Annotated in this window: 59 protein-coding genes, 1 tRNA gene and 4 pseudogenes (2 of these 64 only partly in view); 29 read left to right on the forward strand and 35 right to left on the reverse strand. The window is 69.0% G+C overall.

The window, feature by feature from the left end; genetic code table 11:
• Positions 1 to 688, reverse strand: the 5' portion of a protein-coding gene (gene pdxR / locus ACWENQ_RS07610; protein ID WP_452413187.1) for a MocR-like pyridoxine biosynthesis transcription factor PdxR. The gene continues 686 nt to the left of window position 1, outside the view; only the first 688 of its 1374 coding nucleotides appear in the window; the start codon lies at positions 686 to 688; its stop codon lies beyond the left edge, outside the window.
• A 68-nt stretch (positions 689 to 756) separates the two neighbouring features.
• Here pdxR and ACWENQ_RS07615 point away from each other — a divergent pair.
• Positions 757 to 1779, forward strand: a pseudogene (locus ACWENQ_RS07615) (MFS transporter); the annotation flags it as partial.
• Between the two features lie 120 nt (positions 1780 to 1899).
• Here the strand turns inward: ACWENQ_RS07615 and ACWENQ_RS07620 are convergent.
• From ACWENQ_RS07620 to ACWENQ_RS07635, 4 genes are read right to left on the reverse strand one after another with little or no spacing between them, the layout of a single operon-like run.
• On the reverse strand, positions 1900 to 4101 hold the full coding sequence (locus ACWENQ_RS07620; protein WP_449916114.1) for a heavy metal translocating P-type ATPase: 2202 nt from the start codon (positions 4099 to 4101) through the stop codon (positions 1900 to 1902).
• A 22-nt stretch (positions 4102 to 4123) separates the two neighbouring features.
• Positions 4124 to 5191: a hypothetical protein gene (locus tag ACWENQ_RS07625; protein ID WP_452413188.1), complete on the reverse strand. Its 1068-nt coding sequence runs from the start codon at positions 5189 to 5191 to the stop codon at positions 4124 to 4126.
• A complete protein-coding gene (locus ACWENQ_RS07630; protein WP_354916806.1) occupies positions 5191 to 5400 on the reverse strand; it encodes a heavy-metal-associated domain-containing protein in 210 nt (69 codons plus the stop codon). The genes ACWENQ_RS07625 and ACWENQ_RS07630 overlap by 1 nt, the downstream gene beginning before the upstream one ends.
• 41 nt (positions 5401 to 5441) lie before the next feature.
• Positions 5442 to 5723, reverse strand: coding sequence for a metal-sensitive transcriptional regulator (locus ACWENQ_RS07635; protein ID WP_449916119.1), 282 nt, complete (start codon positions 5721 to 5723; stop codon positions 5442 to 5444).
• A 374-nt stretch (positions 5724 to 6097) separates the two neighbouring features.
• Here ACWENQ_RS07635 and ACWENQ_RS07640 point away from each other — a divergent pair, with 374 nt between their 5' ends.
• The 3 genes from ACWENQ_RS07640 (at position 6098) to ACWENQ_RS07650 (ending at position 7475) form a co-directional block, all read left to right on the forward strand.
• Positions 6098 to 6217 (forward strand): DLW-39 family protein, encoded by a 120-nt coding sequence (locus tag ACWENQ_RS07640; protein ID WP_240506072.1) that lies wholly within the window; start codon positions 6098 to 6100, stop codon positions 6215 to 6217.
• Positions 6218 to 6236: 19 nt separating this feature from the next.
• On the forward strand, positions 6237 to 6962 hold the full coding sequence (locus tag ACWENQ_RS07645) for an HAD-IA family hydrolase (protein WP_449916122.1): 726 nt from the start codon (positions 6237 to 6239) through the stop codon (positions 6960 to 6962).
• Positions 6963 to 7043: 81 nt separating this feature from the next.
• Entirely contained in the window at positions 7044 to 7475 is a 432-nt protein-coding gene (locus tag ACWENQ_RS07650) for a hypothetical protein (protein ID WP_452413189.1), read from the forward strand.
• A gap of 150 nt (positions 7476 to 7625) precedes the next feature.
• Here ACWENQ_RS07650 and ACWENQ_RS07655 read toward each other — a convergent pair whose 3' ends face one another.
• On the reverse strand, positions 7626 to 8393 hold the full coding sequence (locus ACWENQ_RS07655) for a hypothetical protein (protein WP_452413190.1): 768 nt from the start codon (positions 8391 to 8393) through the stop codon (positions 7626 to 7628).
• A gap of 301 nt (positions 8394 to 8694) precedes the next feature.
• Between ACWENQ_RS07655 and ACWENQ_RS07660 the strand changes: the two genes are divergently transcribed.
• Positions 8695 to 8767 (forward strand) — tRNA-Ala (locus tag ACWENQ_RS07660).
• A gap of 90 nt (positions 8768 to 8857) precedes the next feature.
• Here the strand turns inward: ACWENQ_RS07660 and ACWENQ_RS07665 are convergent.
• The 7 genes and pseudogenes from ACWENQ_RS07665 to ACWENQ_RS07695 all read right to left on the reverse strand — a co-directional run.
• Positions 8858 to 9586 (reverse strand): tyrosine-type recombinase/integrase, encoded by a 729-nt coding sequence (locus ACWENQ_RS07665; RefSeq protein WP_452413796.1) that lies wholly within the window; start codon positions 9584 to 9586, stop codon positions 8858 to 8860.
• The gene (locus tag ACWENQ_RS07670; RefSeq protein ID WP_452413191.1) at positions 9571 to 10389 is read right to left on the reverse strand and encodes an integrase; all 819 of its coding nucleotides are present in this window, start codon (positions 10387 to 10389) and stop codon (positions 9571 to 9573) included. Before ACWENQ_RS07670 ends, ACWENQ_RS07665 begins: the two co-directional genes overlap by 16 nt.
• A gap of 1 nt (position 10390) precedes the next feature.
• Positions 10391 to 11233 (reverse strand): sigma-70 RNA polymerase sigma factor region 4 domain-containing protein, encoded by an 843-nt coding sequence (locus tag ACWENQ_RS07675; protein WP_354916844.1) that lies wholly within the window; start codon positions 11231 to 11233, stop codon positions 10391 to 10393.
• A 407-nt stretch (positions 11234 to 11640) separates the two neighbouring features.
• A complete protein-coding gene (locus ACWENQ_RS07680; protein ID WP_452413192.1) occupies positions 11641 to 12048 on the reverse strand; it encodes an ATP-binding protein in 408 nt (135 codons plus the stop codon).
• Positions 12049 to 12140: 92 nt separating this feature from the next.
• Entirely contained in the window at positions 12141 to 12983 is an 843-nt protein-coding gene (locus ACWENQ_RS07685) for a helix-turn-helix domain-containing protein (RefSeq protein WP_452413193.1), read from the reverse strand.
• 802 nt (positions 12984 to 13785) lie between these two features.
• Positions 13786 to 14097, reverse strand: coding sequence for a DUF6342 family protein (locus ACWENQ_RS07690; RefSeq protein ID WP_354916853.1), 312 nt, complete (start codon positions 14095 to 14097; stop codon positions 13786 to 13788).
• Positions 14098 to 14875: 778 nt separating this feature from the next.
• Positions 14876 to 15277, reverse strand: a pseudogene (locus ACWENQ_RS07695) (tyrosine-type recombinase/integrase); the annotation flags it as partial.
• A gap of 574 nt (positions 15278 to 15851) precedes the next feature.
• Here ACWENQ_RS07695 and ACWENQ_RS07700 point away from each other — a divergent pair.
• Both ACWENQ_RS07700 and ACWENQ_RS07705 read left to right on the forward strand, forming a co-directional pair.
• Positions 15852 to 16049, forward strand: a complete 198-nt coding sequence (locus ACWENQ_RS07700) for a GntR family transcriptional regulator (protein ID WP_452413797.1) — start codon at positions 15852 to 15854, stop codon at positions 16047 to 16049.
• A gap of 128 nt (positions 16050 to 16177) precedes the next feature.
• Positions 16178 to 16777, forward strand: coding sequence for a DUF6461 domain-containing protein (locus tag ACWENQ_RS07705; RefSeq protein ID WP_452413194.1), 600 nt, complete (start codon positions 16178 to 16180; stop codon positions 16775 to 16777).
• A gap of 111 nt (positions 16778 to 16888) precedes the next feature.
• Here the strand turns inward: ACWENQ_RS07705 and ACWENQ_RS07710 are convergent, their stop codons facing one another.
• Positions 16889 to 17179: a hypothetical protein gene (locus tag ACWENQ_RS07710; RefSeq protein ID WP_452413195.1), complete on the reverse strand. Its 291-nt coding sequence runs from the start codon at positions 17177 to 17179 to the stop codon at positions 16889 to 16891.
• Between the two features lie 596 nt (positions 17180 to 17775).
• Between ACWENQ_RS07710 and ACWENQ_RS07715 the strand changes: the two genes are divergently transcribed.
• Positions 17776 to 18138 (forward strand): type II toxin-antitoxin system RelE/ParE family toxin, encoded by a 363-nt coding sequence (locus ACWENQ_RS07715; protein ID WP_449916149.1) that lies wholly within the window; start codon positions 17776 to 17778, stop codon positions 18136 to 18138.
• Positions 18135 to 18452: a helix-turn-helix domain-containing protein gene (locus ACWENQ_RS07720; protein WP_449916150.1), complete on the forward strand. Its 318-nt coding sequence runs from the start codon at positions 18135 to 18137 to the stop codon at positions 18450 to 18452. The genes ACWENQ_RS07715 and ACWENQ_RS07720 overlap by 4 nt, the downstream gene beginning before the upstream one ends.
• A 43-nt stretch (positions 18453 to 18495) precedes the next feature.
• Here ACWENQ_RS07720 and ACWENQ_RS07725 read toward each other — a convergent pair.
• From ACWENQ_RS07725 to ACWENQ_RS07760, 8 genes and pseudogenes are all read right to left on the reverse strand, one after another.
• A pseudogene (locus tag ACWENQ_RS07725) lies at positions 18496 to 18879 on the reverse strand (hypothetical protein); the annotation flags it as partial.
• A 401-nt stretch (positions 18880 to 19280) separates the two neighbouring features.
• Complete coding sequence (locus tag ACWENQ_RS07730) at positions 19281 to 19529, reverse strand: hypothetical protein (RefSeq protein ID WP_452413196.1); 249 nt, start codon at positions 19527 to 19529, stop codon at positions 19281 to 19283.
• Between the two features lie 114 nt (positions 19530 to 19643).
• Positions 19644 to 19931 (reverse strand): SMI1/KNR4 family protein, encoded by a 288-nt coding sequence (locus ACWENQ_RS07735; protein WP_452413197.1) that lies wholly within the window; start codon positions 19929 to 19931, stop codon positions 19644 to 19646.
• 436 nt (positions 19932 to 20367) lie between these two features.
• Positions 20368 to 20517, reverse strand: a pseudogene (locus tag ACWENQ_RS07740) (transposase family protein); the annotation flags it as partial.
• 95 nt (positions 20518 to 20612) lie between these two features.
• Positions 20613 to 21251, reverse strand: coding sequence for a hypothetical protein (locus ACWENQ_RS07745; protein WP_452413198.1), 639 nt, complete (start codon positions 21249 to 21251; stop codon positions 20613 to 20615).
• A 553-nt stretch (positions 21252 to 21804) separates the two neighbouring features.
• A complete protein-coding gene (locus ACWENQ_RS07750) occupies positions 21805 to 22218 on the reverse strand; it encodes a hypothetical protein (RefSeq protein WP_452413199.1) in 414 nt (137 codons plus the stop codon).
• Between the two features lie 260 nt (positions 22219 to 22478).
• Complete coding sequence (locus ACWENQ_RS07755) at positions 22479 to 23567, reverse strand: hypothetical protein (RefSeq protein WP_452413200.1); 1089 nt, start codon at positions 23565 to 23567, stop codon at positions 22479 to 22481.
• A 259-nt stretch (positions 23568 to 23826) separates the two neighbouring features.
• Positions 23827 to 24639 (reverse strand): hypothetical protein, encoded by an 813-nt coding sequence (locus tag ACWENQ_RS07760; protein WP_452413201.1) that lies wholly within the window; start codon positions 24637 to 24639, stop codon positions 23827 to 23829.
• A 226-nt stretch (positions 24640 to 24865) separates the two neighbouring features.
• Here ACWENQ_RS07760 and ACWENQ_RS07765 point away from each other — a divergent pair, with 226 nt between their 5' ends.
• Positions 24866 to 25639 carry a L,D-transpeptidase gene (locus tag ACWENQ_RS07765; RefSeq protein ID WP_452413202.1) on the forward strand — a complete coding sequence of 258 codons (774 nt, stop codon included), beginning with the start codon at positions 24866 to 24868 and terminating at the stop codon, positions 25637 to 25639.
• Positions 25640 to 26273: 634 nt separating this feature from the next.
• Here ACWENQ_RS07765 and ACWENQ_RS07770 read toward each other — a convergent pair.
• On the reverse strand, positions 26274 to 27242 hold the full coding sequence (locus ACWENQ_RS07770; protein ID WP_452413203.1) for a phosphotransferase family protein: 969 nt from the start codon (positions 27240 to 27242) through the stop codon (positions 26274 to 26276).
• A 220-nt stretch (positions 27243 to 27462) separates the two neighbouring features.
• Here ACWENQ_RS07770 and ACWENQ_RS07775 point away from each other — a divergent pair, with 220 nt between their 5' ends.
• Positions 27463 to 28257, forward strand: coding sequence for an inositol monophosphatase family protein (locus tag ACWENQ_RS07775; protein WP_452413204.1), 795 nt, complete (start codon positions 27463 to 27465; stop codon positions 28255 to 28257).
• A 111-nt stretch (positions 28258 to 28368) separates the two neighbouring features.
• On the opposite strand, the gene ACWENQ_RS07780 is transcribed toward ACWENQ_RS07775, so the two are convergent.
• Positions 28369 to 29133, reverse strand: coding sequence for a neutral zinc metallopeptidase (locus tag ACWENQ_RS07780; protein WP_452413205.1), 765 nt, complete (start codon positions 29131 to 29133; stop codon positions 28369 to 28371).
• Positions 29134 to 29611: 478 nt separating this feature from the next.
• Here ACWENQ_RS07780 and ACWENQ_RS07785 point away from each other — a divergent pair, with 478 nt between their 5' ends.
• The 9 genes from ACWENQ_RS07785 (at position 29612) to ACWENQ_RS07825 (ending at position 36247) form a co-directional block, all read left to right on the forward strand.
• Positions 29612 to 32104 (forward strand): sensor histidine kinase, encoded by a 2493-nt coding sequence (locus tag ACWENQ_RS07785; RefSeq protein WP_452413206.1) that lies wholly within the window; start codon positions 29612 to 29614, stop codon positions 32102 to 32104.
• Entirely contained in the window at positions 32101 to 32532 is a 432-nt protein-coding gene (locus ACWENQ_RS07790; protein ID WP_354916897.1) for a roadblock/LC7 domain-containing protein, read from the forward strand. The genes ACWENQ_RS07785 and ACWENQ_RS07790 overlap by 4 nt, the downstream gene beginning before the upstream one ends.
• A complete protein-coding gene (locus tag ACWENQ_RS07795; RefSeq protein ID WP_452413207.1) occupies positions 32529 to 32927 on the forward strand; it encodes a DUF742 domain-containing protein in 399 nt (132 codons plus the stop codon). Before ACWENQ_RS07790 ends, ACWENQ_RS07795 begins: the two co-directional genes overlap by 4 nt.
• On the forward strand, positions 32908 to 33507 hold the full coding sequence (locus tag ACWENQ_RS07800; RefSeq protein WP_354916903.1) for a GTP-binding protein: 600 nt from the start codon (positions 32908 to 32910) through the stop codon (positions 33505 to 33507). The genes ACWENQ_RS07795 and ACWENQ_RS07800 overlap by 20 nt, the downstream gene beginning before the upstream one ends.
• 56 nt (positions 33508 to 33563) lie before the next feature.
• Complete coding sequence (locus tag ACWENQ_RS07805) at positions 33564 to 33860, forward strand: hypothetical protein (RefSeq protein WP_449930106.1); 297 nt, start codon at positions 33564 to 33566, stop codon at positions 33858 to 33860.
• A gap of 98 nt (positions 33861 to 33958) precedes the next feature.
• Positions 33959 to 34186, forward strand: a complete 228-nt coding sequence (locus ACWENQ_RS07810; RefSeq protein WP_449930104.1) for a hypothetical protein — start codon at positions 33959 to 33961, stop codon at positions 34184 to 34186.
• Entirely contained in the window at positions 34183 to 34332 is a 150-nt protein-coding gene (locus ACWENQ_RS07815) for a hypothetical protein (protein WP_449930102.1), read from the forward strand. Before ACWENQ_RS07810 ends, ACWENQ_RS07815 begins: the two co-directional genes overlap by 4 nt.
• A gap of 44 nt (positions 34333 to 34376) precedes the next feature.
• A complete protein-coding gene (locus ACWENQ_RS07820) occupies positions 34377 to 35600 on the forward strand; it encodes a sensor histidine kinase (protein WP_452413208.1) in 1224 nt (407 codons plus the stop codon).
• Positions 35588 to 36247, forward strand: coding sequence for a response regulator (locus ACWENQ_RS07825; protein WP_452413209.1), 660 nt, complete (start codon positions 35588 to 35590; stop codon positions 36245 to 36247). The genes ACWENQ_RS07820 and ACWENQ_RS07825 overlap by 13 nt, the downstream gene beginning before the upstream one ends.
• An 87-nt stretch (positions 36248 to 36334) precedes the next feature.
• Here ACWENQ_RS07825 and ACWENQ_RS07830 read toward each other — a convergent pair whose 3' ends face one another.
• From ACWENQ_RS07830 to ACWENQ_RS07840, 3 genes are all read right to left on the reverse strand, one after another.
• Positions 36335 to 36823 carry a YcxB family protein gene (locus ACWENQ_RS07830; protein ID WP_452413210.1) on the reverse strand — a complete coding sequence of 163 codons (489 nt, stop codon included), beginning with the start codon at positions 36821 to 36823 and terminating at the stop codon, positions 36335 to 36337.
• 748 nt (positions 36824 to 37571) lie between these two features.
• Positions 37572 to 39191, reverse strand: a complete 1620-nt coding sequence (locus ACWENQ_RS07835) for an amidohydrolase (RefSeq protein WP_449930094.1) — start codon at positions 39189 to 39191, stop codon at positions 37572 to 37574.
• A gap of 175 nt (positions 39192 to 39366) precedes the next feature.
• The gene (locus ACWENQ_RS07840; RefSeq protein WP_452413211.1) at positions 39367 to 40746 is read right to left on the reverse strand and encodes an APC family permease; all 1380 of its coding nucleotides are present in this window, start codon (positions 40744 to 40746) and stop codon (positions 39367 to 39369) included.
• 117 nt (positions 40747 to 40863) lie between these two features.
• Here ACWENQ_RS07840 and ACWENQ_RS07845 point away from each other — a divergent pair, with 117 nt between their 5' ends.
• Positions 40864 to 41460 (forward strand): TetR/AcrR family transcriptional regulator, encoded by a 597-nt coding sequence (locus ACWENQ_RS07845; protein WP_452413212.1) that lies wholly within the window; start codon positions 40864 to 40866, stop codon positions 41458 to 41460.
• A 41-nt stretch (positions 41461 to 41501) separates the two neighbouring features.
• Here the strand turns inward: ACWENQ_RS07845 and ACWENQ_RS07850 are convergent, their stop codons facing one another.
• Positions 41502 to 41915 carry a TIGR03668 family PPOX class F420-dependent oxidoreductase gene (locus ACWENQ_RS07850; protein WP_452413213.1) on the reverse strand — a complete coding sequence of 138 codons (414 nt, stop codon included), beginning with the start codon at positions 41913 to 41915 and terminating at the stop codon, positions 41502 to 41504.
• 8 nt (positions 41916 to 41923) lie between these two features.
• Positions 41924 to 42973 carry a DUF3800 domain-containing protein gene (locus ACWENQ_RS07855; RefSeq protein WP_449930086.1) on the reverse strand — a complete coding sequence of 350 codons (1050 nt, stop codon included), beginning with the start codon at positions 42971 to 42973 and terminating at the stop codon, positions 41924 to 41926.
• Positions 42974 to 43250: 277 nt separating this feature from the next.
• Between ACWENQ_RS07855 and ACWENQ_RS07860 the strand changes: the two genes are divergently transcribed.
• Together ACWENQ_RS07860 and ACWENQ_RS07865 are read left to right on the forward strand one after the other, a co-directional pair.
• Positions 43251 to 44306 carry an SDR family NAD(P)-dependent oxidoreductase gene (locus ACWENQ_RS07860; RefSeq protein WP_452413214.1) on the forward strand — a complete coding sequence of 352 codons (1056 nt, stop codon included), beginning with the start codon at positions 43251 to 43253 and terminating at the stop codon, positions 44304 to 44306.
• Positions 44303 to 45079, forward strand: coding sequence for an MBL fold metallo-hydrolase (locus ACWENQ_RS07865; RefSeq protein ID WP_452413215.1), 777 nt, complete (start codon positions 44303 to 44305; stop codon positions 45077 to 45079). The genes ACWENQ_RS07860 and ACWENQ_RS07865 overlap by 4 nt, the downstream gene beginning before the upstream one ends.
• Before the next feature lie 46 nt (positions 45080 to 45125).
• Here ACWENQ_RS07865 and ACWENQ_RS07870 read toward each other — a convergent pair whose 3' ends face one another.
• Both ACWENQ_RS07870 and ACWENQ_RS07875 read right to left on the reverse strand, forming a co-directional pair.
• On the reverse strand, positions 45126 to 46358 hold the full coding sequence (locus ACWENQ_RS07870) for an ATP-binding protein (protein ID WP_452413216.1): 1233 nt from the start codon (positions 46356 to 46358) through the stop codon (positions 45126 to 45128).
• Positions 46355 to 47014, reverse strand: a complete 660-nt coding sequence (locus ACWENQ_RS07875) for a response regulator transcription factor (RefSeq protein ID WP_449930078.1) — start codon at positions 47012 to 47014, stop codon at positions 46355 to 46357. Before ACWENQ_RS07875 ends, ACWENQ_RS07870 begins: the two co-directional genes overlap by 4 nt.
• Positions 47015 to 47138: 124 nt before the next feature.
• Between ACWENQ_RS07875 and ACWENQ_RS07880 the strand changes: the two genes are divergently transcribed.
• The gene (locus ACWENQ_RS07880) at positions 47139 to 47624 is read left to right on the forward strand and encodes a hypothetical protein (protein WP_449930076.1); all 486 of its coding nucleotides are present in this window, start codon (positions 47139 to 47141) and stop codon (positions 47622 to 47624) included.
• A gap of 49 nt (positions 47625 to 47673) precedes the next feature.
• Here the strand turns inward: ACWENQ_RS07880 and ACWENQ_RS07885 are convergent, their stop codons facing one another.
• Together ACWENQ_RS07885 and ACWENQ_RS07890 are read right to left on the reverse strand one after the other, a co-directional pair.
• Positions 47674 to 48723, reverse strand: a complete 1050-nt coding sequence (locus ACWENQ_RS07885) for a hypothetical protein (protein ID WP_449930074.1) — start codon at positions 48721 to 48723, stop codon at positions 47674 to 47676.
• 72 nt (positions 48724 to 48795) lie between these two features.
• Positions 48796 to 49296: a hypothetical protein gene (locus tag ACWENQ_RS07890; protein ID WP_452413217.1), complete on the reverse strand. Its 501-nt coding sequence runs from the start codon at positions 49294 to 49296 to the stop codon at positions 48796 to 48798.
• 159 nt (positions 49297 to 49455) lie between these two features.
• Between ACWENQ_RS07890 and ACWENQ_RS07895 the strand changes: the two genes are divergently transcribed.
• Positions 49456 to 49992 carry a peptidylprolyl isomerase gene (locus ACWENQ_RS07895; RefSeq protein ID WP_452413218.1) on the forward strand — a complete coding sequence of 179 codons (537 nt, stop codon included), beginning with the start codon at positions 49456 to 49458 and terminating at the stop codon, positions 49990 to 49992.
• A 113-nt stretch (positions 49993 to 50105) separates the two neighbouring features.
• Positions 50106 to 50966, forward strand: a complete 861-nt coding sequence (locus ACWENQ_RS07900) for a rhomboid family intramembrane serine protease (protein WP_449930068.1) — start codon at positions 50106 to 50108, stop codon at positions 50964 to 50966.
• A gap of 36 nt (positions 50967 to 51002) precedes the next feature.
• Here ACWENQ_RS07900 and ACWENQ_RS07905 read toward each other — a convergent pair whose 3' ends face one another.
• Entirely contained in the window at positions 51003 to 51248 is a 246-nt protein-coding gene (locus ACWENQ_RS07905; RefSeq protein ID WP_354916965.1) for a cell division protein CrgA, read from the reverse strand.
• A gap of 131 nt (positions 51249 to 51379) precedes the next feature.
• Here ACWENQ_RS07905 and ACWENQ_RS07910 point away from each other — a divergent pair, with 131 nt between their 5' ends.
• The 3 genes from ACWENQ_RS07910 to ACWENQ_RS07920 are packed head-to-tail and all read left to right on the forward strand — an operon-like array spanning position 51380 to position 52723.
• Positions 51380 to 52000, forward strand: a complete 621-nt coding sequence (locus ACWENQ_RS07910) for a class E sortase (protein WP_354916968.1) — start codon at positions 51380 to 51382, stop codon at positions 51998 to 52000.
• A 1-nt stretch (position 52001) separates the two neighbouring features.
• A complete protein-coding gene (locus ACWENQ_RS07915) occupies positions 52002 to 52160 on the forward strand; it encodes a hypothetical protein (RefSeq protein ID WP_354916971.1) in 159 nt (52 codons plus the stop codon).
• Positions 52157 to 52723: an anthranilate synthase component II gene (locus tag ACWENQ_RS07920; protein ID WP_354916974.1), complete on the forward strand. Its 567-nt coding sequence runs from the start codon at positions 52157 to 52159 to the stop codon at positions 52721 to 52723. The genes ACWENQ_RS07915 and ACWENQ_RS07920 overlap by 4 nt, the downstream gene beginning before the upstream one ends.
• Before the next feature lie 384 nt (positions 52724 to 53107).
• On the opposite strand, the gene pknB is transcribed toward ACWENQ_RS07920, so the two are convergent.
• Positions 53108 to 54649, reverse strand: the 3' portion of a protein-coding gene (gene pknB / locus ACWENQ_RS07925) for a Stk1 family PASTA domain-containing Ser/Thr kinase (RefSeq protein ID WP_452413219.1). Its footprint extends 300 nt past the window's final position; only the last 1542 of its 1842 coding nucleotides appear in the window; its start codon lies beyond the right edge, outside the window; the stop codon is at positions 53108 to 53110.

Here is a 54649-nt window from a genome sequence, read left to right on the forward strand (position 1 = left end):
CTTCGGCGTCCACGGGAACGCTCACGACGCGGGCGCCCAGGGAGCGGAACAGGCGCCGGGCGGGCGGGTAGCCGGGCTCCTCCACCGCCACGCAGTCGCCGGGCTCGATCATCACCCTGCCGATCAGGTCGAGCGCCTGCTGGGCGCCCTGCGTGACGATCACGTCGTCCGGCGCCGCCCTGACCGACCGCGAGATCCCGAAATAGCGGGCTATCGCGGTACGCAGGCCCTCGTGGCCCTCGGGCGGCAGGTACCCGGCCACCCTGACCCGCAGCTCCCTGGCGACCAGCCGCCGCCACGTCTCCAGGGGGAACAGCCGGAGGTCCGGCGTGCCGACGGTGAAGTCGAAGGCGGGCGCGGACCGTCCCGCCAGGGGCGGGATCGACCGCCACACCGCGCGCGGCCGCACGCCGCTTCCCTGCGGAGCCCTGCGCCCCGTCTCGACCCTGGCGGGGGCGCAGACGAACGTGCCCGCGCCCGCCCTGCCCACCAGGAAGCCGTCGGCCATCAGCCGCTCGTAGGCCACGGCCACGGTGTTGCGGGCCACGTCGAGGCCGCGTGCCAGCTCCCGCGTCGGCGGCAGCCGCTCGCCCTGCCTCAGCCGCCCGTCGAGAATGGCGTCGCGCACCTGACGGTAGATCTGCGCGGCCAGATCGCCTCTGCCGGAGAGGCTGACGTGGAAGTCCATCTTGGCCCCATCAGTTAGCTCGAAATTGGAGCTTACAGACGGCCAAGTCGCGCCCGTAGCCTCGCCTGGTGACGAACCCCCGCCGCCTCCTCACCCTCGCCCAGCTGTCCAACGCCATCGGCGACGGCGCCTACGTCGTCACCTCCACCCTCTACTTCAGCCGGATCGCCGGCCTGTCGCCCGCCGAGATCGGCCTCGGCCTGACCATCGGCTGGGCCGTCGGCACGGTGGCGGGCGTCCCGCTCGGACACCTGGCCGACCGGCGGGGGCCGCGCGGCGTGGCGGTGCTCCTGGCCGTGGCGACGGCGGCGGGCGTCGGCTCGTTCCTGCTGGTGCGCTCGTTCCCGCTGTTCCTGTTGGCCGTCTGCCTCTACGCGGCGGCGCAGACGGGGCTGTCGGCGGCGCAGCAGGCGCTGCTCGCGGGTCTGGTGCCGCCCGCCGGGCGCACCCACGTGCGGGCCGTCCTGCAGTCGACGCTGAACGCCGGGCTGGCCGTGGGTGCCGGGCTCGGCGGCCTCGCGCTCCACTTCGACACCACGGCGGCCTACCTGACCGTCTTCGCCGTCGACGCGGCGAGCTACCTGGTCGCGGCGGCGGTGCTCACCCGGATGCCCGCCGTACCGGCGGTGCCGCGGGTGAAGGGAGAGCCGCGCCTCGCGGTCCTGCGCGACCGGCCCTACGCGGTGGTCACCCTGCTCAACACGGTCATGCTGCTCTACCGGCCGCTGATCAGCCTGGTGCTGCCGCTGTGGATCGTCCAGCGGACCGACGCGCCCGCGTGGACCGTCTCCGCCGTGCTGGTGCTCAACACCGCGTGCGTCGTGCTGTTCCAGGTCCGCGTCGCGCGCAGGGTGCGCGACCTGGTCTCGGCCTCCCGCTCGGTACGGCTGGCCGGCCTGGTCCTGTTCGTGTCGTGCCTGGTGTTCTCGCAGGGCGACACGGTCGTGCTGCTGCTGGCCGCGGCGCTGCTGCAGGTGCTCGGCGAGATGCTGCTGGCCGCCGGCGCCTGGGAGATCGGCTTCGGCCTCGCACCCGCCCACAGGCAGGGCCAGTACCAGGGGTTCTTCGGCTCCGGCACCGCCGTCGCCAGGATGGCGGGGCCGGTCCTGCTCACCACGCTCGTCATCGGCTGGGGAACGCCCGGCTGGCTGGTGCTCGGCGGGATGTTCGCGGCGGCCGGCGCCGCGATGGCGCCGGCCGTCCGCTGGGGACTACTTGAAGCCGCGAAGGCGCAGGCTGTTGGTGACGACGAAGACGCTGGAGAACGCCATCGCGGCACCGGCGATCATCGGGTTGAGCATTCCGAGCGCCGCCAGCGGGAGAGCGGCCACGTTGTAGGCGAAGGCCCAGAACAGGTTGCCCTTGATGGTGGCGAGCGTCCGGCGTGACAGCCTGATGGCGTCGGCGGCCACCCGCAGGTCGCCTCTCACCAGGGTGAGGTCGGAGGCCTCGATCGCCGCGTCCGTGCCGGTGCCCATCGCCAGACCGAGGTCGGCCTGGGCCAGTGCGGCCGCGTCGTTGACGCCGTCGCCCACCATGGCCACCGACCGCCCCTCGGCCTGCAGCCGCTTGACGACGTCGACCTTGTCGGCCGGCAGGACGTCGGCGATGACCTCGTCGATGCCGACCTCGGCGGCGACGGTCCTGGCGACCGCCTCGTTGTCGCCGGTGAGCAGCACCGGGGTCAGGCCCAGCGCGCGCAGCTGCGCGATCGCCTCGGCGGAGGTCGGCTTGACGACGTCGGCCACCACGAGGACCGCGCGCGCCTTGCCGTCCCAGCCGACCGCCACCGCGGTACGGCCCGCCTCCTGCTCCCGCTCCACCGCCTCGGACAGCTCGGCCGGCAGGTGCTGCGACCACTCGGCCAGCAGCCTCGGCCGGCCGACCAGCACGGCGTGGCCGTCGACGATGCCCTGCACGCCCAGCCCCTCGATGTTGGCGAAGTCCTCCACCGTGGCCTGCGACCGGGCCGCCCTGGCCACGGCCTGCGCGATCGGGTGCTCCGAGGCGTGCTCCAGCGCGCCCGCCAGGCGCAGCACCTCCTCGCGGTCCTCGCCCTCGGCCACGTGGACGGCGGTCAGCGTCATCCTGCCCTCGGTGACCGTGCCGGTCTTGTCCAGGACGACCGTGTCGATCTTCCTGGTCGACTCCAGCACCTCCGGCCCCTTGATCAGGATGCCGAGCTGCGCGCCCCTGCCCGTGCCGACCAGCAGCGCCGTCGGCGTGGCCAGACCCAGCGCGCACGGGCAGGCGATGATCAGCACCGCGACCGCGGCGGTGAAGGCCGCGCCCGCGCCGCCGCCGGTGCCCAGCCAGAAGCCGAGCGTGCCGACCGCCAGCGCGATCACGATGGGGACGAAGATGCCCGAGATCCGGTCGGCCAGCCGCTGGACCTCCGCCTTGCCGGTCTGCGCGTCCTCGACCAGCTTGGCCATCTGGGCCAGCTGGGTGTCGGCGCCGACCCTCTCGGCCCTGACGACCAGCCGGCCGCCCGCGTTGACCGTCGCGCCGACGACCCGGTCACCGGGACGCACCTCCACCGGGACGGACTCGCCGGTCAGCATCGAGGCGTCGACCGCGCTCGAGCCCTCCTCGATCACGCCGTCCGTGGCGATCTTCTCGCCCGGCCGCACGACGAACCGGTCGCCGACCTTGAGCTGGTCGGCGGGGATCCTGCGCCCGTCGACCAGCTCGACGTCCTTGGCGCCCAGCTCCAGCAGCGCCCGCAGCGCGGCGCCCGCCTTGCGCTTGGACCTGGCCTCGAAGTAGCGGCCCGCCAGGATGAACGCCGTCACCCCGGCCGCGGCCTCGAGGTAGATGTTGCCCGAGCCGTCGCTGCGCGCGATCGTGAACTCGAACGGGTGGGTCATGCCGGGGATGCCGGCCGTCCCGAAGAACAGCGCCCACAGCGACCAGGCGAAGGCGGCCAGCGTGCCGATGGACACCAGCGTGTCCATGGTCGCCGCGCCGTGCCGCAGGTTGGTCCACGCGGCCTTGTGGAACGGCCAGCCCGCGTAGACCACCACCGGCGCGGCCAGCGTCAGCGACAGCCACTGCCAGTTGGTGAACTGCAGCGGCGGCACCATCGCCATCGCGATCACCGGGACGCTGAGCACGAGCGCGGTGACCAGCCGGTTGCGCAGCGGCCTGAGCTCGTCCTCCTCCGCCTCCTCCTGGGGCCGCTCCTCGGCGCGCGGGCGGGGCAGCTCGGCGGTGTAGCCCGCCTTCTCCACCTCCGCGACCAGCAGCTGCGGGTCCAGCCCTTCGGGGACGGTGACCTTCGCCTTCTCCGTCGCGTAGTTGACCGTCGCGGTCACGCCGTCCATCTTGTTGAGCTTGCGCTCGATCCTGTTGGCACAGGAGGCGCAGGTCATGCCGCCGATCGAGAGTTCGACGGCTGTCTCGGTGGCCATCACCTTCTCCTTTCGGCTGCGTCTAGTGGCCGTGCCCGTGGGGCGCGGTGGTGGTGGGGGCGGCGGTGGGGGTGGTGGGTGTTCCGCTCGGGGCGGCCGCGTCGGCCTTCACGGTGAACGCGGCGGTGCGGACCTTGTCCTGGTGCTTGAAGTCGAGGAACAGACGATAGTCGCCCCTGCTGGGCACCTCGGTGTAGAAGGTGAGGCTGTTCTCCTCCGGGTGCACGTGGAGGTAGGCGAGATCGCCCGCGCGCAGCGCCACCAGGTGGCCGAGCGCGCCCAGGTAGGGCTGCACGTCGGTGACCGGCTTGCCGTCCTTGGCGACCGCCAGCGTCAGCTTGGTGGTCTGTCCCGGCACCACGTCTCCGGTGAGCGTCACGGTGTATCCGTCGACCTCGGCGGTACGGCTGACCGCGGGAAGCTGCTTCGGCGCGAAGTCGCCGCCGGCGAACAGGTCGACGCCGAGCGTCATCGCGCTCCCGCCCGCGGGCAGGATGTCGGCGTAGGCGCGGTAGACGCCCGCCTCGGGCAGGTTCAGCTTGACCGTCCACACGCCGTCGGCGCCCTCCTCGGGGTGGAGGTGCTGGAAGCTGTTCAGGTCGCGGGAGACGACGATGAAGTGGACCTTCTTCTCGTGCTGGACCTCGAAGCCGGTCACCGGCTTGCCGTCGGGGCCCGTGACGGTGAAGCTGAAGTCGGCAGGCTTGCCCGGCTCCAGCGTGGTGGTCGCGGGCGTGAGCGTGTAGCCGTTCTCGGACACTTGGAGCCCCCCGGGGATGTCCTCGGGCGCCGTGTCCTTCCCGGCGCTCTCGGTGTGACCAGCTTCTTCTGTGTGACCAGCTTCTTCTGTGTGGCCTGCGGCTTCGTCGTGGCCCGCGGCCTCGGTGGTGCCGGCGGCCTCGGCGTGGCCTTCCGTCGCGGCGTGACCGGTGGTCCCGGTGCTCGCCCCGGTGTGGCCTGCGGTCTCGGCGTGGGCGCTCGCCTGGGGCGGCGCGTCCACCTGGCCGACCGCGCTGCCCACGCCCAGGGCCGCGCCGAAGACGACGGCGAGGCCCAGAGCGTAGGCGCCCAGCTTGGCGGGAGTGTTCATCACTGATGGGCCACTTCGTATCCGGCCGCCTCGACGGCGGCGACGATCTGGTCCTTGTCGAGGGGGGCGGCGCTCTCCACGGTCAGCAGGCCCGTCGACAGGTCCACCTCGACACCGGTCACGCCCTGGACCTCGCCGACCTCCTCCTTCACGGAGCTCACGCAGTGGCCGCAGGTCATTCCCTTGACGGTGTAGGTGGCGGTGCTCATCTGATATCTCCCTGTCGATGTGCTTCGTGTGGTGAACTCGGTTACGAACGGACGAGCCGGGCGATGGCGTCGGAGGCTTCCTTGACCTTCGCCTGCGCCTCCGGGCCGCCCTTCAGGGTGGCCTCGGCGACACAATGGGCGAGGTGCTCTTCCAGGAGGGAGAGGGCGAAGGACTGGAGCGCGCTCGTGGTGGCCGACACCTGGGTGAGGATGTCGATGCAGTACTTGTCGTCCTCGACCATCCGCTGCAGGCCCCTGGCCTGGCCTTCGATCCGGCGCAGGCGCCGGAGGTGGTCGTCCTTGTTGCCGGTGTATCCAGCCATGGTTCTCGCCTCCCCTGTTCACTCAGCATAACACCGTACCCCCCTAGGGTATTCCGCGAGGCTGGATTTTCTGGCGTCGAGGTGGACGTGCGCGGCTTCGGTTTCGGTTTGCGTGTGAGGCTCCTGCGCTCGGTGAGGCGTGTCCCTGGACCCTCCTCACGTACCCCAGCCAGGTATGCAAGAGGTGTCCATAATGGGACGCGCCGCGGATCCGCGTCGCCGTTGGCGCCGTCGTATCGGAAGATTGGGTAGAACTGGATAGGTCCGCACCCGGGGGAGCAGAGCCAAGCCTTGCTAGGCTGCTGTGCAACCGTTGCAACCGGGCGTTGTCTCACCCCGGCAAGGTGAGACCGTCGAAGAAGTGGGGTCACACCGTGAAGAAGCTGCTCGTTCTGGCGCTGCTCGCCCTCGGGGGGCTGCTCATCTGGCGTAAGGTGCAGGCCGACCGGGCCGAGCTCGATCTCTGGACCGAGGCGACCGGCAGCGAGAACTGACGATCGTGGCGACGAGGGTATGACCGAGTCCGGCCCCATCACGCTGGTCTGTCTCGACCTCGCCGGCACCACGATCGGCGACATCGCCACGGTCGAACGAGCATTCGCCGAGGCGATCGCCACCCAGGGCATCGTCCCAGGGACCGGTGCGTACGCACGGGCCATGGTCCACGTGCACCGGTCCCGCGGTTGCCCCAAGATCGATGTCTTCCGCGGGATCTTCCCTGGCAACGAGGCCCAGGCGCAGGCCGCCAACCTGACGTTCGAGCGTTCTTACGAGGGCGCCATCGAGCGGGCAGGTCTCCTTCCCGTGCCCGGAGTCGTGGAGGCGCTCGACAAGATCCGCGGCTCGGGCCTCCGGACCGCGCTGATCACCGGCTTCAGCCGTACCACCCTGAGCAGGGTGCTGAGCGTGCTCGGCTGGCACGACAAGATCGATCTCGCCATCAGCCCCGAAGACGCGGGCCGCGGCAGGCCCTGGCCCGACATGGTGCTCCACGCGGTGCTCCGGCTGGGCGTCGAGGACGTACGCCACGTCGCCGTCGTCGGCGACTCCGAGAACGACATGCTGGCCGGACGGCGCGCCGGCGCCTCGGTGGTCGCCGGGCTCATGACGGGCGTCCACAGCCGCGACCGCCTGCTCAAAGGCGGCGCGACCCACATCCTCCACTCGCTGGCGGAGTTCCCCGAACTACTCCTCGGCGGCGAGTACGACCCGCCCGCGGTGGCCGTCGCGCAGACCTGACGTTAGTCACTCTCCGTCATCGGGTATGTCGCGTCACGTGATCATGCATGATCACGACGGATACACCTGTGAGAGGTACCCATGCGTCTTGCGCACGCACTTGTCGTGCTGGCCGCCAGCAGTGCCAGCCTGTTCGCCGTCCCGGCCCACGCCGCCCCGCTGCCCACCTACGGGTGCTTCGACATCCAGAAGAGGGACGGGGCCGCCGCCGTAATGGCGGTGTACTGCGAGTCCATGAACGGAGCACCCACCTTCGGGGAGATCACGACCGCGTTCAGGATCGTCCCGAACGACAGCCAGGAGAACGTCACCTACGTGTGCAGGATCCCGGCGGGCCGAAGGGTGTCGGGGTACGCGGGCGGCTACCCGGGGGCGATCCTCGGGTTCTCCTGCAGGGAGCGGGAGAGCCTCCCGGCCGACCAGCGGACCACCCAGCTCGAGCAGCCGCAGCCGCAGCCGCTACCGCTGCAGCCGGCTCTGGTGCTCGACCCGATCAGGGTGTTCCTCCGGTAGCCCTTTCGCCTCGTGGCGGACGGCCGGGGCCACTGACCCCCGGCCGTCTCGGTCCCGCATCCGTTCGGCCCCCGGACCAGGGCGACCACACGGGTCCGGCGGCCGTCCTCTACGCGACCTCGGCCGCGCGTCCGGCAGCCCAGCAGCCCGCTACGCGACCTCGGCCGCAGGCGCCGTCCAGGTGTTGCACGCGCCAGGATCCCCGGTGGCGAAACCGCGCCCGACCCACAGGCGAACGTTGGCGGTCTTGCCGTACAGCCTCCGATGCCCGGGGGCGTCACCCTGCACGATCGACAGGAGATACTTCCAGTCGCGCGAGGACCTTCCCTCAAGGGGCCAGACGCTCTTGACGAACGCGCCCGACAAGCAGGCGGCCTGCAGGTTGTAGCGGCGCACCCGCTCGGCGCGCTCGGTCTGGCTGTCGTAGAAGACCTGGCCGTCCACGCTGTAGACGATGTCGACGAGCCGCTGCACGTGGTGGGCGTAGATCGTGGCCGTGCTGTGCAGAAGCCACAGGTCGGACGGATCGTCGAGCCAGGACCGGCCGAGCTTGAAGACAACCGCGCGGGCGTCGTGGCAGTAGACACTGTCGGAGTCCCACTTGGGGTTGATGTCGCAGTAGCCGCTGCTGACGAACTTGAGGCGGGCACCCTCGAACCGCACGCCGTTCTCCGACAGGTACTGCTCCCAGGTGGCCTCGAGGCACTGCATGACCCCGCCGATGTACCGCTTGGCCGCCGCACGGTCGTCGCGCGCGACCGGCTGCTCCTCGCACGTCGACTTGGGCAGCTTGCCCATCCTGTAGAGCCCGTTCTCGGTGAGAACCTTCTGCTTGACGGGATACGCCTCCGCCGTCGCGGTCCCGCTCAGCCCCAGGGCCGTGACGCAGGACAAGGCGGCGATCAGACGAAGCTTCATGATCGGGAGACTAGAACACATGAGCTACGGCGGTCGATCCACGCCCCCTCGACTGTGCGCTCTGACCGGCCTCCCCTGAGGTCCACCACTAGATGAGGCGCCCCCGGCCGCCGCCGACGAGCCCCCGGCAGACCATCGCCCACGCAAGGATTTCGGAGCGGTCAGCGGACCACTGCCCCCAGCCGGGCCAGGAACGACGCGCGGCAACCGAGTGGCGAGAAAGCCCATGGTGTTGGTACGGTGTACAGCCGGGGCAAGTTTGACCATGCAGACGTTTCCGCAGGTCAACAGGCCCTTTTGAGGGGCCTTAGCTCAGTTGGCAGAGCGCCTGCTTTGCAAGCAGGATGTCAGGAGTTCGAATCTCCTAGGCTCCACCTCTCTTCACCTGTGAAAAAGCCCAGGTCAGACATGATCATCTGCCCTGGGCTTCTATGTGTCTGGGAGGAATTTGGGAGGCGTGCCCGTCACGTGCCCGATGGCTTCTTGAGTGCTCCTCGGGCGAGGTGATCGAGCTTGCGTGCCACCTCGCGTTGCCGTTCGTCGGTGGAGTGCTGGTAGATCATCGCGGCGCGTGTGCTGGAGTGACCCATGCGGGTCATCAGCTCGCGGATCGAGGCGCCGGCGTTGGCGGCGAGGTTGTTGCCGGTGTGCCGGAGGTCGTGAAAGTGGATCTTCGGTAGGCCCGTGTCTTCGAGTGCGGTGGGCCAGACCCGGCGGTTGAAGTTGCTGTTGCGAATCGGGGCGTCGTCGGGTCCGACGAACACCAGTCCTTCGTCACCCTCCTGGGCGAAGTCCTTCAGGATCAGCTCGGGGATTACGACCGTTCGTTTGCCTGCTGCGGACTTGGGGCCGGTGAACACGAGCCCTTTGCCGGTGATCTGTATGAGCTGGCGTTCCACACGGATGGTTCCGGCGTCGAGGTCGAGGTCTCTTCGTTGAAGGCCGGCCAGCTCGCCCCATCGCAGGCTCGCGAAAGTACCGAGCAGCACCAGGGCGCGGTATCGCTGCTCGATGACCTCGATGAGCTTGTAGACCTGGGGGACCGAGATGACCCGGCGCTCGGCGGACTTCTCCTGTCCCGCGCCCTTGATGCGGCATGGGTTGCGTTTGATCAGCTGGTCATCGACGGCGGTGGTGAAGATGGCCTTGAGGAGCCGGTACGCCTTGGCCGCGGTGCTTAGGCGAACAGCCAGTGGGCTGCGGTGGCGTCATCGAAGATCTTGCCGCGCTTCCACCGGGCAGCGTCCAGGTCGGATCGTTCGGCCGCGCGGACCTGGCGGATGAGTTCTTCAGGGCCGTGGTGTTCGAGAAGGTCAAGGCACTGTCGCCAGGTGGACAGGTGGAAGCGGTCGACAAGCCGCGATGCCCCGTCGCTGAGAACGGCTGCGGCGCGGATCTGGTCGACGGGCGCGGAGCCGGTCAGTGCCTGCTCGGCTGCATGCGGGTTGGTGGCGGCGACCCAGAAGCCCCCGTCGATGTTGCGATGTGCGCGCATGGCGCTCATATAGGCGCTGAGTGCGTCAGCATGCTCCGAAGTCCCGCCGAGCGTTGCGTTCATCGGCGCGCGGTACTGCCTGCCGACCATGGATTCCCGCTCATCGCAGATCACCATCGGCTCGGCGCCGATGACGTCGAGGACGAGAACCGAGTCGGCCAGGATCAACCAGTTCAGGGTGTCCCCGGTACGGCGCAGCATCACCACGGTCGCCGAAGGGGTGCCAGGGTGGTCGAGGTCGCACGTATCGTGCTGCGCGGCGGTTTCCTTGATCCCGCTGGCCAGGATCTCGGTCAGCGGACCCGTGTTCTGCGTGATCCCCGCGACCAGGGTGGAGCCGAGCGTGTGGGAGAACCAGGCCACGCCGTGCGAGCACCCGGACTCCAGATCGGCCGGGGTGCCGGCCCCGTCCAGAAGGACTATGGCGTTCGGTGTGGCGCCGATGAAGTCCTCGTTGGGACGGTCGGGGTAGGCGGATTCGGTCGCGAGGGTCAGGCGCACGTCAGTCATCCTCGTGTCGGTAGAGAGGGCTGGCCAGGGCGGTGCGGACGGGCTCGTCTGTCTCGGGGTCGTACTCGACGCTGACGACGGTGGAGAACCGCTTGTCGCCTACCTGACCCCAGAAGGTCGCGATCTCGGACGTCAGCAGGTCGACGACGCCGAGCGAGCCGTTGGTCCTGATGCCGGCGATCGCGAGGAAGGTCCCGTTGCCGTCGGGGCGGGGCAGCCGGCCGAAGTACGCCGAGTCGGTGGGCTGCTCGGGGTCGAGCTGGGTGCCGGTGCGGTAGGCGGCGCCGGTTCTCGTGTCCCGGAGCAGCCAGCCGAGTTCGTCGCGCTCCCAGCGAATGACGGGGTCGGTGTCGTAGGCCGCGTGCATCGCCTCGGACATGCGGGGGCCACAGACGACGATCAGGTTCGGCCGGTTGAGGTCGATGACGCCGTCAATGGTGACCTTGTCGGTCTCGACCGCCAGCCCGAAGGACTTGGCCAGTTCCTCCAGGCGCTGACCCGAGCGCATGTCGTCGAGGGCCAGGACGGGACGCTTCTTCTCCGGGTCGAGCCGGAGCGGAGTGACCACGGTGACCGTACCGGTGCCCAGGAACGCGCCCTCGGGGGCGGGGCCTGTGTGCTTGATCTGATGAATCCGCCCCCGGGACAGCCCGGCTTGCTGCGCGATCTGAGCATAGGAGATGCCCTGCGCATGCAGTTCCTGGATCACGCGGCGCCGTAGCCGCGCCAACTCGGTGACCTCCTGCTGCGCCGCGCTCAGTCGCTCGGTGGCCTGGCGGATCAGCAGGTACGGGTCGTCGATCGCGGCGATCCGCTCAAGGTCACTCGGTGGCACGGTGGTTCCCTTTCCGTGGTGCTCCGCCGAGTCTAGGGCCCTAGACGAAATGCCGTCTATCCCCCTGGACAAGACGGATTTGAGCGTTTCGCCGGTAATTCGACTTACTGCGCGGATTGCTGACCGTCGTTTGGGGACGCCACGCGTCAACGCGCTCGCCCGGTCAAAGAGGGATATCCGCAGCCTGTGGGCTTCCACCCAGATGACTCGCCCAGTCTCGGCCGGGCGCTCGCCTCGGACCGCCCTATGGAGGTAGTAGAGACCGCCCGACCTGCGCAGTTCGTAGACGACCTTGCGACAGTCACAGGTCCACTCGACGACGCGGACCCGTCCGTCCTTGCGAGGTTCTTCCCAGTCAATCTTCTCGTGGTCCGGCCATAGCGGCGCCGGATGTGGAGCGAAGCACATCAGGACCGCGCGAAGGCGAAGCGTGATGCCTCCAGGACGGCCCAGACTGTACGGCCGTGGTCGTCGCCGGCCACACCCCACTTCACGGACAGGCCCGAGACTAGTGCCAGTCCCCGCCCTCCCATCTCTGTCGGGGACAGCGGGAGCAGCCGCGGAGTGCGAGGGCCACCCTCATCCTGTACGGACAGACCGAGGGTGGAGTCGACGATTTCGAGGGAGACGACGAAGCGGCCACCGGGGCGGCCGCTGTTGGTGTGCCGTACGGCGTTGGTCGCCAGCTCGCTCACGACGAGGATCGCGTCATCCAGGTTCGGCCAGGTCGGGAGGAAGGCGGCGACGAAGCGGCGAGCTTCGAGCACTGAGATGGCGGAGCCGAAGAACATGCGCGATACGCGCCAGGAAGGCATGGACGTCTCCGATGTCTAGGGGGCTATACATCCATGCGATCAGCGTATGAGCAGCAGTGGAACAGACTCAAGGCATTCGACGCATAAATACGTCAGATGGGGAAGCGGGTTTCGAGTTCCTCGTAGTCGGTACTGATCTGCCGCAAGAGATCTCGCAGCGCATTGCCGTACAGCGCCACAGCGGCGAACAGGTCGAAGGCGTCAGAGTGGGCCTCGATCGCTGCTGGAACGGTCAGAGGGAGGTCGCCGGTGAAGCTGTCGATGGTGCCGGCGTCGCCGTCCAGGAGCGTGAACCCATGCAGGGGGAGGGCCGGCGTCTCCACTGTCCATGGCACGATGCCGAGGCTGACGTGCGGCAGCGTGGAAACCTGCGCCAGGCGATCGAGCTGTCCTCGCATCATGGCGGGCGACCCGAGCCAGGTCCGCACCGCCCCCTCGGTGAGCACGAACGAGAACTGTCGCCCGGACTCGAACAGCAGGCTCTGTGCCTCCACCCGAACAGCCGAAGCCTTGGCTGCATCCCCCATGTCAACATCACGCTCAAGGGAAAGCGCCAGACGGGCATACTCCGACGTCTGCAGCAGCGAGGGGATCACGGCCGACTGGAACACCCGGACATGCCGAGCTGACCGCAGTCGGGCAGCATTCGCCGCCTCACGACCAGCCAGGCCACCTTTCAGCCGGGATACCTGGTCACGTAGGCGTTCCAGGAGCTCATCCAGCTGGCGACGCGCGCCTTCATCCAGCGCCAACGCCTCAGTCAGGCGCTCTACCGTCTCCGGAACGGGAAGCAGTTGCCCAGTCTCGATTCGAGAGATCGTCGGCTGAGCCACCCCCGCCAGCACCGCAAGATCCTTACCGGTCAGCCCGGCGCTCTTGCGGAGTTGCCGAAACATCGCACCCAATGCGCGCAGTCGATCGCGACGATCCTCCACACCCAGCGTTCTACCACTGTCTCTGTGACGCGCGGAGTGGAGAGTTGGATCACTGCCGAATTGTTCTCATTGGGATCAAGGGCGGCGCTCCGCGCCGCCTCGCGGCCCGTCGCCCGCTCGGCGGTCGGGCATGCGGCCTGGGGGGCCGGTCCCGGCCGCCGGCGGCTCGGACCGCGCACGCAAGCGTTCCCATGACTTCACCGCAGGTGTGATTAGCTCACTGCCGAGCGTGGCCGCACATCGCTTCGAAGCGCTAACGGTAGGCGTGAACGCAATGAACGTTCCCGCATGCGACTGTGCCGCCTTCGAGATAGCAACGGATGGGCTGAGCGACAACTTTCGAATGGCTAGCGGCGGCTAGCGGAGACGTCGATTTCGACGACTTCAGCAGGAGCAGCCCGGGAGTTCTCTCAGAAGGCTAAAGAAGCGGGTGTGCCACCCAATTAGCTTGACCATTTCGATGGACTTTGACGCTGATGGTGCAAATCCATCGAGATCTTGCGGGGATGAGCATTCGGAGTGCAATCACCTTCCGCGTCAACAACTGCTCGACACCTTGCGATGGACACAACACACCTCTTCGAGGCGGCGGGCCCTATCCGAGCAGAGGTAGTCATTTTCTTCTACTGATCGGGGCCGATGGGAACTCCGCCGACCCCGATCGGATATCGCGCACAGGCACTGGTGCGTCGCTGCCGGCCGCGAGCATTTTGTCGTCCTGGCGGACGCTATCGGCCGTGCTGGCCGTCACCCGGTCGGGGCTGTGCCAGCCGACGAACCAGTGCCCACGCACCACGAGGCGCTACATGCCCGTTTCGTAGGTCATGTTCGTTTGGCCCGTTTTCACCTGGCCGGCGATGTGGAGGTTCCCGCTGGAGTCCAGGATCGCGATGATCTTCTTCTGCGACCCGTGGTGGGTCGTGAAGTAAATCTTGTCCGCCTCTTGAGAGCTGGAAAGGTTTGTGTTCACCGAAAGCTCGATGCTCACCGGTGAGCTTATGAGCACGTCCTTCTTCGGAGAGGTCGGGTAGATCTGGTTCTGGCGCAGCTTGATTCGGCCGTGAGTGTCACCTTCATCCCAGTCGGTGGCCACCCCGAGGTCGATATCCGGCATGTCGACTCCCTTCGCTTCTCTCCGTTTGGAACGACCCTTTTGGATCGTGCCATAGCGAAGGATATGTGGTTCTTAAGAGATTTTCTAGAGTTCTTCCAGGCACTTCCTAAATATGGAAATTTGGCCACCTAATATAAATCTGAGGCGTTAAATTCCCTTATCTGCTATTTGTCCGAATGTGATGAGTGGGGCAAGGCATCGAGTGCGAAGTCGAGATGCCTCCGGCGGGCTGAGGTGAGCCCGATCGTCCCGCCCGCCGTCGTCCCGGACAAGCCGAGCAGACCAGGGGCCAGGGGTGAAGGTCGTTCCTCCAGTAGGGGGCTCCACCTTCACCCCTGGCCCCTGGCCCGCTCCCCTGGCGGGCGGGACGACGGCACACGGGACGATCGGGCGGGGAGGTGCGCGCGTTCGCGCTGCAACCTGACGCTCCTCACCGCTGATAGGTGCCGCGATGGAGGCCGGCGCGGGCTGCCAATGAGGTGGTTCCGGAGACGCCAATACCCTTCGGGGGCTCCTCCTCGCTGGTCAAGTGTCCCGGCCGTACCCGCCGAATCAGCCACCGTGCCCGTTGCATGCCCGATGGAGCGGTGATCAAGGGGGAGCAGCAGGGACTCAGGGGGAACGCGATCAGTGGCCCCAGCAGCAAAGACGCAGACCAATCATGATCGGCTTACGTCTTTGCAAGCAGGATGTCAGGAGTTCGAATCTCCTAGGCTCCACCAGTACAAACGCCCCGACACCGATCATGGTGCGGGGCGTTCGGGCCATTAACGGGCCATTAGCCGTCGTTGATCTTCCTCTTGCGGGGCTTCCCGGCCTTCTTCTGCTCAGCCCGAACCCGAGCGCTGAGCGCGTCAGCGATCCTCTGGTCGGCGTCCCTGGTCGCGTGCTGGTAGATCAACGCGGCCCGGTCGCTGTCGTGTCCCATCCGCGCCTTGAGGTCGGCCAGGCTCGCGCCTGACTGTGCGGCGAGGGTGTTCCCCGTGTGCCGAAGGTCATGAAAGTGCAGCCCCGTGAGACCCATCTCCTTCAGCGCCTCTTCCCACTTGGCCGCGCGTCGGAAATTACCGCCCCGCAGGAAGCCGCCCTTCGCGCCGAGGAAGACGAACGCATCCTCTTCAGGCCCGACGTGGGCGGCCAGGTGGTCCACCAGAGCGGGGATGATCGCTGCCGGGATGGAGACCGTACGGCGCCCGCCTTGGCCTTCACCGGACCGAGCTGCATGCCGATGCCGTCGAGTTCGAGGAGCTGTTCGCGGACCCGTACCGTTCGCGCCTTCACGTCGATGTCCCGTCGTCGCAGCGCCGTCACCTCACCCCACCGCAGGCTCGCGAAGGTGGCGAGAAGGATCATGGCGCGGAAGCGCTTGTCGGCCATCCGGTCGGCCAGCTCGAACACCTGGCTCAGGGTGATCACGGGACTTCCGGCGTGTGCTCGTGGTTGGGGCAGGTGTGCTCTTTGATCCGCACCCGCTCCACGCGAGGGACCGCCGGCTGCCAGGCCAGACGTTCATACCCACGCTGAAGCGGTGCCAGGTGGAGCGTGTGGTGGTCATCCCCGGGTTCGCTCTGGTCGCCCACGGCCTTACCGCAGCTTCTCTTGGTCCTGAAGGAGTCGGACGAAGGCTTCCCTGTCGTCGGCGCAGACTGTCCGCTGAAGACCCGAGTCGATCTGCTGATCTGTGAGCATCTCGCCTCGTCGAGTCGCGTAGAAGGTGCCCGCGTCGCTGCGGAAGACCGACCAGGCGGGAGCAGATAGCGAAGGTTGTCGCCGAGCGCATCAAGGACGGCACCTATCCGCCCCTGATGTTGATCTCCGAAGTGAAGCTTCAGGAGGAGTTCGACGTCGCCCGGGTCACCGTTCGCAAGGCGATGGAGGCCCTGCGAGAGCAAGGATTGATCACGACCAAGCCTGGCAAGGGATCGATCGTTAGCCCTGCCGACGGCTCATGAACAGATAGATCGCCGATCCTCGCTCGCCGGGCCGGAGTACCAGGCTAGACATCGGAAACAGTCAGCAATCCCCTCGTCGGTGAACTACCGGCGCCCGTTGTGTCGGTCGGTGCTGCGAGCATCGCGTCATGATCGCGACTCCTGACGACTACGCCTGGCTCACCGAAGCGGCGGACAATTGGTGCTTCACCTACGTCCGCGGTCTGACGCCCGAGCAAGTGGTGATCCGGCGCGGCGGCCGCCCGGAGGACTTCACGCCCATGACGTACGACGAATTGGGCGATGCCGCCTTCTCCGGTTCTTCCGGACCTGGAGCGTTCATCGGCGTGACGACCATCGGCGACTGGGCGTTCGTCATCGAGCCCGACTGGAACGGCATCGCCGAGGGGGTGATCATGCCGCTGTCGGCGGGCACCCGCCTCGTCTCCCACTACCTCATGACGATCAAGGCCCTCGACTACTTCTACTGGATCGAGGATGGCGAGCTCCGGTTCTGCTTCGTCGCCCAGGAGGGCTACATGGAGGAGGTGCCGGACGAGCTCGTAGAGACCATGGGACGGATCGATTCCGTCCATTCCTCCTTCCCCAACCTTCACGACGGGCCGGCGTTCCTCCTGGCCGAGCGCCTCACCGGGATCACGCTGACGCCGCAGCTACTGGAGGAGTCCACCTATCTGTGCGGCGTCGTCCCCGAACCCCGGTCTTGGAGGATGCCCAACCCGTGGTGAGCCGGATCCAGCGGGAACAGCCCTAACTAGTCAAGATCATCGAAGCTTGCGGGCTGTCTAGTCCCAGAAGATGAGTGACGATTCCGTCCCAGGACATGCGCGACAGGTGATCTAGGAAACATTGCTGACCTTGCGGGGCCGGTTAGCTTTGACGTTGCGGATCGGGATGTCGGTGGTACGCCGCACGACTCGTGGCCCTTCCGGCAGGTCGACGGTCAAGGTGGTGTCGCTGACGTACACGGTGACGACCTGGCCCGCATGCAGACGGCCCAGAGACACCGTCTGACGTGCCACCATCACCACCCCGAGGGCGTTGGCACGGCGTAATCCAGCCTGCCTGATTCCGCTGTAGCTATAACTATCGATATGGTCAGCCATCATGAGTGTCTGGCGGCAGCTCATGTCGCTGCTGACATTGGTCGGTCCGCCGGAAAACGGATGGTCATGCTGCCGCGGGGCTTCCGTTCCTCGGGCCTGGCGGCCCTGCGGTACGGGTCCCCTTGCCCTCGGGATGACGGGGTGGGTCGCCGGCCGGGGTGCTGTGTACAGCAGGGGGTACAGCAATACCGGCTTACATGATCACACGTCGCCAGCCCGCATCTGCCGCCTGACCAGGCTTAAGGCCTCACCGCAGGGTGACCGGCTCCCGTTTGCAAGCAGGATGTCAGGAGTTCGAATCTCCTAGGCTCCACCCACAGAAAAGCCCAGGTCGAGGCCGGGGTCGTGATCTTCCTCGAGCCGATTTCGGTCCCTTGTCCGATGACGGGGAGCGCACCGCGCACCAGCCTGTTGAGATCGTGTGTCGCCTATCGCTGACGTTCCTGGGTGGCGGTGTCGGTAGGAGCGCGGTCCTGCGTGCAGACATGGCATATCCGTCTTGAGTTGGCAAGGGCCGTTCTTGACCGAGAGTGGCTGCATCCAGTCTGGGCTTCGAGGTCGACCACGCCCGGGCCGGTTCTGCGCTCTATGGATGTATACCATTCGCTATACTGCACCGTGTGGCCGCCGAAGAATGGGACGTCTACATCGTCGATGAGGTGCGTGAATGGATCGAGCAACTCGACGACGCGACACACATGCGCGTTGTGCAAGCGATCGACGCGCTCGCCGATGGAGGGCCAGGTCTGGGACGGCCGCTGGTCGATACGATCACCGCGTCACGGCTTCAGAACTTGAAGGAGCTCCGACCGGGTACCGTGCGCATCTTGTTCGCTTTCGATCCGTGGCGATCAAGCATCCTGCTGGTCGCGGGTGACAAGGCAGGGCGATGGAACGCCTGGTATAGGCAGGCCATCCCGCTCGCTGAGCAGCGCTATGAGACCTATCTGAAGGAACGTCAGGCGGAGGAGGGCAGATCATGACGGGATACGCGCGATGGAAGGACATTCGTGCCGAGCACATTGAACGTGCCGGTGGCGAGGAAGCCGTGGAGGCGGGCAAGCAGGAACTCCTCGCCAAGGTGCAAGGACACCGGCTCGCCGAGATCCGTCGCGGTCGCGGGCTGACCCAACAGGACATCGCGCAGCGCATGGGGGTTACCAAAGGGCGCATCTCACAGATCGAGCAAGGAAAGATCTCTGGGCAGGATGTTCTCGCCCGGTACGCCATCGCCCTCGGCGGTCGGCTCCATCAGTCGATCTACTTCGATGACGGTGACATCGCTGCTATTGCCTGAGATTCGAGCGAGAGAACCCTTTCGTCTGGGTCCACTGTTGATGTCACACGGTCGAGTCCAGGCTGATCGACCGTGCATAGCTCCTCTGGCGAGGCGGTCGAGCTTGCGTGCCACCTCGCGTTGGCGTTCGTCGGTGGAGTGCTGGTAGATCATCGCGGCGCGTGTGCTGGAGTGGCCATGCAGTCATCAGCTCGCGGATCGAGGCGCCGGCGTTGGCGGCAAGGTTGTTGCCGGTGTGCCGGAGGTCGTGAAAGTGGATCTTCGGTAGGCCCGCGTCTTCGAGTGCGGTGTGCCAGACACGGCGGTTGAAGTTGCTGTTGCAAATCGGGCCGTCGGCGGGTCCGACGAACACCAGTCCTTCGTCACCCTCCTGGGCGAAGTCCTTCAGGTGGGCGCGAAGCTGATCGATGATCAGCTCGGGGATTGCGACTGTTCGTTTGCCTGCTGCGGACTTGGGTCGTGAACACCAGCCCCTTGCCGGTGATCTGGATCAGCTGGCGTTCCACGCGGACGGTTCTGGCGTCGAGGGTTGACATCACGTGGTTGAAGGCCGGCCAACTCGCCCTATCGCAGGCTTGCGAACGTGCCGAGCAGCACCAGGGCACGGTATCGCTGCTCGATGACCTCAACGAGCTTGTAGACCTGGGAACCGAGACGATCAGGCGCTCGGCCGACTTCTCCTGTCCCGCGCCCTTGAAGCGGCATACGTTGCTTCAGAGTCGGCAAGGAGCACTCTTTCTGGGTGATGACCGAATAGTAGTCGGCGCAGTGGTGAGGGCCGGATTCGAGGTTGTGAACGTAGGTCACGCCGGAACGACGGAAGGGATGTCAACTCGGGTATCGCATTTGCAGCTCGTCCATTGCGAGGTCCCAGAAGGACCTGTAACGGTTAGCGCCGGGTTTCCACGGCGCGAGATACCAGGCTTCCCATTCACCGTCAGCGGCGCGGATGTGGGGATTGAGGAGAGCCACTCCGTCATCCCAATATCCGATCAGAAGGGTGTCGGGCACATACTCCCCTCTGTAATGGATGGAGTCCTGCTCCAGTCCGTAGACGAAGTAGAGCTCGTCGGGCACGCTCCATGAGTTCTCCCGCTTGGGTGCTGACCAGCTCTCGGCGATCGAGGGATCGGCATCACGGAGCCAGCCGACTTCTTCGACCCGCAGTAGGCAGCAGTCATCGTCGCTGCCCTATCCGTTGGCGAACAGGAGAAACTGCCGGTAACTCGGGGGCAGCTCCACACCTAGCCGCTCTTCAAGCTCGCGAACCTCTGCTTCGGTAGCCGGGGGATACAGATTGCCGAGTGGACTGACCGCCGGGTGATCAGAACTTTTGGTCACCTGATGTCTTGCAGGGAAGCGTTCAGGCCATGCGTACTGGGCACTCATGGCGAAGAAGATATCCCGTTTCGAGTGGCTGCTGCACTTGCAGCACAAAGCTAGGGCTGCCCCTCCCGATAACCTCCAGGTGTGGGACATACGCGAGATGATCAAAGCATGGCTCTATCGATGCCCAGCATCCCCGAAGGTCACCCAGCACACCGGACCACAGGAGCGCCACCCTCCTAATGCGGTGCTCTTTTGGCTGTCGCGCGGCTTCCGTTCTTCGGGGCTGGCGGGCCTGCGGTACGGGTCCGCTTGCCATCAGATGACGAGGCAGGCCGTCGGCCGGAGCGCTGTGTACAGCAGCGGGATACAGCAACACCGTCTCGCGGGAGCACACGTCACCAGACCGTATCTACCGCGTGACCAAGGCGAAGAGTTCTCCGCGTCGTGACCAGCTCCCGTTTGCAAGCAGGATGTCAGGAGTTCGAACCTCCTAGGCTCCACTCACAGAAAAGACCAGGTCAATCGCCGGGGCTTTTCATCTCTATTGGGGTCGTTTTCGCGGTCGTGCCCGTTGCGTGCCCGATCAGCGCCAGGCGGTCATGGTGCCGATGTCGATCCCTGCGGCGATTTCGGCGAAGGTCTCGCCCTTGCGCAGGTAGACCAGCACCAGTAGGGCCTGCCGGCCGGGGTTGAGGCGCCGCTTGGTGGAACTGATCGACAGGCGGTGACGCCGCAGGCACTCCGGCCAGGTGGCTCAAATGGCGGCAGGCCACGGTGACCTCTGATCGACAGGCGCAGGCATGCGGCTGTATGCGCGATGCCGGGCCATGTTCATGACCCTTGACTGAGAGAGCCCACCGGGCGCTCGGGGCATTCCAGGCAGACGAACAGGTAGAGCGATCCAGCGTCCTGGATCACGAGATCCGTGGGCTCCTGTATTTCCAGAGGGGCGTGCGGAGCGAGCAGCGGACGCTCCTCGATAGGAGCCCAACGCTTCCCACTCTCGATGTCGAACTCCCGACTAGCAATCGTCAGCAGATGCGCCATCTCATGGCCTTCACTGCAGTCGACTTTCTCAGGATCCTGAATCCAGTGCACCCAGCCCCCGACCTTGCTGCCTGGAGCACTCGAGAGGTGTGCGAAATAACTCCACTCGTCAGAGTGGGGGAATTCATCTTCCCATGCCCAGATCCGATTCCTGAGGTCAGCGGGAAGTCCCCAGCCAGCAGGGTATTCCTTTACACGCTCCGGCGACAGCATGCAGGCAGTAGGGAGGTACGAGTCGTCGCTGGCAGGATCCGGCGCGGGGATCTCGATGAGGAGATCGCCGACCGCTTCCGCCTTCCGCCAGCGCACGATCGTGTGCGGCTGGAAGTACGGTTCATGATTGAGCGGGCACCACAGCACTTGGAGGGTGTCGGCGTCATCAGGGAAGGGCAGCTCGGGAACATCTCGAGCAAAGAGCTGCATGACGGGAACCAGCGGAAGCGGGTCGCATCCTTCTGAAGGGTCATGAGTCTGCGGCATGGGGCAGATAGGCCACAGCTCATCCGCAGGCCACAACACCGGCCCTCCAATAGAGCTGTCTGTGGCGGCCGGCATCCCTCGACGCGGATGCAGCCGAACTGTGGTTCTGCGTTGTTCTGCCAGTTCAGGGAAGACAACCGCTACATCGAACGGCTCCGTGGGCGTTGTTAACCTCATGCTCAACACTCCGATCACAACAGAGAACGTCGTAACGGCACACCGTAGAGCAGAGGACTGCCAGAAGGAATCCCTGGTCCAGGTTGAGATCGTCGTGCCATTAGCGTGCCATTAACCGGGGTAACGGGGGGTTAAATCACATTCACTCACACCCAGTCTGCGGCCACGCGCCCACGAGCCAAGATTCATGCAATTCCCAAGCTAACGGCGCGGGCTCGATTCAAGTCAGTCTTCGGACTTCATAGTTTTCAGTATGGCCGCATCATGCTGTGGCGCAGGCCATATCTGAAGGTAGTGGTCATCTACTGAGCAGCGCTCTTCATCCATTCCTCGGACGTGGTACCGAGCGGTACGTACCGGGACCAGAAAGCAGTGTGGAAAGGCTGTGCGCCTTTTCATCGTCCCAATCCATGAGCCATCCCACCAGAAATACCTCGCTCGACGGGGACTCGTAACTGATCTCCGCGATGTCCTCATAGCCGTCAAAGTCGGCGCCCGGACCTCGGTCGGCGACAGTCACCGTGAAGGGAATCACGCCCCACTGTGTGGCGATGTTCAGGCTGGCGACGCCTCTCCCCTTTACTTTAATGAGCCCAATGGAGTGAGTCGGTGAGTCATCTGGCCTGTCGGCGGCCTCGTAGTCCCCCCGATCCAGGAGATAGACCTGACCGCAGTCCTCCACCTCCACATCCATCCGTTTCGTGTGCAAGACAGAAGGCTCGTCTCTGCTCATGGGTGGGAAGCACAGAGTCCGTCAGTGACAATTTCGGCCGGCCGGAGTGTAGTGGGATTGATCAAGGGCCGCGAGGCACACTGAGCCATTTTCATCGTGGTTGACGGGCGGTCTCGGTGTAGTGCAGGACGAGGATGGCGTGCACGATCGCGGTCGCGTGGCGGGGGGCAGCGGCGCTGCTTGGTCAATGTCTTCCCGGCCTTGAGGGTGGCGACGGCGCGTTCGCCGAGTGCCAGGGCCTTGGCATGGAGCCCATCGACTCATTCCCTGTACGGCAGGTTCCACAGGTGGAGGGTGGTCTGGTCCTTGGAGACCGTGTACCAGGCGCCCTGCCCCGCCGATCGGGGAGATCCCGAGACGGAGAAGGGGTAGGCGATCCGGCCGCGCAGGGTCATCGTGCGTGGGTCGACAAGCCAGTGGCGGGGGACCTCCGCGTAGTACTCGGTGCCGACCACGGCGGTGTCGTCGTATGGGAACGCCGCCTCGTAGTCCCACCGAGCGCGGTCGTCGTCCTCGTTTGAGGGAGGGGTCACGGCTTCCTCGGCGTCCAGATGCCGCAGTTCCATGCCGTCCTCCGCCCGGTGCAGGTAGAGGGCCCACTGCCCCAGATCCGTGGTCAGGAAGTACTCCCCGGACGGGCTCACGCAGAGGAGGACCTCCTCGAGGAACCGCTGGACAGCGAGCCTCGCGCCATCCCAGTGTCCCCACAGCACGGGCGAGTTCTCCTCGCCCTCGCCGACAGTCAGCCCCATGTACGCCGGGTTCGGGTGGGGAAAGTGGGCGGAGCCCGATCCCACGGTCATCGTCTCGGCCCGGGTCAGCACCATGCCATCGGCGGGGTCGACGATCAGCCATTCCTCCTTGGCGTCGCGCCCCGCGCGGTTGCGGATGTGGGCCCAGAGGAGCTGGCCGTCCGAGGAGAAGGCCGCCGATCCGCTGTCCGCGTGGCCGTGGTGGTAGTCGTCGGCGTACTCGGAGAACGAGGTATGGGTCTTGATGCACACGGCGGCGGACCAACAACCGTGCCGGATCTCCCACCGCACGGCGCCGGTCGGATCCACGGCTCGTAGCGCGTGCACGCCGGCGAACACGGCGAGGTCACCCGTGGGAGAGACGGCCACCGAGCCGTACCGGCGAGGCCAGGGCGCGGGGAAACGGACCTCTGTCTCATCCCCGTCCAGGTCGCGGACGGCCAGCTCGGTGTCCCCGCGCTGCACCAGCAGCCTGCGCCCGGGCCAGTGCAGCACCTGCGGGGCGTCCGCCGACGCGGGGTCGAGCGGACCGGTGGCGGTGGCCACGAGACGAGCGGCGAACTGGTTGGAACCCCCATGGACAGCATCGTTTGGCACAGTCGTATGGTTTCACGCGCCTCGGATGGTGCAGATGACCTGAAGTCAGCCGCTTTGCCCAGGGTTTCTGATCGGCTTTGGTTGGCCACCCGTCACACTCGGGCAGGCGATGCGAGCTTCTACAGCTCACGCCCTCGTGCCGTTGCGTGCCATTGAGGGCGGCGAGCAGCGGTCAATCGTCGGTCGTGCAGTTCGAGGCCGATACACCGGAGGGCCCGGATCGTGGTGATCCGGGCCCTCCGTCGTTCGGTGTCGCGTGTCAGCCGGTGACCGGGATGTCGGTCTTCACCGGCGTCGGGGTGGGCGCGGGCTTGGGCTGGTCCTGCGTCTCCGGGACGGTCTCGTCCCACTCGAGCCAGTCGCTGGTCACCGTCTCGCGATCTCCCTTACCCGGGTGGGTGGGGGCCGGGGTGTTGCTCGGCGTCGGCGTCGAGGTGGGCGTCCGCGAGGGAGTGGGGGTCACCGTGGGGGTCACTGTGGACGTCGCGGTGGGTGTGGAAGTCGGAGTGACCGTCGGGGTGGGCGTCTGGGAGGGGGTCACCGTCGGCGTGGGCGTCTGGGACGGCGTCACCGTCGGGGTGGGCGTCTGAGAGGGGGTCACCGTCGGCGTGGGCGTCTGGGACGGTGTCACCGTTGGGGTGGGCGTTCCGGAGGGGGTTCCCGTCGGCGTAGGGGTCTGGGTGGGCGTGGGCTCACACTTGACCCAGAACACCTTGTGCTTGGGCGCGCCGTGCTTCCCAGCGAATGTCCAGAACAGCTTGTAGTGCCCGTTCGGCAGGGTCATGTCGACGGTACGGCCATGCCCGTCCTGGTTGAGCACGAGGGTGCCGCTCTTCACAGTGGTCCGGTCACCCGTGGGCGGCCAGGACTTGATCTCCCAGCTCACCTGCTCGGCCGCGTCGAAGTTGAAACCGACCAGGTAGAACACGCAGACGCGCGGCTCGTTGCGCTGGGCGTCCTCCGGCGTCGTCCACTTGTGGATCTTGACGTCGCCGTTGTCGCCGGGCGGCTTTCCCTGGACCGCTCCCGCTGAGGCCGTATTGGAGATGGCGAGCACTGCAAGCGCCGCCACCGCGAGCATGAGCGCCGCTGCGATCCAGCGACGTACTGAAGAGAGACTAGGGGGTGTCACGAGCGCACCTCGGGAGTTATGAGTGAGCTAGAGCCTCATAGGACTCATCTGTGTAAAAATGTCACACCCGCTGGGCCGGCGTGTTCAACCGTTCCAAACCGTTATCTAGCTGGCCAGATGGTTACGCGTTCGTGTCGTATGTGTCATAGCACTTCAGGAGCCGATCGTGCCGCTCGCTGCCCCCCGCCGACTCATTGGCGCCGCGCTCGTCGCCATGAGCCTCGTCGCCTCGTCCCACGCCAGCGTTGCCGCATCGCCCGTCGCCGCAGGCGCCTCGGTCACGGCGGCCGCACTTCCCGCGGCCACCACGTTCACGGAGCTGAGCGGCCTCCCGCAGGACACCGACACGTACGGCAAGCTGAGCGGCCTCGTGGTCCATCCCGCACGCACGGTGGCCGTTTACGCCCAGCCCGGCGGCACGCCCGCGGCCACCCTTCCGGCGAAGCAGCTCGGCAGCCAGACCTGGGTCCCAGTGGTGGAGGCGCGCAAGGGCTGGTACCGCGTGCTCCTGCCCAGTAAGCCCAACCACGTGACCGGCTGGATCAAGGCCACGGGCCTGAAGAAGGCGCGTAGCCGCTACCGCGCCGTCGTGAAGCTGGGCACCAGGCAGCTGACCGTGATGAACGCGAACAAGAAGCTCGGCACCTGGACGGTGGCCGTCGGCGGCCCTGAGACGCCCACCCCGGTGGGCAGGACCTTCCTGCTGGCCCTGATGTCGCCGAAGAAGAAAACCTACAGCCCGCTGATCCTGCCGCTCGGCACGCACTCGGCGACGCTCGACACTTTCGGCGGCGGTCCCGGCACGGTCGCCTTCCACGGCTGGCCGGACCGGAAGGTGTTCGGCAAGGCGGTCACGCACGGCTGCGTCCGGGTGCCTGCTTCCGCGCTCAAGGTGCTGGCAGGACTGCCTCTGGGGACTCCGGTTCTGATCGCTCCCTGAGGGTGAGGGCGGCGGCCGTCGGATCCTCTCCCATGCACCTGCGCGTGGCGGAAAGAGACGAGGGCGGCGTCAGCGACGGTCAGCACGCTCGCGGTCGTGGGCGTCGGCGATCTTCTGGTCGGCGTCACGCGTGGCGTGCTGGTGGATGAGCGTGGCCCGGTCGCTGTCGTGTCCCATACTCGACTTGCGATCGGCGAGACTCGCGCCGGACGGCTGCGTCACGCCGTTCCGCGAGGTCAGATCCTTGCCGGTAAGGGGCGGGTCACGGGCGGGAGCCGCGCGATGTCTTCCCGCCTGGCTTGCCGTTGGGTCGGCTCCAGACTCAGAGCTTGGTCCAAGCCCGGTGTCGCGTGCGACCGACCACGTTGATGATCGAGGTCACAAAGCCGATCCCGATGCCGGTCCACATGTGCCATGACGGCCATGGCTTGCTGAGATCCGATAACGCCAAGCTCAGTCCCGATGCCACCCATCCAAGGTCGAAGATGGTCAGAACCAGGCAGGATCTGTACCAGAGAGATCGCCGATATTCGTCCACGGGGCAATGTCCCACGAACGGATCACGGCCAACAAGGGCCCTCCGGCGGGGCGTTCCGGCTCCGGGAGGATCGCGAGGCGGTCCCGCCTCCAGGGTTCACTGTCCGATGCCCCACAACACCTGGGCGAGTTCGGTCAGGTCGGTGATCTCGCGCAGGTCCAGGGGGGTCCTCTCGAACACCTCGAAGTCGTGCAGGAAGGTGTAGACGAGCATCTCCTCGGCGAAGCCGGCCGAGACCGGCCAGTTCGCGTGGCGCAGCGCCGTGGCAAGCAGCTCGCGATCGGCGCGGAAGGTGTCCAGGTGCAGTTGCACCAGACCGTAACGAAAGTCGCCCGCGTACACGTCGTTGAAGTCGAGCAGCCCGGTGAGCGCCGTGCGCTCGGGGGCGATGAGCAGGTTCTCGCCGTGCAGGTCGCCATGGACGAACTCCGGCGTCACGCCGCCGAGCAGGTCATCGACGTCAGGCAGGAAGTCGTCGACCGCGTCGAGCAGCCGGGGGGACAGGTATCCCCAGGCGCGATGGTCGGCGACCGTCTTCTGCCTGCGTTCGCGCAGCACGTCACCGAAGGCCGGCGAGCCCGGGCACAGGGTGTCGGCGCCGGTGAGCGGGACCTCCCGTAGCCGCCCCAGCAGCGTGCCGACCTGCGCGGCCAGCTCCAGCTCGGTCGCGCGGTCCGCCTCTGCGACCACCTGCCGCCATGACTGTCCGGTGACCTCGGACAACACGAGGAACGGCCAGCGCCAGCCGGGGGAGTCCTGCAGCAGCTCGCCACGCCCGAGCAGCTGGGGGACGGGCAGCCCGCACCCGGCGAGCACCTCGTAGGCCTCGGATTCACAACGCAGACTGTCCGGGCCGCACCAGTATTCGCCGTACAGCTTCACCACGATGCCGTTGTCGCCGACCAGCACCGGGTTCGTGCTTTCGCCCGGGATCCGGAAGGTGCTCGGTTGGGGGAAGCCGAGCGATTTCAGGCCGTGCCTCGCCCAGGGGGCCCAGAACGCGAGGTCGTTGCGCCGGGCGGCGTACGACTCAGCCGACTGGATTTCGCGCAGGTCGGGGAGCATGGCCACCAAATTAGAGGCCCCGGCGGCCGGTGAGGAACCCGATTTTCGTGGTCAGGCCCGCGCTCGTGCTCCTTTCTCGGGGCGACGATCGGGAACGGCTCGCGGGCGACCTCTGCTCGCGGCGCGATTCACGAGTTCCCGTGCGAATGGCTGGTGAGCCATGGTGCGCTGAACCACATCTGGGCCCATCCCGGAATGGCGCAGGGCTATGGTCGGGGTCATGTGGATCGACAAGGTGACCGAGATACTCCTCGACGCCGCCGAGATCGCGATCACCCCCCGGTTCCGGGCGCTGGCCGATGGCGAGGTGGCCGAGAAGTCGCCCGGCGAGGTGGTCACCGTGGCCGACCGTGAGGCTGAGGAGCTGATCAGCCGTGGGCTGCGCGGAGTGGTGGATGCCCCGGTCGTCGGCGAGGAGGCGACCGCCGGTGATCCTCGGCTGCTCGAGGCGCTGCGGGAGGCGCCGGCGGCCTGGCTGGTCGATCCGCTGGACGGAACCTCGAACTTCGTCGCCGGTCGTCCCGAGTACGCGGTGATGGCGGCGCTGGTGCGCGACGGGGAGACGGTCGCCGCGTGGGTCGTACGGCCGGCCGACGGCCGCGTCTATGTCGCCGAGCGAGGGTCAGGGGCCTGGCGGGACGGGGTTCGGGTGCGCAGGGAACCCGCTCCCGCCGATCCGGCCGCACTACGCGGGGCGGCACTCACCAGGTTCCTCGATCCGCCGGCGAGAGCACGGGTGGAGGCGGCAGCGCCTCGGTTCGCCGTTCTGGGACCGGGCACGGGCTGCGCGGGCGTGGACTATCCCCGGCTGCTGGACGGCGAGCAGGATTTCGTCCTGTTCCACCGGACCCTGCCGTGGGACCACGCCCCCGGTGTCCTGCTGCTGACCGAGGCGGGCGGTTTCGCGCGCCGTCCCGATGGCAGCCCTTATCGGCCGGCCGACCCGCGCCCCGGCTTGCTCAACGCCGCGGACGTGGAGTGCTGGAACCTCGTGCGGCCCCTCCTGCTGGTCTGATCTGCCGGGATTATCAGTTCGGCGCGGTGCGTGCTCACGCAGAAAGGTGGCCGGGCTGACGTGCGTCACCCCTGCGCGTTGACGACCGACCCGCATGGCTCGCGAGGGCGGTCAGGCGACCTTGGACGAGGAGGCCGTCCAGGTGTTGCACACCTGCGGGGACGTCGCACGGAAGCCCTTGTCGAGCCAGGCGGCGATGTTGTGTCCCTTGCCGTGGGTGACGTCGCCGCTCTTCCGCATGATCTCCCGCAGGACTTCCCAGTCCTCTTCGTCGCGATCCTTCAGGGAGTCCCAGACGCTGCCGATGAACATCCCGCTCAAGCATTCCGCCTGCAGCTCGACGCGGCGGCTCTGCTCGTTCAGTTCCTTCTTGTTCCGGTACGGATGACGGTCGTAGGCGTGGTCGATCCCGGTGAGGTACTGCACATGGTGCCCGTACTCGTGCGCGACCAGACGGAACAGGTACAGGTCGGATGGGTCTTCGAGCAGGGAATCGTCCAGCAGCACGAGGAAGCGCTGCTCGGCGTAGCAGTAGGTGGCCGAGGCGTTGCCCCAGGCGTCTCCGCAGTACTTGCGTGGTTTGGTGATGAATCCGATCCTGGGCCTGGTGAAGGGCAAGCCCGCCCGCTTGAAGTGCGCGCCCCACGACCGGTTGAGACAGTTCAGCACCGCGATCAGGTACCGCTTGGCGGCGGCGGCGTCGTTTGGCTGGACATCGCGCTCCGCGCACCGGCTCGCCTGGAGTTCGCCCGTACGGTACAGCTCGTTCGCGGTCAGCGCGCGGTCCTTGATGGGGTAGGCGGACGCCGCGGGTGCGGTGCCGGATAACAGCAGGCAGGCGAGCACGGTCGCGGCGAGGAGGGGAGCAGGACGCATGATCGGCATCCTAGAGGGAGACGGAACCCCGCTCGGTGGCCGCCGAACAGGCCCTCACGCGGGCAATCGTCTCCCGCGCCCGCGCGAGATCCGACCGGCCGCCTGACGCAGAGCCGCCCCGCCGGAACCCCTCCGCCCCGCCCGAACACGAGCCCCCCGAGCACGAGCCCCGCCCGAGCACGAGCCCCGCCCGAGCACCACCGCCCCGCCCGAGCACGAGCCCCGCCCGAGCACGAGCCCCGCCCGAACAGCGCTGGCCCGCGCGCGCCGCAGGGCCCGCGGCCCGCGGCGATGTGACCGCTGGTGGGCCCTCAAGCCCGCCCGTGCCCGGAGGTCGGCGATGTTCGCACGGGACGGCGACGCGGCCGGGTGGACCGCGACGTGCGCAGGTGCTCGCGGCCGGGCCGGTGAGGCGGGGGCTTTCGACGCAACTTGCCGTATGGCTACTATCGGGCCACCTCTTTTGGTGATTTTCGTCATGACCGCACCGATCGGTGAGGAGAGTGTCCTGCACGTGGCTGGATGGGGCAGGGGCGGGCGACGACGAACGGGAATCGGCGACGGGACCGGGTTATCGGGGTCGACCGGCAGCGGGCCGCGGCGACTGGCCGGTGCCCGCCGGCTGCCGTTGCGTACCGTGCTGCTCATCGTGGTGTTCGTGCCGAGCGTGACCTTCGCTCCGCTGCTGGCGTCGGGCATGTTCCAGCTGTCCAGCCAGTGGCGGGCGGAAAAGGCCCAGATGGATCTGGCCACCACGACCGTCGGCAGACCCGCGGCCAACCTGTTCCTCAGCCTCGACCAGGAGCGGCGGCTCACCGCGGAGGCGCAGGCCGACCCCCGTGGCGCCGCCCGCGACAAGCTTGCCAAGCAGCGCGCGGTGACGGACCAGGCCGTGAGCGCCTTCCGTCCGCTGACCTCCCTGGACACCGCCAAGGGACCGGACGGGCTCTCCGAGGCCATCGCCCGGACCGTACGCGACCTCGGTCTGCTCGACCAGCAGCGCCGGGCGGTCGACGACGGCTGGTCCAGCCCGCAGAAGGCGTTCGACTACTACAGCGGCGTCCTCGAGTCGGGCCTCGGCGTCCTGACCGTTCTCAGCCACACTGACCACGGCGAGGTGAACAGCAAGGCGGAGACGCTGATCGACCTTTTCTGGGTCGTCGACATGCTCGGCCGCGAGGACGCCGTCCTGGCCCGTGGCTGGGAGAGCGGGCGCCTGACCAGGGAGGAGTACGCCCTGGTCACCGACGCCATCGGCACCAGGAAGCACCTGCTGCGGTCCCGGGTGATCCCCCATCTCCTCGACAACGAGAGCCGGTACGCGACGCTGACGACCAGCAAGGCGTGGGAGACCATGACCGCTCTGGAGGGGCGGCTGGTCGCTTCCGGGGTCGGCGCCGAGAGCGACAAGGTGACGCTCCGCGAGGTCGGTCCCGCGTGGCGCTCGTCGGTGGACACGGTCAGCGCGCAGCTGCTGCAACTCCTCAGCCTCCGGCTCGACAACGTCAGCGCGCTCGGCTACGGCCACGCCGACCAGCTCTTCGTGATCTTCATCAGCATCACCAGCGTGGGCCTGCTCGCCCTGGGCCTGGTGATCGTCACCAGCTGGCGCCTCACCGCCATTCTCCGCCGGCGCATCCTCCACCTGCGCGAGGACGCCCACCACCTCCAGGAGCGGCTGCCCGACGTGGTCGCCCGGCTGGAGCGCGGCGAGGACGTCGACGTGGACGCGGAAGTACGCACGGTCGAGCCCACCCCCGACGAGCTCGGCGAGCTCGGGCAGGCCCTCAACCTGGCCAGCCGCAGCGCGGTGTTCACCGCCGTACGGCAGGCCGAACAACACCGCGGCTTCCAGCGCATGCTCCAGCGCATCGCCCGCCGTACCCAGATTCTCATCGGTCTTCAGCTGAAGAAGCTGGACGAGCTGGAACGCAAGCACGAGGACCCCGAGGTGCTGGAGGGCCTGTTCGACCTGGACCATCTCACCGCCCGGCTGCGCCGCTACGAGGAGAACCTGGTGATCCTCGGCGGCGGCCAGCCGCAGCGCCGCTGGCGCAAGCCGGTACGGCTGCTCGACGTGCTGCGCGCCGCGCAGGGCGAGGTCCAGGACTACCGGCGGATCTCGATCGACGTCGAGGGCGAACCCTGGGTGGCCGAGCGCGCGGTGGGACCGCTGGTCCACGTCCTGGCGGAACTGATGGAGAACGCCACCACCTTCTCCAAGCCGCTGACCCCCGTCGAGGTGCGGGCCGCACCGGTCAGCCGGGGCATCGCCGTGGAGATCGAGGACCGCGGCCTGGGCATGGAACCCGAGCAGTACACCGCCGCCAACGCCCTGATGAAGTCGCCGCCGCAGCTCGATGTGATGACCCACGCCGACGACGTGCGTCTCGGCCTGTACGTGGTCGCCCGGCTCTCCGCGGGGCTGGGTCTCCAGGTGGAGCTGCGGCCGTCGGCCTTCGGCGGCACCCGTGTCATCGTGCTGCTCCCGGAACCGCTGGTGGTGGACCGCCCCCGTGCGGTCCCCGAGCCTGTCGCCCTCCCCGAGGAGGTCGGGCAGGACGCCACCGGTCCGCAGCCGTACCCGCGGGAAGGTACGGCCGGTCCCCGCTCGCCCCACGAGGACGCGCAGTTGCCGACTCGCTCCAGAGGGCGCGCGATGGCCTCCGTGACGACGCCCGCTGGCGGATCACCGGATCGGGACGACGCGCAGCCGCCGGCCGACCGCAGGCCGCTGCCCCAACGGGTGCGCCAGGCCAACCTGGTCACCGAGCTCAGGCTCCCGGCGGACCGGGATGAACAGCCCGACCAGGAGAGCTGGGCCCTCCGCGACCAGCCCCGCCGATCCAGTGCCACGATCGGGGCGTTCCAGAGGCAGTCCCGCAGGCGCCGGACCGGTGAGGACGCCGCCCAGCCCGGGCCGAACGGAACCCCCGACCCCAGTTCCCCTACGACGGAAGATCGAAGATGACGCAGCGCACCACCGCCACCGACACGGACCTGGACTGGCTCCTGGACGGCCTGGTCGACCAGGTCGCGGGCACCCGGCACGCCATCGTGCTGTCCGACGACGGCCTGGTGATCAGCCGGTCCCGGACCATCGAACGCTCGGACGCCGAACGCCTCGCCGCGATCGCCACCGGCCAGCAGAGCCTGGCTCGCGGTGTCGGACAGCTTTTCAGCGGCGGACCGGTTCACCAGGTCATCATCGAGATGGCCGACCTGTGGCTGTTCGTCACAGCGGCGGGCCGCGGCACCCATCTGGCCGTCGTCGCCTCCCAGGAGGTCGACGCCGAACTGATGACCGTCGCGATGCACACCCTGGTCCAGCAGGTCGGCCAGAAGCTGGGGACCGGCACGCGTACCCCGCGGCCCGACGATGCGGGGAGACACGGATGAAGCACTGGACGGAGGGTTTCGACGACGATCACGCCGACGAGACCCTTGTCCGTCCCTACACGATCAACGGCGGGCGGACCCGCTCCGAGCGTGACGATCTCGCGCTGATCACCCTGGTGACGACGATGTCCGAGGTCTCTCCGGAGACCGGTCGCGGCCTGCGGAGGATGCAGCCGGAGCACCGCACCGTTCTCGCGCTGTGCAAGCGGCCCCTGGCGGTGGCCGAGGTCGCCTCCGCGCTGAACCTCCCGGTGTCGGTGACCAAGATCCTCATCGGTGACCTGATCGAGGCCGGTCAGCTGCGGGCCCGGCCACCGCTGGCCTTCGCCCAGGCGAGTGGGCTTCCCGACATGGCAATCCTCGAGGCGGTGAGGGATGGGCTACGCAAGCTCTGACCACGGGGGCGCTGCTCCCCTGGCGGTGAAGATCCTGATCGCCGGTGGTTTCGGCGTCGGGAAGACGACCCTGGTCGGCGCGGTGAGCGAGGTTCCTCCCCTCCGGACGGAGGAGTACCTGACCCACGCCAGCGTCGGCGTCGACGATCTGGAAGGGGTGGGCGACAAGGCCACCACCACCGTCGCGCTGGACTTCGGGCGCATCACCATCAGCGGCGAGCTCGTGCTCTACCTGTTCGGCACCCCCGGCCAGGAACGCTTCTGGTTCATGTGGAACGACCTGGTCAACGGAGCGATGGGCGCGGTCGTCCTGGTCGACACCCGCCGGCTGGACGTCAGCTTCGCGTCGATCGACTTCTTCGAGAGCCGCGGCATCCCCTTCGTCGTCGGTGTCAACTGCTTCCATGGCGTCAGGGACCGGACCCCTGAGGAGATCCGCAAGGCGCTCGATCTCGATCCGCAGGTGCCGCTGGTGCTCTGTGACGCCCGCGACCGTACGGCGGGCCGCGACGTGCTGCTGGCGCTCATCGACCACCTGATGGCCGGTCAGTCCCGTACGGCACCGCACCCCGTGGCCTGACCGGCGCCCGCTCGGGGTTCACGTTGTACGGTGCGGAAGAGGAGGGCGGACGCCATATGGGAGACGAGCAGATCACGACCATCGGCCGATGTCATGGATGCAAGCGCACCTTCGGCTACATCCCCGCGACTGTCATGACCGCCACGATCGACCCCGAGACCGGGCTTCCTCCGGACATGACGGTGTTGGGCACCCACCGTGAGCCGACACCGGGAGCCCTGGCCAGATCCGTCAAGGCCCCCATCTGCCCTGACTGCGTGACCAGGGCGAAGCAGTTCAGGGATTCGATGCGGCCGACGCCGTTCGACACATGGCCACCAGGCGACCCGGATCGTGACGATACGCGGTCCTGACGGCCGCGACCGAGCCGCGCCTACTACAGCGGGCTGTACCGTCCATCCGGCGGCGGGCGGGATTCTCCCGGACGGCGGGCGCTTCTAGCGTGGGACTCATGAGCGATCTGTACCGAATTGACCCCGCGATCCGCCCGCCGCACCGCCCTCGGACGCGGCGCCGTCTGCTCCGTGCCCTGCTCTGGGTGCTGGTGGTGGTCGGTGTGACGGTGAACCTGGTGTCCAACATCGCCATGGCCGGCGATGTGACGCTGGTCGGGCTGGCGGGCGGCGTGGCGGGCATCGCGGGCCTGATCGCCCTCGCCGTCGCCGGACGCCGTTCGTGACCTCTGCCGTCAGCCTGCACCGGGTGACCAAGGCGTACGGCGAGGTGGTGGCGCTCGACGAGGTCTCCCTCGCCTTTCCCCGTGGCAGGTTCGTGGCGGTGACGGGGCCGTCGGGCTCGCGCAAGAGCACGCCGTGGTGTTGGTAGTGTGCCGGGCCATGGAGCTTCCTGCCCGAAAGATCCTTCGTTAGGTGGTACTGACGTATCTGTGGCGGTGCATCCGCTACCACCTGGTGCTGCTGCCCTCCGCCATGGCGACGGTGATCGCCCTGCCGCTCCTGGTGATAGCCGTGCTGGCTCCGGGCGGTCTGGTGGCGGTTCCGCGCATGATGGCGATCCTGCGCAGGTGGGCCGAGTGGAACCGGGGGCGGGCGGCGGCGCTCCTCGGCGTCACGGTGTCCCCGAGGGAAGCACGCCTGCCGAAGGGCGTCGGCGCCCAGCTGCGGGAACTGCTCCGGAGTCCGGAGAGCCGACGCGACCTGCGGTGGGCCGTGCGGCACGTCGCGACGGGCATACCCACCGGACTGGCCGCCCTGACCGTCGTCGGCCTCGTCGTGAACGCCGTCCTGGAGGCGCCGCTGTGGTGGCTGTTCCCCGCCGACGACCCGCTGCGGCTGATGGTGGCGTTCCCGGTGACGGGATGGTCGCAGGCGCTCGGCCTGGGCCTGGCGCAGATCGTCGTGGGAGCGGCGCTCACCTGGCGGATCGTGCCGAAGCTGGCCCGCATGCACGCCGACGCCTGCCTCGCCGCGCTGGCGCCGTCCTCGGAGGACCGGCTCGCCGCGCGGGTCGACGAGCTGACCGAGAGCAGGTCGGGCGTGCTCGACGCGCACGCCGCCGAGCTGCGCCGGATCGAGCGCGACCTGCACGACGGCACCCAGGCCAGGCTGGTGGCCATCGCGATGCGACTGGGCGTGGCCAGGGAGGCGCTCGGCGACGACAGCGGGACGGTCGGCAGGCTGCTCAAGGAGGCCCATGAAGGCACCGAGGCGGCGATGGCCGAGTTGCGCCAGGTGATCCGCACGATGTACCCGCCCATCCTCGCCGACCGGGGGCTGGCCGGCGCCCTGAACGCCGTGGCGGCCCAGGCGGGCCTGCCCGTCGAGGCGGACCTGGACGACCTCGGGCCGGTCCCCGCCGCGGTCGAGACCGCCGCCTACTTCATCGTGTCCGAGGCGATCACCAACGCCACCAAGCACAGCGGTGCCACCCGGGCGACCGTACGGCTGGCCCGGAGAGACGACACCCTCCACGTCGAGGTCGCCGACGACGGGCGGGGCGGCGTCGACGAGAGGCGTGGCACCGGCATCGCCGGCATCCGTAAGAGAGTCGCCGCCTTCGACGGGGCCGTGGGCGTCGACAGCCCGCCGGGCGGCCCCACCACCATCACCGTGGAGCTGCCGTGCGCGTCGTGATCGCCGAGGACAACGTCCTGCTGTCGGCCGGGTTGGAGCTGCTCCTGGGCAGCAAGGGCATCGAGGTGTCCGCGGTGGTGCCGGACGCGTCCGGCCTGGCCGACGCCGTCGCCACGCACCGGCCCGATCTGGTCATCGTGGACGTACGGCTCCCGCCGTCCTTCCGGGACGAGGGCATCAAGGCCGCCGTCGCGCTCCGCCAGGCCGACCCCGCCCTGCCGGTCCTGGTCCTTTCCCAGTACGTCGAGCGGCTCTACGCCCGCGAGCTGCTCGCCGACGGCTCCGGAGGAGTGGGATACCTGCTCAAGGACAGGGTCAGCCGGGTGAGCCAGTTCATCGAGGATCTCCGGCGGGTGGCGGCGGGCGGCACGGTCATGGACGCCGAGGTCATCTCCCAGCTCATGATCGGCCGCAGGAGCGGCCTCGACATGCTCACCGGCCGCGAGCGGGAGGTGCTGGCGCTGATGGCCCAGGGCCTCAGCAACACCGAGATCGGCCAGCGGCTGACGGTCACCGACAACGCGGTGCACAAGCACATCGGCAACATCTTCGCCAAGCTCGGCCTGCCGCCTTCAGACGGCGGCCATCGCAGGGTTCTCGCCGTGCTGACCTTCCTCGACAACCAGCGACCGCCTTCTCCCGCCTGACCGGCGCCCGTGGTACCCCGCGTGAAACGCAACATCCACGACCGGGGGAGCGGGCCGTCGGGGTCCGGCTGTCTTCCGCTGACGACGTCAGACCCTCGCTGACCGGCGTGCTTCCTCCCTGACCGCGAAGAGCCCGTCGAGTTCGGCCTGCTGCCCGTCGCTGAACGCGCGTCTCGGGAGGAACCCCGTGAACTGCCTGTTGACGAAGAACAGCCAGAACTCGGGAGTGGTCTCGATCCGGCTGAAAAGCGACCACCGCGTCGCGGTGGTGGACTGGTCGGTTCGCGTCTCGTAACCGTCGCCGGTCACCCGCAGCGTCGTGGGGACGCAGAGGTAGGTGAGCTGCCGCTTCGCCATCCGGCGGATCACCACGCTCAGCACGAGGGGGAAGGCGACGGCGCCCGCGAGCATGCCGGCTCCGAGCCCGACGGCGCCGACGGCGAGGCACGCCAGCCCCGACGCGGCCAGGACCAGCGGCACTGCCAGGGAGACGAGCTTGAGCTGCCGCATCACGCCCTGCTGGAGCGCTCGTGACACGTCGTCGGGTGTGGGTTGGTAGCTGATGGTGAAGTCCATGGTGCAGACCATCATTCGGGGTCGTGCGGGGACTCGCAAGATCGCCGTGTCTGATTGTCTATGGGCATGACACGCTCGAGGATGAAGCGCTGGTTCGCCGCACACCCGTCGGCGGACAGGTGACGGACCGGTTCGGCAAGGCGGTCGGCCAGCTCGCCTCCGACAAGCTCGAGGAGCGGCTGGGCGGTATTCACGCGTTGGAACACGTGATGTCCGAATCGGCGGTCGATCACACGGCGGTCATCGGTGTCCTGTGTTCCTTCGTCCGGGCGCGCACGATGCGCGAGAGGAACGCGGAAGGGGAATACGTCGCCGAGGACGACGATCCGGAACTCGCCTGGATCGAGCTGCCCGCTGACGTCGACGCCGCGATGACCGCCCTGGCCCGCAGGCCCGGGAGGGACGAGCCGAACCGGCCCGATCTGCGGGCGGCGAAGCTCGCCGGCCTGTCCGCGCGGAGCATGGACTTCTCCGCTCCACCCCGGTTGACCGGGATGTTCCTCACGTCGGCGGATCTGCGGCGGGCGGACCTCCGGGGCGCGGACCTGGGGCCTGCCCGCCGCCCACGCGATGGCCGTCCGCGGCGGACACCTGAAAGACCGCCCGGCCGCGGAGCCGCCCCGGCAGAACCCGGGGACGGCCCCACGGCAGATTCCGGGGACGGCCCCACGGCAGAACCCGGGGACGGCCCCACGGCAGAACCCGGGGACGGCCCCGCCCACGGCGTCGGGTGGGGCCGTGCGCCCGGTCAGCTCCGCTGGTGGACGACCTCCCCGCCCACCACGACGAGGTCCGCCCGGACCCCCGGGATCTCCGCCACCGGGATCGCGAACAGATCGTCCGACAGAACCGTGAAGTCGGCCAGCTTGCCCGGGGTGAGCGAGCCCCTGTCGTGGTCGCAGAAGTTGGCGTAGGCCGACCCCAGCGTGTACCCGCGGATGGCCGTCTCCAGGCTGACCGCCTCCTCCGGCATCCACGCGGGTCCACCCGCGAGCCCCTGCCGGGTGACGGCCGTGTAGATGCCGACCATGGGGTCCATCTCGGCCACGTTCCAGTCGCTGGAGAAGGCCAGGACGGCGCCCGCCTCGTGTAGGGAGCGCATCGGCCACGCCTTGGCCCAGCGGGCCGGCCCCACCGCCTCCGCCCAGTCGCGTCCCGGCCCGGCGATGTCGGGGGAGCAGTGCCGGGGCTGCATGCAGGCCACGACGCCGAGCTCGGCGAAGCGCGGCACGTCGGCCGGGTCGAGGCATTCCACGTGGACCACCTGGTGGCGGGCGTCGCGCGGGCCGTTCACGCGCCGGGCGTGCTCGACGGCGTCGAGGACCGTGCGGATGCCCCGGTCGCCCGTGGCGTGGACGAACGCCTGGAAGCCCGCCGCGTCGAGCGAGGCCAGCAGGTCCGCGAACTCGCCGGGCGGGTAGAACGTCTCGCCCCGGTGGTCGCCGTGCCCGCAGTACGGCTCCAGCAGCGCGGCGGTGCGCGGCTCCACGACGTCGTCGATGTAGAGCTTGAGCGGTCCGACGCGCAGCCGGTCGTCGTCGTAGGCGGCGGCCGCCCGCGCGAAGTCGGCCAGGTCGGCGGCGGACGTCCCCCGCGGGTGGAACAGCGCCGCGATCAGGCGGGAGCGCAGCCTGCCCTCGGCGCGGGCGCGCTCGAACAGCCGCAGGTCGTCCAGGGAGTTCTGCGGCTCGACGATGGTCGTGATGCCGTGTCCGGTCGCCATGTCGAGGCTGGCGAGCAGCCGGGCGTACTGCCGGTCGGGGCCGGCCCACGGCACCCCGAGCGCGGCCAGCGCCCGATGGCCCTCCCGGGACAGCCCGCGCACGGCGAACTCGGTGACGAAGCCCGTCGGCGTGCCGGTGGCGTCCACCTGGGCCACGCCGAACGGCAGCTCGGTGTGGTCGCGGTCGATGCCGAGGCGACGCAGGGCGGCGGTGTTGGCCCACAGCGTGTGCACGTCGTAGCCGAACACGATCGTGGGGACGGCGCCGGTGAGGGCGTCCAGGTCGGCGGCGCGGGGTGGGCCGGGGACGGCCGTGTAGTCGAAGCCCTCGCACTCGATCCAGGTGGCCTCGGGGTGCTCGGCCCGCCACGCGTCGATCCTGCGGCCGATCTCGGCCAGGTCGGCGGCCCCCGCGAGCTGCACGCACGCGTCGTCGGAGCCGAGCCGTACGTGGTTGTGCGCGTCCACGAAGCCGGGCAGCACCAGGCGGCCTCCGGCGTCGACGGTCTCCGCCGCCGCGGGCGCGTCGGCGTCCGCGCCGACCCACACGATCCGGCCGTCCCGTACGGCCAGCGCCTGCGCGCGGGGCAAGGCGTCGTCGACGGTGTGGATCCTGGCGTTCCGCACGGTCAGATCGGCGGTCATCGTTGTCCGTCCTCCTCGACGGGTAGTCATGCGAGGTCAGTCCCCGGGGTCCGTGGCGCCCTGGCGGGTGGTGCGGTGAGGTGGCAGGGGGTCGGTGGCGCCTCGGTCGGTGGTGCGGTGAGGTGGCAGGGGGTCGGTGGGGCCCCGGTCGGTGGTGCCGTGAGGTCGCAGGGGGTCAGTCCTCGGGCACGGTGACGACCCAGTGGGTGGCGTGGCGAGGTCGCAGGTAGAGCAGGTAGTAGGCGGCGAACAGCGCGACGATGCCGCCCGCGACGACCAGGTCGGTGACGCTCTGCTCGAGCAGCGCGTAGCCCAGGGCCGCGATCACGACCAGCGGCGGAAGCGGCCACAGGGGCATGCGCCAGGCCCGCTCCTCCCGGTGCCGTGCCGTACGGGAGCGCAGCGCGGCCGCGGCGAGCAGCAGCGAGACGACCGTCACGATCACCGAGGTGAGGCCGAGCAGCTGCTCGATGTCGAGCAGCGCGGCCATCGCCACGCCGGGCAGCCCGATGGCGAGCGTCGCCACGTACGGCGAGCCCCAGCGCGGGTGGATGCGGGTGAGCGCGGCGCCGACGGGAGCGGGCCAGGCGCGGTCGCGGGCGGAGGCGAACACGACGCGGCCGTTCTGGAGCACCATGACCAGGACGGCGTTGCAGATGGCGATGGCGATGCCCAGGTTGACCGCGGTGGCCACGCCGTCGCCGGCCCAGGTGCGCACGTAGTCGGAGAAGGAGCCGTTGACCAGGTCGTCGAGGGAGCCGACGCCCAGCACGGTGGCGATCACCGGCACGATGATGACGACGGCCGCCAGGCCGAGCGACCAGAACACCGCGCGGGAGATGTCGCGCCGCGGTTCCTTGATCTCCTCGGCCAGGTAGGTCGCGGTGCCGAAGCCGTTGACGACGAACATCGCCACGGTGAGCCCGGCCATCAGCGCGGCGATCCCGAACGGAGAAGCGCCGCCCTGCCCGTCGGGCACGACGGGGGACAGGAGGACCTCCGGGCCCCGCTGGGCGTGCGTGAAGCCGAGGGCGGCGACCACGCAGGCGGCGACCACCTCGATGGCCAGGAAGACGCCGGTGATGAGGGCGTTCGACCGGATGTCGAGCACCGCGAAGGCGGTGGCGGCGAGCATCACGACGGCGCCGGCGCCGGCCCGGTCCACCGCGAGCAGGTCGCTCAGGTAGTCGGCCGTGCCCAGCGCGATGATCGGCGGGATCACGATCAGCAGGGAGATGGACAGGCCGAAGGTGAGCCAGCCGCACAGCCGGCCGAGCATCGCCGTCACCATGGCGTACTCGCCGCCGGAGCTGGGTCTGAGCGTGCCGAGTTCGGCGTAGCAGCAGCCGACGGCGATCGAGACGGTCACCCCGGCCAGCAGGGTGAGCACAGCGCCGCTGCCCTGCCCGGCGAGAACCTCGGGAACGATGATGAACAGCGAGGACGCGGGCGTGATGCACGACAGCGTGAGCATGACGGCGCCGAACAGGCCGAGCATGCGGGCGAGAGAGGGAGGGGCGGGAGCAGCGGCGGGGGCCGTTGGCGGCTGGATCATGGGCGCTCCTGGGCCGATCTTTGAATGCCGTTCAAACTGTTTGAATGGCATTCAAAATGCACTGCCGTAGATTGGTCCGTCAAGGACTCGTCAACGACCGTTATCGCAAGGTGAGCTATGGCGCGGGGGCATCGCCGGCTGGACCGGCCACGGGAGCAGGTGCTGGAGGCGGCGATGGCCGCCATCGCCGAGCACGGCCTGGCCGACCTCACGATGGCCGGGCTGGCCCGGCGGCTGGGCACCAGCGGAGGCCACATCCTCTACTACTTCGGCAGCAAGGATCAGGTGCTGGTGGAGACGCTGCGCTGGAGCGAGGAACGGCTCGCCCCCCGGCGGGCGGAGATCGTCGAGCGCGGCGCTCCGGCCGGTGATCGGCTGGCCGGCTACATCGACCTCTACCTGCCCAGCGGCACCGCCGATCCGCGCTGGCTGCTCTGGGTCGACGTGTGGAGCCGCACGCTCGCCGTTCCCGAGCTGCGGGAGACGCAGGCCGAGCTGGACCGGCGCTGGCACGAGGATCTGGTGCGGGTGGTGGACGACGGCGTGCGCGCGGGCGAGTTCGTCGCCACAGACGCGCAGGCCTTCTCGGTACGGCTGCGCGCGATGCTCGACGGGTTCAGCACCCAGATCGTCATCGGCGTGCCGGGCGTGGACCGCGCCGCCTTCGCCGCGCACGCCCTGGACCACTGCCGCCGAACGCTCGAAGCTCGCTGATCACCCGGCGGCGGACCAGCCGCTCCACCGAAGCCCGCTGATCATCCGGCGGCGGACCAGCCGCTCCACCGCTCCACCGCGATCGTGACCACGGGCCCCTCGGGCGGCCGGGACCGGTAGGGCGCGTAGCGTTCGGCCAGCCGGGCGATCCAGCGCGCGCTCTCGGCCGGGTCGCCCACGATCGCCGCCCTGCCGTCCGCGCGCGCCCACCACAGCCGCGACCAGTCCTCCTCGTAGTGGTCCACCAGCAGGCTGACCCGCTCGTTGACGGCGATGTTCCGCAGCCTGCGCAGGTCCGTGGACCGCTTCGGCTTGTGATCGACCGCGAACGCGATCAGGTCGTCGTGGACGGCGAACACGATCGGCACCAGGTGCGGCACCCCGCCGGTGTCGGCCGTGGCGAGCGTGGCGGTCCGCGCCGTCATGAATCTGTCCCTGGCCGAGAGCGCGTCCATGACCGCATTCAACCAGCGGGCACCGGCAGGAACCGGCTCCGGTCGTCCCCCCAGATCGAGGACGCGTCGACATAAGGGCGGAGCAGCGCGGTGAGCTCGGCGTCGCCGCGCCCCTCGAGCTCGTCCTCGGCTATCCTCCGTGCCGCTCCGGCGAGAAGGTCGGCGACCTGGACCCGCGGGTCCGTGCGCGAGTCGACGAGCCGTACCCCGGCCAGCCGGCCGGTCGGGGAACCACGGCGGACGACCGGATGTGCCCTGAGCTGGGCGATGCGCTCGTCGGTCAGCATGGTCTGCCGGTCGTGGACGAGGAAGAGGGGAGCGTCGTCCGCGGCCCAGCGGTCGACCGCCCCGACGATGGCAGGGACCAGCGGGTCGAGCACCGGCATCAGCGGCGGCTCGCCGAGCAGCCGCGCCCGGAAGGCCGCCACGCGAGGTCGCGCCCCGGCGAGCCGCTCCATGACGGCGCCGGTCGGGCCACCGGCACCGGGCGACCGCAGGACGTCGACCAGGTCGAACGCCTCCTCGACCGATACCACGGGACCACGGCCGTTCTTGGTGCGCAGCACGTCGTTGAAGGACGTCAGGAAGGCGGTCCACCGCGCGTGGCCGAGCGCGTGAGGGCCCTCGCGGTAGAGGGTGGCGGCCACGTCGGCGGGGGTGTCTCCGGCGGCGGGCAGCAGCTCGGCCACGGCGCGGACGACGAGGAAGGCCTTGTCGACGAGATGGACGTGAGCGTTGCCGAGGAGCGGCCCCGCGGGACCGAGCAGCCACGCGAGCGTCCCGCGGTGCTTGCCGCGGAGCAGGATGCCCGCCTTGAACTCCGTCGTCGGGGAGGGCGCCCGCCGGCGCACCTCCCGCATGCACCTGGCCGCCGACTCGATGTCGAACCCCACGCCGGCGTGCGCGAACACCTTGGTGTTCCCGCCGACGAGCTTCTCGCCCTCCGACCCCGACTCGTCGCAGGCGATCTCGCGGAGCCGCTCCGCCAGGCCACCGGGCGGTGGCGGCCGGTCGCCGGCAGGCAACCGGTCCGTCCGCCCGGAATCGGGTCTGATCACGCATCGGACATTACGCAGCCGCCGTGACCGGACGAAAGGTGTTTTCCGGCCGGGCGGAGAGTCATGGCGGCAAAGGTCGAGGAAGCGCCGTGTGTCTCCGTTGACCCTTAGGAGGGGCCTGAATAAATTCCGACCCGTTCTGCGGCCGAGGGGGAGCGGCCGATCGGTGGCGGGGGTGGCCGGCCGATACCCGGGAGGTCCTGAGGAGCGCGCCGGACCGACCGGGTCGCCGGAGGAGGGTGCAACGAGGGTGGGGGGAGTTCGGGTGCGGAGTGCGGTGCGTTGCTTCGGTGAACGGCTGGTGCCCTTCGACGAGCCGGTCGAGGAGAGTCGCGCGGTGGTCGAGCCGTCGCCGGGCGAGCTGCTCGCCGCCGCTCGCGGGGCCGTCGCCGAGGGGAGACCGCTGCTCGTCGCGGCGCGGACCGACGCCTACGCGGGATTCCTGCGCACGCTCTGGCTCGAGCACCCGGAGCTGGCGGTCGCGCTGGTGGTGACGAACGGCCGCGTGCTCGCGCCCGAGCGGCCCGTTCCCGGCTACCACGAGCTGGTCGTCGACGACAGGGGCGGGACGTGGCGGCGGGAGAGCGTGCCGGTGGAGCTGCCGTCCGAAGGGCGGATCCCCCTCGATTCCGGCGATGTGGTGCTGGTCAGCGGCGGCGGTAAGGGGTTCGGCCATGAGTGCGCGAAGGCGCTCGCCGGCGCCACGGGCGCCAGGCTCGCTCTCCTCGGCAGGTCCGAGCCGGACGACGATCCCCTGCTGGCCGCCGCTCTCGCCGACCTCCCGGGGGAGCACGCCTACGAACCCGCCGATCTCGGCGACTCCGCGGCGGTGGCGCGTGCCGTACGGGCTTTGGAAGGGCGGCTCGGGCGGGTGACGGCGATCGTGCACGCGGGCGGCGTGAACCGCCCCGCGCGGTTCACCGAGCTGACGGACGGAGAGATCGCGCTGCACGTCGCGCCGCGGGTCGGCGGATTGGACGCGTTGCTGGCCGCCGTGGAGCGCCCCCGGCTGGTGGTGACGTTCGGCTCGGTGGCCGGCAGGTACGGCAAGGCGGGCGCCGCGCACGTCGCGCTCGCCACCGGGCTGATGCGGGAGCGGGTGGGCGAGTTGCGGACCGAGGCGCTCAGCGGGGAGGGCGGCCGCGACGGCGGGCCGACGCGATTGCTCACCGTCGAGTGGGGCGACGAGGACGCGACGGGGCACTGCGCCCTGCTCCTGCGCCTGCTGGCCGTCCCGGACCTCGCGGGCACCTTCTCCGTCCGCGCGGCCTCCGGCCACGAGGAGGCCGGGCCGGCACACGAGCCGCTCGTATCCGCCAAGATGAGGACATGAACGAGCAGTGGCTGGAGATCGGCGACCGGGTGTTCGTCCGTCGGCACGAGTCCTACGACCTGAACGTCGGCCTGGTCGTCGGTGACGGCCAGTGCCTGGTCCTCGACACGCGGGAGTCCCACCCCAAGGCCGCCGACCTGATCGAGGCCATCAGGAGGATCACTCCCGACCCGTGGACGGTCGTCAACAGCCACGCTCACTTCGATCACTATTTCGGCAACGCGCTGTTCGTGCCCGCCGAGTTCTGGGCGCACGCGCGGGCGGCCGAGGAGATCAAGAGGGACGGCGAGGGCACCAGGGAGCGGGTGGCGGCCGGCCGGGATCCTGAGGCCGCCGACGTGGAGATCGTGGTGCCCGACCACACGTTCACCGACCGGGCGACGCTCGACGTCGGCGGCAGGCCGGTGCACCTGCGGTACTTCGGCAGGGGGCACACCGACAACGACATCGTCGTGCACGTGCCGGACGCCGGTGTGGTCTTCGCCGGCGACCTGGTGGAGGAGGGGGCACCGCCCGCCTTCGGCGACGCCTACCCGCTCGACTGGCCGGGCACGCTGGCGGCGTTGCTGGCCGAGCTGCCCGAGCAGGTCATCGTGCCGGGGCACGGCGCGGTGGTCGACCGCGCGTTCGTCTCGGCCCAGCTGAACGACCTTGCGGTCACGGCCGATCTGGCCCGCCGCGCGCACGTCGAGGGCCTGCGCGACCTGGTCTCCCAGATGCCCTACCCGGAGGCGATCGAGCGGGCGTTCCTGCAGCTCGACCGCGACGCCTGAGGCCGGCGGCCGCGGCCGGGGGCGGCTCCGGCCCGTCCCGGCCGCGTCAGTTCCGGTGCGCAGGGAACCTCGCGACGAACCCGCCGTCCCGTACGGCGAGCGTCCCGCCGTGCAGCGTCGCGATGTCCCTGGCGATCGACAGGCCGAGCCCGGCCCCTCCGCCGTCTCTTGCCCTGGCCTCGTCCAGCCTGGTGAAGCGGTCGAAGACGGCCTCCCTGTGCTCGGGCGGGATCCCCGGCCCGTCGTCGAGCACCTCCAGGACCGCCTCGCCGTCCTTCTCGTACGCCCTGACCTCGACCGCCGTCGCGGCGTGCCGTACCGCGTTGTCCACCAGGTTGGTGACCAGCCGCGAGAGGTGGCCGCGCGAGCCGCTGACGACCACGTCGGGGCTGATGTCGAGGGTGACGGCCGCCCCCGGGCGGGCGCTCCGCTCGGCGACGACCTGGCCGAGATCCACCTCCTCCCTCCGCAGCGGCTCGCTCGCGTCGAGCCTGGCCAGCAGCAGGAGGTCGCCGGACAGCCGTTGCAGCCGTTCGACGTCGGCCAGGGCCTCGGTCGACAGCTCGGTGGGCTCGGCCAGCTCCATCCGGGCGCGCAGGGTCGCGATCGGGCTGCGCAGCTCGTGCGCGGCGTCGGCGACGAACTGCTTGTGCCGCTCGACCGCCGTCTCCAGCCGGTCGAGCGTGGCGTTCACCGTGACGGCGAGCCCGGCGATCTCGTCGCCCGACTCGGGGACGGGCACCCGCTGGTGCAGGTCGCGCGCGGTGATGTCGGCGACCTTCGCCCTGATCGCCGCGACGGGCGCCAGCGCCCGGCCGACGGAGAACCACGTCATCCCCGCCACCACGGCCAGCAGGAGCGGCACCCCCGGCAGCAGCAGCCCGTTCAGCGTCTGGAGCGCCTGCTCGGCGCCGGCCAGCGAGGCCCGGCCCCAGACCTCGACAGGACCCGTCTCCGTGTCGACCGCCATCCTGGCGACGGCGAACTGGCCCGGGGTCGCCGTCTCCCACGGTCCCACCGTCTCCCACGGGTCCACCGTCCCCGTGGGCGTGCTGACCTGGACGTCCGGGTCGGCGGTCAGGACGAGCTCGGCGGGCTTGGTGACGGCGGCCAGCGGCATCGCCGCGACGACCTTCCTGGCCGCCTCGGACCTGGCGCTGGCCTCCAGGCTGCCCTTCAGCGAGATGACCAGGACGGCCGCGGCGATGCCGAGCGCGACGGCGACGACGGCGGTGGCCGCGACCGTGGCGCGCAGCCGTACGGAGAAGAGGCTCTTCACACCGCCTCCAGACGGTAGCCGGCGCCCCTGACGGTCTCGATCACGCCGGGGCCGATCTTGCGGCGCAGCGCGCTGACGTACACCTCGACGATGTTGGGGTCGCCGTCGTAACTGAAGTCCCATGCCTGGGCGAGCAGCTCGCTCTTGCTGACCACCTCGCCCGCCCGGCGGGCCAGGCCGTGCAGCACCGCGAACTCCTTCGGGGTCAGCGCGATCTCGACGCCGCCCCTGCGGCAGCGCATGCCCGCGGGGTCGACGGTCAGGTCGCCCACGGTGATCGACACGGGCCGCTCCTTGCCGCCCCGCCTGACCAGGGCGCGCAGCCTGGCCACCAGGACGACGTAGGAGAAGGGCTTGGCGAGGTAGTCGTCCGCGCCGGTGTCGAGCGCCTCGGCCTCGTCGTAGACGCCGTCCTTCGCGGTGAGCATCATGATCGGAGTCCAGTTGCCCGCCTCGCGCAGCTTCGCGCAGAGGGCGTACCCGTTCAGCCTGGGCAGCATGACGTCCAGCACGATCGCGTCGTAGTCGTTCTCCGAGGCCATCCACAGCCCGTCGCGGCCGTCGTAGGCGACGTCGACGGCGAAGCCCTCACCCGCCAGGCCGCCCTTGACCAGGTCGGCCAGCCTCTTCTCGTCCTCGACCAGTAGAACTCGCACAGTGCTCAGCGTGCCTGACGCGACCTAAAGCCAACCTGAAGATCATTTCGGCGGCGTTCAGGGTGCCTTCAGGTTGCGTGGGCGAAGCTGCGTTCATTCCGTTCGATCAACGAAGGAGAGGGAAGTGTTCAAGCGACGTATCGCCGCTCTCGTTGCCGTGGGTGCCGTGCTGCTGGCCGGGGGGCTGGCCGGATCGGCCAACGCCGCCTCGGGGGAACCGCCCGCCAAGCCGCCCGCCAAGGGCACCTGCGTGACGAGCGACGGCAGGACCTTCGAGTTCGTCGACGCCATCCCCGCCACCGAGATCGAGCACGCCGAGAAGGGCGAGGTCCGGCTCTCCGCTGACGTCGACGCGACCGGTGCCGTGGCGCGCGCCGCGAAGGTCGCGCCCGACGGGGAGACCGTGACGGTCACGACCCCGCCCGACGGCGCCCCGCACGTCCAGCGGTGGAGCGAGGTCACCGAGGCCGTCCCCGCGACGCCCGCCACGGAGGCCGAGCGGAAGGACGCCCCAATCCAGGCCGCCGAGATCACGGAGAGCGCGGTCGCGATCGCCCCCGCGGACGACGAGAACGCCAAGGCCGTGACCATCGCCTGCCGCGCCGAGTAACGGGGCGCGGCCCCGCCGTACCGGCGATGGGGGTCCGGTACGGCGGGGCTCAGGCGAAGGACGGGTGCGGGCCCAGCGCCCAGTACTCGAAGAGCCCGTGGCCGACCTGCCCGTCGTACTCGAAGCGCGCGACCGCGTCGACCATGCCCCACATGCGGCCGGCGTCCTCGGGCAGCGTGTAGGTCACCCCCTGGACCACGGGCTGGCTTCCCTGGTACATGCCGTGCTTCCAGTCGGGCTCCAGGCCGTACCCGGTGCCGACCATGAGATGGACGGGCAGGATCGGCGTGCACCGCACCTCGATCTTGTCGAAGGTGATCGTGGCCGACACGACGTCGCGGGTGCCTGGGGCGTAGACGGGGTGGTAGCCGGGGCGGCCGAGATACTCCTCCCGGCCGTCCGACCACACCCTGACGGCCTCCTCCAGGACCCTGCGGCCCTCGTGGTCCTCCTGCACGATGCAGAGGATCGCGTGGTCGTCGAACTGCATGGGCGCGTACAGCCAGTAGAAGGTGCCCGGGTTCTTGACCTGGATGCCGGGCGGCTCCGGCTCGCCCACCGGTCTGATGCCCCAGGAGCGGTCCCTGGTGCCCTGCCATCCGTCGACGGGGATCTCGTCGTCGCCGACCACGATGGTGCCGCTCCAGCGGCCGGTCTGTGCCAGCCGTACGGAATCGAAGATCACCCGCTCCTGCCAGCGCAGGAAGTGGCGGGGTTCGAGCGTGGCCGGGATCGTGCCCGTCCACGTGAGGTCGAAGGACAGGCCATGCTCGTTCGGCTCCAGGATCACCCTGAGCCGCTTGAGCCCTTCGATGACCTCGATCCTGAACGGGCCGACGGAGGTGTCCATGCGGTCGCCGCCGAGTTCCCGTGACGCCCGCACCACCCGGTGCAGGTCCGTACGGCGGGCACAGGCGAAGGCGTCGGTGACGCCGAGATTGGGGTACTGCCCGAGCCCGACGATGAGCATGAGCTCGTCGGTGCCGGCATGGCAGTTGAAGTAGTAGCGATCGTAGAAGTTGCGATCGGAGGTCGCCACGTGGCGCATGACCTGAGGGGCCTGGTGGACGGGGAAGTCGTCGAGCGGTGACAGGCTCATGCGCTGGTTGTAGCAAGCGCTTGGTTAGAGGTCAACGCGGCCGCGCGCAGGGGCGCGGCCGCGTCGCACCCGTCAGGTCGTCTTCGGCGCCGCCTCGTCGACCTTCTCGGCCGTGTCCTCCGCGTGGGATGACACCTTGTCGGCCGCCTTGTGTGCCCGCTCGCTGACCCAGCGAGAGGCGTCAGTGGCGGACTCCTTCATGTGGTCGGTCCACTGCTGGGCGTTGCGGCGGTAGAACACGAACCCCATGGCGCCCAGTGCCACCCCGGTCATCAACACCATGACTGGCCACCGGCGGGACCTTGCCGGTGTCGGGTCGATTCTGCTGGCCGCCTGGCTCAGCATGGCGCTGATCCTCGGGGCGAGCTGATCCTCGACCCGATGAGCGGCATCCTCCAGTTTGGGCGCCGCCCAGTAACGGGCATCCTCGATCCGATGCGCGGTGACCGTCTTGGCCTGGTCCGCCATCGGGGCGAGCCGGTATCCGGCCCGCATGGCCTGAGCCTTCATGCGGCCCAACCACGTCGCGGGAATCTCTACCACGACGTGGCGCTTTCTCAGTGTCAGGGACACGACAACCTCCCCTGTCGTTGGGGCCCCGCAGCGTGACCTTCCCGGTACAAGGCGGCTCAATCATGACGAGCCGTGGGAGGATGCATGAGTGGCCCCAGCGGCCTTGACATGCAAACCATCACAGAATGATCCCTGTGCACAGAGGGGGGCAGCTGTCTCGTGGCTGAGAAGCTGATCGCAAACCTGCAGACCAACCGCGGTCTCATCAAGATCGAACTCTTCCCCAACAAGGCGCCGAAGACGGTTCGCAACTTCGTGGAGCTCGCCGAGGGCACCAAGGAGTGGACCCACCCCGGCACCGGCGAGAAGAGCACCGGACGCTACTACGACGGCACGATCTTCCACCGCGTCATCGACGGATTCATGATCCAGGGCGGCGACCCGCTCGGCCAGGGCATCGGCGGCCCCGGTTACGAGTTCGACGACGAGATCCACCCGGAGCTCGTCTTCAACAAGCCGTACCTGCTGGCCATGGCCAACGCGGGCGTCCGCTTCGGCAAGGGCACCAACGGCTCGCAGTTCTTCATCACCGTCGTGCCGACGCCGCACCTCAACCGCAAGCACTCGATCTTCGGCGAGGTCGTCGAGGGCCAGGACGTCGTCGACGCGATCGCCAAGACGCCGACCGGCCGTAACGACCGCCCCACCGAGGACGTGATCCTCGAGTCGGTCACGATCGACCGCGTCGAGGGCTGAGCGACGGGCTGGGCGGCCGCGCTCGTCGGGAACGCGAGGCTGTCGCCCGCGACGGTCCAGCGCCGACCCTCCCGATGAGTAGGCTGGCGGTCAGTGGACGAGAAAGGCCCCTCATGACCAGCCAGCCGCCCAGCCCCCAGGAGACCGTGCCCACGTGCTACCGCCATCCTGGCCGGGAGACGTGGGTCCGCTGCCAGCGCTGCGAACGGCCCATCTGCCCTGACTGCATGCGCGACGCGGCGGTGGGCTTCCAGTGCCCCGAGTGCGTCGCCGAGGGCAACAGGACCGTACGGCAGGCACGCTCGACCTTCGGCGGCGGCGTCGTCACGACGCCCTACGTCACCTACACGATCCTGGGGCTCATCGCCCTGGTCTTCGCCGGCCAGCTCCTCACCGACAACAGGCTCGGTTCCGCCCTCATGATGAACACGGTCTACGTGGTCGGCGAGGGCGAGTACTACCGGATGATCACCAGTGCCTTCGCGCACTCCACCACGATGATCTTCCACGTGCTCTTCAACGCCTGGGCGATCTGGGCCATCGCGCCCTACCTGGAGCGAGCCTTCGGGCACGTCAGGTTCGCCGCCCTCTACCTGCTGTGCGCGCTGGGCGGCTCGGTGATGAGCCTGTGGTTCGACGACCTGCGCACGGCCACGGTGGGCGCCTCGGGCGCGGTCTTCGGGCTGTTCGCGGCGATTTTCATCGTGGGGCGCAGGCTCAAGCTCGACGTGCGCGGCATCGCGACCGTCATCGTGCTCAACCTGGTGATCACGTTCGTGGTGCCGGCCGTCACGGGATTCGGCATCAGCTGGACCGCCCACGTCGGCGGCCTGGTCACCGGCGCGGTGCTGACCACCGCGCTGGTCTACGCCCCCAGGAAGCACCGCGCCCTGTATCAGGCGCTGGCCCTCCTGGGGGGTTTTGCGATCATGGTCGCGCTGACGGTGATCCGCGCGACGTCGTTGCTGTCCTGAGACTTTCCCCAGGCTGTGGAAAACCTGTGGAAAGTACTAACGCCAGCGGGTGGAAAGCACCACACCGAAGATGATGAAAGCGAACCCGACCAGCAGGTTCCAGTTGGCGAGATCCTTGAGCAGAGGCGCTTGAGGGGCCACGTAGTAGACCGCGATCCACAGGATCCCGACGATCCACGACAGGACCATGGTCGGCGCCAGCCATCGCGGGCTGACCTTGACCTCTTGCGACTTCTGCGGCGGCGTGTAGACCGCCTTCTTGCGAGTCTTCGGCTTGGGCACGGGATAACTCCTGCTGGCGGCCGGGGGCCATCCGGATAGTCCCCAGGCTCTCTGGTCTGCCCAGGATAGTCGCCACGCGCGGAACATGGCGATCCCCGGCGTCCGCCACGCCTGTGCATAACCTGAGCAGAGTGAGGGCACTGCTGCGGACCTGCGGGGAGCTGAGCATCACGGCCGGTCTGGTGATGATGTTCTTCTGCGCCTACCTGCTGTGGGGCACCAGCGCCTACACCCAGCGCCAGCAGCAGCTGCTCCAGCGGCAGCTCGCCGAGGAGCAGGGCGACGCGACCGCCCACCTCGGCCGGATCAGGCTCGGCAACGCCCTGGCCCTCCTGCGCATCCCCAGGCTCGGCGACGACTACAAGTACGCCGTGGTGGAGGGCGTCGACGCCGAACACCTGAAGAAGGGCCCCGGTCACTACCCGGGATCGGCGCTGCCGGGAAAGATCGGCAACCTCGTCCTGTCGGGCCACCGCACCACCTACGCGGCGCCGTTCAACCGCATCGACGAGCTCCGGCGCGGCGACGAGATCATCGTGGACGCCCGCGAGGCCCGCTACACCTACCGGGTCATCTCACAGGACGTCGTCGAGCCCGACGAGGTGGACATCCTCGCCCCCGTGCCCGGAAAACCCGACATCACCCCCATCAGGGCGATGATCACGCTCCTGACCTGCCACCCCGAGTACTCCGCCGCCCAGCGGCTCATCGTCTACGGCGTGCTGAAGTCCACCGAGCAGAGGAAGGCCTGACATGTACGGCTGGATCTGGCGGCACCTGCCCGGCGGACCGCCGACGCGGCTCCTGGCGGCCCTCGTGCTGGTCGCCGTGGCGGGAGCCGTACTCTGGTATGTCGTCTTTCCTCTTCTCGAGCCCGCCGTGACGCTGGATGAGGTGACCGTCCGCAAATGATCCTGGTGGTGGACAACCACGACAGCTTCGTCCACACCATCGTGCAGTACCTGCGCTTCCTGGGCGCCGTGTGCGAGGTGCGGCCGCGTGACGTCGTGCGCGTGGAGGACGCCGACGGCTTCGCCGGCGTCCTGGTGAGCCCAGGGCCCGGCACGCCCGAGGCGGCGGGAGTCAGCGTGCCGCTGGTACGCCACGCCGCCGCCACCGGCAAGCCGCTGCTCGGCGTGTGCCTCGGACACCAGGCGATCGGCGTGGCCTACGGCGCGGTCGTCTCCAGGGCGCCCGAGCTCATGCACGGGCGCACGAGCGCCATCATCCACGACGGCAAAGGCGTGTTCGCGTCGCTTCCCTCGCCCGTGACGATGACGCGCTACCACTCGCTCGCCGTACGGCCCGAGACGGTGCCCGACGAGCTGGAAGTGAGCGCGCGGACCGCCGACGGGACGATCATGGGCCTCCGGCACCGCACCGCGCCCATCGAAGGGGTGCAGTTCCACCCCGAGTCGGTGCTGTCCGAGCACGGGCACCAGCTGCTGGGCAACTGGTTGTCGACCATCGTGTAACGCGGCGCCGCCACGGAACGACTTACGGGTGAACGTCCCCGCCGTCGCCCCCGAGCGGCGGGGACGTTTCCCATTCCAGCCCCGGGGTGAACGCCCCCGGCGTCCAGGCTGCCCCGAGCGACGGCGACGGTCACATTCCGCCCCCGGGCCGCCCCGAGCGGCGGCGACGGTCCACGCCGATCCCGGGTGAACGCCCCCGGCGTCCTCCAGGCCGCCCACGGGTGTGTTCCCGGGCCCCAGCGGCGTTCCCGAGCCTCCAGCGCGGTCCTGGGGCCGTCGCGACCGCCTACCGGCGCTCTGCACGCCGGGCGGCGGCGATCACGAGCGTGTGGGAAAGGAAACGGCCCCCTCGCCCCGGGAACCGGGTGAGGGGGCCGTCCTGGGTCACGGGCCGAGGTCTGGCGGCTCGCCGGTGTCGCCCGGATCCTCGGTCGCCGGGTCGGACGGGATGTCCGTCGGCTCCTCGGTCGCGGGGAACGACGGCTCCTCGGTCGGCTGCTGCTGCTCCGGCCCCGTCGAGACCACGATCGTGACCGTCGTCTTCTGGTTCTGCGAGCTGCCCGCCTCAGGGCTCTGCGTGATGACCGTGCCAGGCGGCTGCTCGCCCGGCTGCGGCACCACCTTCACCCGGAAGCCCTCGGCCTTCAGCTCGCTCTCGGCCTCCTCCTGCGTCTTGCCGACGACGCCGGGCACCGGAACCTGGGCCTTGGGCACGTACAGCTTGACCGAGCTGCCCTCCTCGACCTCCGTGCCGGACTTGGGCTTGGTGTCGAAGACCTTGTCCTGCTCCCTGGAGGAGACCACCGGCGTGATCACGCCTTCGAGACCGGCGTCCTTCAGCGCGTTCCTGGCGTCCTCCGGCGAGGAGCCGATCAGGCCGTCGGGCACGGCGATCTTCTTCGGGCCCTTGGACACCTTGAGAGCGATCGAGGCGCCCTCGTCCACCTTGGTGCCGGCGTCGGGCTCGGTACTGATGACCACGCCCTTCGGCACCTCGGCGTCGTTCTCCTCGGTGACCGTGAACTTGAGCTTGAGCGCGGTCAGCTCGGCCTCGGCGTCCTTCTGCTTCTGCGTGGCAAGCTGCGGCACGGTGACCTGCTTGGCGGCCGTGCTGCTCCCCGAGGCGAGGAACTTGTAGCCGACGAACACGAACGCGCCGATGATCAGCAGCGGGACGAGGATCCAGGCCGCGGTCTTCGCCGCGGTGTTGCCGCCGCCACCGCCCGCGCGCCGTCTGCCGCCGCGGCTGGGCTCGCCCTCGCCGTACTCGTAGGGCGGGATGGCGCTGGTGCGCTGCGTGGCGGGGCCGGCACCCTGCGGGGCGGCCATCGTGCGGGTGCCGGGGCCGTAGTTGGCGACCATCGTCATGGTCTGCGCCTCGACCGGCATGCCGGACATCGCGCGCTGGATGTCGGCCCGCATCTCGCCCGCGCTCTGGTAGCGCTGGGCCGGGTCCTTGGCCATCGCCTTGAGCACGATCGCGTCGGCCCACGGGGGAATCTCGGGGTCGATCTGCGACGGCGGGATGGGCTCCTCGCGCACGTGCTGGTAGGCGATCGCGACGGGGGAGTCGCCGGTGAACGGCGGCTGGCCCGTCAGCAGCTCGTACAGCACGCAGCCGGTGGAGTAGATGTCGCTGCGGGCGTCGACCCGCTCGCCCCTGGCCTGCTCGGGCGAGAGGTACTGCGCTGTCCCTATCACCTGCGCGGTCTGCGTCATCGTGGCGGCCGAGTCGGCCATCGCGCGGGCGATGCCGAAGTCCATCACCTTGACGTCGCCGGCGCGGGTGATCATCACGTTGGCCGGCTTGATGTCGCGGTGCACGATGCCGCCGCGGTGGCTGTAGTCGAGCGCCCGCAGGATCCCGTCGACCAGCTCCACCGCGCGCTCGGGCAGCAACCGCCGGTCGGCCCGCAGCAGGTCGCG

It is taken from the genome of Nonomuraea sp. NPDC004354 (assembly GCF_053602555.1).

Excerpts from the sequence above, each read along its gene's own strand:
- ACWENQ_RS07620 (WP_449916114.1), bottom strand. The coding sequence starts at position 4,101 with ATGGCCACCGAGACAGCCGTCGAACTCTCGATCGGCGGCATGACCTGC.
- ACWENQ_RS07625 (WP_452413188.1), bottom strand. The coding sequence starts at position 5,191 with ATGAACACTCCCGCCAAGCTGGGCGCCTACGCTCTGGGCCTCGCCGTC.
- ACWENQ_RS07630 (WP_354916806.1), bottom strand. The coding sequence starts at position 5,400 with ATGAGCACCGCCACCTACACCGTCAAGGGAATGACCTGCGGCCACTGC.
- ACWENQ_RS07635 (WP_449916119.1), bottom strand. The coding sequence starts at position 5,723 with ATGGCTGGATACACCGGCAACAAGGACGACCACCTCCGGCGCCTGCGC.
- ACWENQ_RS07645 (WP_449916122.1), top strand. The coding sequence starts at position 6,237 with ATGACCGAGTCCGGCCCCATCACGCTGGTCTGTCTCGACCTCGCCGGC.
- ACWENQ_RS07650 (WP_452413189.1), top strand. The coding sequence starts at position 7,044 with ATGCGTCTTGCGCACGCACTTGTCGTGCTGGCCGCCAGCAGTGCCAGC.
- ACWENQ_RS07655 (WP_452413190.1), bottom strand. The coding sequence starts at position 8,393 with ATGAAGCTTCGTCTGATCGCCGCCTTGTCCTGCGTCACGGCCCTGGGG.
- ACWENQ_RS07680 (WP_452413192.1), bottom strand. The coding sequence starts at position 12,048 with ATGCCTTCCTGGCGCGTATCGCGCATGTTCTTCGGCTCCGCCATCTCA.
- ACWENQ_RS07690 (WP_354916853.1), bottom strand. The coding sequence starts at position 14,097 with ATGCCGGATATCGACCTCGGGGTGGCCACCGACTGGGATGAAGGTGAC.
- ACWENQ_RS07705 (WP_452413194.1), top strand. The coding sequence starts at position 16,178 with ATGATCGCGACTCCTGACGACTACGCCTGGCTCACCGAAGCGGCGGAC.
- ACWENQ_RS07710 (WP_452413195.1), bottom strand. The coding sequence starts at position 17,179 with ATGAGCTGCCGCCAGACACTCATGATGGCTGACCATATCGATAGTTAT.
- ACWENQ_RS07720 (WP_449916150.1), top strand. The coding sequence starts at position 18,135 with ATGACGGGATACGCGCGATGGAAGGACATTCGTGCCGAGCACATTGAA.
- ACWENQ_RS07735 (WP_452413197.1), bottom strand. The coding sequence starts at position 19,931 with ATGTCCCACACCTGGAGGTTATCGGGAGGGGCAGCCCTAGCTTTGTGC.
- ACWENQ_RS07745 (WP_452413198.1), bottom strand. The coding sequence starts at position 21,251 with ATGCAGCTCTTTGCTCGAGATGTTCCCGAGCTGCCCTTCCCTGATGAC.
- ACWENQ_RS07750 (WP_452413199.1), bottom strand. The coding sequence starts at position 22,218 with ATGAGCAGAGACGAGCCTTCTGTCTTGCACACGAAACGGATGGATGTG.
- ACWENQ_RS07770 (WP_452413203.1), bottom strand. The coding sequence starts at position 27,242 with ATGCTCCCCGACCTGCGCGAAATCCAGTCGGCTGAGTCGTACGCCGCC.
- ACWENQ_RS07775 (WP_452413204.1), top strand. The coding sequence starts at position 27,463 with ATGTGGATCGACAAGGTGACCGAGATACTCCTCGACGCCGCCGAGATC.
- ACWENQ_RS07780 (WP_452413205.1), bottom strand. The coding sequence starts at position 29,133 with ATGCGTCCTGCTCCCCTCCTCGCCGCGACCGTGCTCGCCTGCCTGCTG.
- ACWENQ_RS07785 (WP_452413206.1), top strand. The coding sequence starts at position 29,612 with ATGACCGCACCGATCGGTGAGGAGAGTGTCCTGCACGTGGCTGGATGG.
- ACWENQ_RS07790 (WP_354916897.1), top strand. The coding sequence starts at position 32,101 with ATGACGCAGCGCACCACCGCCACCGACACGGACCTGGACTGGCTCCTG.
- ACWENQ_RS07795 (WP_452413207.1), top strand. The coding sequence starts at position 32,529 with ATGAAGCACTGGACGGAGGGTTTCGACGACGATCACGCCGACGAGACC.
- ACWENQ_RS07800 (WP_354916903.1), top strand. The coding sequence starts at position 32,908 with ATGGGCTACGCAAGCTCTGACCACGGGGGCGCTGCTCCCCTGGCGGTG.
- ACWENQ_RS07805 (WP_449930106.1), top strand. The coding sequence starts at position 33,564 with ATGGGAGACGAGCAGATCACGACCATCGGCCGATGTCATGGATGCAAG.
- ACWENQ_RS07810 (WP_449930104.1), top strand. The coding sequence starts at position 33,959 with ATGAGCGATCTGTACCGAATTGACCCCGCGATCCGCCCGCCGCACCGC.
- ACWENQ_RS07830 (WP_452413210.1), bottom strand. The coding sequence starts at position 36,823 with ATGGACTTCACCATCAGCTACCAACCCACACCCGACGACGTGTCACGA.
- ACWENQ_RS07835 (WP_449930094.1), bottom strand. The coding sequence starts at position 39,191 with ATGACCGCCGATCTGACCGTGCGGAACGCCAGGATCCACACCGTCGAC.
- ACWENQ_RS07840 (WP_452413211.1), bottom strand. The coding sequence starts at position 40,746 with ATGATCCAGCCGCCAACGGCCCCCGCCGCTGCTCCCGCCCCTCCCTCT.
- ACWENQ_RS07845 (WP_452413212.1), top strand. The coding sequence starts at position 40,864 with ATGGCGCGGGGGCATCGCCGGCTGGACCGGCCACGGGAGCAGGTGCTG.
- ACWENQ_RS07850 (WP_452413213.1), bottom strand. The coding sequence starts at position 41,915 with ATGGACGCGCTCTCGGCCAGGGACAGATTCATGACGGCGCGGACCGCC.
- ACWENQ_RS07865 (WP_452413215.1), top strand. The coding sequence starts at position 44,303 with ATGAACGAGCAGTGGCTGGAGATCGGCGACCGGGTGTTCGTCCGTCGG.
- ACWENQ_RS07885 (WP_449930074.1), bottom strand. The coding sequence starts at position 48,723 with ATGAGCCTGTCACCGCTCGACGACTTCCCCGTCCACCAGGCCCCTCAG.
- ACWENQ_RS07900 (WP_449930068.1), top strand. The coding sequence starts at position 50,106 with ATGACCAGCCAGCCGCCCAGCCCCCAGGAGACCGTGCCCACGTGCTAC.
- ACWENQ_RS07915 (WP_354916971.1), top strand. The coding sequence starts at position 52,002 with ATGTACGGCTGGATCTGGCGGCACCTGCCCGGCGGACCGCCGACGCGG.
- ACWENQ_RS07920 (WP_354916974.1), top strand. The coding sequence starts at position 52,157 with ATGATCCTGGTGGTGGACAACCACGACAGCTTCGTCCACACCATCGTG.